This window comes from Bradyrhizobium sp. WYCCWR15520 (assembly GCF_056174665.1).
In genome coordinates this window covers 224,353-280,861 of record NZ_JBWBWM010000005.1, presented here as the reverse complement: position 1 = coordinate 280,861, position 56,509 = coordinate 224,353, and the positions used below count along the sequence as shown (strand labels likewise).

Below are 56,509 nucleotides of genomic sequence, written 5' to 3'. Positions count from 1 at the left end.
GGCTTTCGGGATCGGGAAACACCAGCGGATCGTCCCACGGGCCCTGCACGACGAAGGGTAGTTCAAAACCCTTGTCGCCGCCAGCCGCCGCCGGGGTCAGGCTGGCGACGCCTTTGAGGTCGTATTCGCGTGATGGCACCGAGGCGGTGCCGGTCAAGGTCAGGCGCGTCGTCGGTCCGTCGACGCGGAGATCCTCGACGGTGGCGATGCCGTCGTTGAACCGCACCGAAACCGAGAGATTGTCGTAAGGGGTCGAACCGCTACGCAAATTGCCGCCGCCGGACAATGGCCGCCGCTCCAGCCGCTTCAGGAGCTGCTCGACGTTGAACCCCGCGATCGCGCCGTCATGACCATTGAGCGTGGCCGTGCCGTCGAGCGAAGAGGCGAGACCGAACGGGCTCGAGCCGGATGCCGTCAGCGAGAGGCCGAGATTGCCGCGGCCGGACAGCTTGGTGATGCCGAACAATTCGTTGGCGCAGGCCTGCAGATCGACGTCGGTGAACTGCAGCTGCGCCTTGACGTCGGCCACCGCGTCCGACCGCGCGATGCCGAATGAGCCCTTGGCAATGCCGCCATACATCTGCGCCTCGCCGACCGAGAGCGCCAGCGCGCCGTTGCGCAGGTTGGCGCCCAAGGCGGTGCGACCGAGCTTGGTCCCGCCGACCGTCACTCTCGCCGCCGACAGGCGCATGTCGAGATCGGTAGCGGAAAGCGACGTCAGGTCGAACAATTGCCGGTTCCAGTCGCGCGCGCCGCTCGCGAGCAGGCGGAAGGTCGAGATGTAGGGCGTGAAATCCAGGTTGCCGGCCGCCAGCGTCGCTTGCAGCGTCTGGCGGCCATTATTGGCGACCGTCATCACGCCCTCGGCGGCGTTGCCGTCGAGTTCGACATTCACGTTGGTCAAAGCGACAGAGGCGCCGACGACATTAGCGCGGGCCTTCAGCGTGAAACGGCCGAACCCGCCGCTGCCGGGCACCGGCTGTCCCATCCAGCGCAGCGCGTTGCGCAGCGACAGGCTGTCCACGCTGACGATGCCCTCCATCATCAGGCTGGTGCGGTTGGCGACAAAGCCGTCGAAGGCGAGCTTGAGAGGCGCGCTGACCAGCCGTGCCTTCAGGCCGGAGCGGTCGCCCGACAGCATCGCGACGAAGTCGCTGGCCGAGATCGAGCCGTCGACGCGTTCGCCGCGAAAGTCGAATTGCCCGATCGCCGCGAACGAGCGCGAGATCGACGGCCAGGCCAGCGACAGATCGATGTCGCTGAGCTGTTCCTTGGCGTTGTTGGCAGCGTCCTCGTATTTCAGCACGCCGTCCTGAATCCTGATTTCGGAGAACGAAACCTGGTTCTCCGCGCCGGGCTTCATCGTGCGCGCGATCCGTTCGACGAACGGCGTCCAGTTGCTCTCGCCGCCGGCTTCCCTGACGACACGGATGTGCGGCCGCAACATCATGACGTCGGCAATCTCGAACCGGCGCAGCAATAGCGGCAACAGGCGCAGGTTCGCCGTCAGCACGTCGACCTGCAGCGCGGGGTCGGTGGTGCCGCCACCCTTCAGCCCGACATTGTGAAAGGAGACGTAGCTTCCCGGAAACACCGACACGTCGATCGTGCCTGACACGATCAGATCGAGCCCGGTGACCGCGCGGATCTGCGCCTCGACCGCCTGTCGCAGTGCGTCCCGGTTGAGGAACCAGGACATGCTGATCAGGCCGATTACAGCCGCGGCGAACAGCGCCGCGACCGGCATCCCGAGGCGCTTCATTCCTTGGGCCATCGTCAATGACATATCCGGATCTGGCTAAACCGAACGCGGGTTGCTGCTACAGGGTCTATCTTGATTTGGGCAGGCGGCGCATAGGTAAGCCCGTGCCAACCCCAACAACTTGAAGGGTTTTCTTGACGCTTTCAAGGCCGGGATGGCGGTCGGTGGGCGGTTCGGCGGCATAATCCCCGCATCATTGACGCACCGCGAAGAATTCGCCTAATAATCCGGATAATGCCGGCTTTCGGCCGTTCCCTCCATCAGGTCAGATTTCCATGAACAAGGTTTATCCCGACGCCAAATCGGCACTCGATGGCGTCCTCAAGGACGGCATGATGATCATGTCCGGCGGTTTCGGTCTGTGCGGCATTGCCGAGACCCTGTCGGACGCGATCCGCGATTCCGGCGTCAAGAATCTGACGGTCGTTTCCAACAATGCCGGCGTCGATGGCATCGGACTGAGCCGGTTGCTGGAAACCCGGCAGATCAGGAAGATGATCTCGTCCTATGTTGGCGAGAACAAGCTGTTCGCGCAGCAATACCTCGCCGGCGAGTTGGAACTCGAATTCAACCCGCAGGGCACGCTGGCCGAGCGCATCCGCGCGGGCGGCGCCGGTATTCCGGCCTTCTACACCAAAACCGGCGTCGGCACGCTGATCGCCGAAGGCAAGGAAGTGAAGGAATTCGACGGCGAGAAATACATCATGGAGCGCGGCCTGTTCGCCGACCTCGCCATCGTCCACGCCTGGAAGGGCGACACCGCCGGTAACCTGATCTACCGCAAGACCGCGCGGAATTTTAATCCGATGATGGCGACCGCTGCGAAGATCACGGTGGCCGAGGTCGAGCAGCTTGTTCCGGCCGGCGAACTCAATCCCGACCACATCCATACGCCCGGCATTTTCGTCAAGCGCATCATCGAGGTCGGCACCGGCAAGAAGCGGATCGAATTCCGCAACACGCGCCCGCGGCCGGCCGCTTAAGCGCACGCACAGGAGAAACGATATGGCCTGGACCCGTGAACAAATGGCCGCGCGTGCCGCGAAGGAACTGCGCGACGGCTATTACGTCAATCTCGGCATCGGCATTCCGACGCTGGTCTCGAACTACATCCCCGACGGCATCGACGTGAACCTGCAGAGCGAGAACGGCATGCTCGGCATGGGCCCGTTCCCGTATGAGGGCGAGGAAGACGCCGACCTCATCAACGCCGGCAAGCAGACGGTGAGCGAACTGCCGTCGACCAGCTATTTCTCGTCCGCCGATTCCTTCGGCATGGTGCGCGGCGGGCATATCGATCTGTCGATCCTCGGCGCGATGCAGGTGGCGCAGAACGGCGATCTCGCCAACTGGATGATCCCCGGCAAGATGGTGAAGGGCATGGGCGGCGCGATGGACCTCGTCGCCGGCGTCAAGCGCGTCGTCGTTGTCATGGAGCATTCCGCCAAGGACGGCCCGAAGCTTTTGAAGACATGCAATCTGCCGCTGACCGGCGAGCGCGTGGTCGACATGGTGGTGACCGATCTTGCGGTCTTCACCATCGACAAGCACGGCAAGGACGGCATGGCCTTGATCGAACTCGCCGACGGCGTCACGCTCGACGAGGTAAAGGCCAAGACCGAAGCCGAGTTCCGCGTCGCGCTGAAGAACGCCTGACGCGATGGCGGGGCGGTCGCAGCCTGCGATCCGTCCCGCGCGTCCCGAAGACGCAGGCTTCATTGCCCGCAACATCTTGGCCTCGCAGCGCGGCCCGTTCCCGCGCGGCTGGTTCGATATCGCGCTTGGCTGGGACGAGCCGCAATGCCTTGCGTTCGTCGAATGCATCGCGCTCGCACAAACGCAATCGTGGTGGCACATCACCCAATTCATCGTCGCTGAGGTCGAGGGTGAGCCGGCGGCATCGCTCTGCGCGCTGCCTGCTGAAGGCACCGAGGCCGCCGCGGGGGCGGCGATCAAGGAGGTAGCGGCCGCGATCGGGTTGAGCGCAACCGATCTGACGGCGATCTTCCGGCGTGGCACCTATGGAGCGAATTGCTGGGTGCAGGGCGGCGAGGGCGAATGGCTGATCGAGCATGTCGCGACGCTGCCCGAGTATCGCGGCCGCGGACTGGTGCAGGCGCTGATCGAACACGCACTGGCTGCTGGCAGGACCGCGGGGTTCGAACGGGCGTCGATCTCGTTTCTGATCGGCAACGAGGCGGCGGAGCGATGTTACGCCAAGGCAGGCTTTGCCTTTGCGGAGGAAAAGCGCGATCCCGCGTTCGAAGCGATCACGGGCGCGCCAGGCTTCCGCCGCTTTGTGCGGGCGATCTAGAACATTTCGTAGGGTGGGCAAAGCGAAGCGTGCCCACCATTTATCCTCGATCATTATCCTGAACGGTGGGCACGCTGCGCTTTGCCCACCCTACGGCGCTACACATGCGCGGCGCCTTCACGCCGGCCCGGCCGGCACATCCGAAAACCGCGTCAGCCACGCCACCGGGCCGATGCTGGCGGCGACAATCAGGAGCGCGGCGAGCGCGCCTTCCTCAAAACTGCCGCGGCTGGCGTATTGGTAGATCGAGGTCGCCAGCGTGTCGACGTTGAGCGGCCGCAACAGCAGCGTTGCCGGCAATTCCTTCAGGCAATCCACGAACACCACGATGACGGCGCCGAGCATGGCGGGGCGCAACAGCGGCAGATGGATCAGCCGCATCGTCGTGGTCTGGCCGGCGCCGACCGCGCGTGCGCTGTCGTCATAGTCGCGCGGAATCCGCTCGAACCCTGCCTTGATGAATCCGGTCGGCACCGCCAGAAACCGGATCACATAGGCGATGATGACGGCAGCGCCTGAGCCGACAATGATCAGCCCTGGCAGCGATCGTCCGAGCCATCCGGCGAGCGCGTTGATCGCGTTGTCGATGGCTAGCACGGGTGCGAGCAGGCCGAGCGCCAGCACCAGCCCCGGCAGCGTGTAGCCCAATTGCGCGATGTTCATCGCGACAAAGCGCAGCGTCGTCGACCGCCAGCGCCACGCCAGAATCGTCGCAAAGCCGAGCAGGAGCGCCGTCAGCGTGGCGAGGCTTGCAAACGCGACGGAGTTGAAGGCGTCGCGCCATAACGCCGTGTCGAAATTCGCAAACAGCCCGCGCTTGAAGCTCTGATGCGCGAGATAGAGCAGCGGCACCAGAAATCCGAGGCAGACCGGCAGCAGGCAGGCTGCGAATGCACATGCGCCGTTGATGCCGGTAAGCTTCGTCCGTTGCGTGAGCCGCGGGCTTTCGGCGGAAAATTCCGTCGTGACGTTGCGACGCCCGTAGCGCTCGATCGCGATGAGGCAGGCCACGATCGCCAGCATGAAGCAGGACAATTGCGCGGCGCCGGCCAGGCTGCCGCGGTTGAGCCAGGTCGTGAACACCGACACGGTGAGCGTACGGACGCCGAGATATTCGCTGGCGCCGATGTCGTTCAGCGTTTCCAGCGACACCAGCGCTGTGCCGACCGCTAGCGCAGGACGCGCCATCGGCAGCGAGATGCGCCAGAAGGTGGTCCAGCGGCCGGCGCCCAGCGTCTTTGCGGCTTCCGCGAACTCCGCGCTCTGGAACTGGAACATCGTGCGCGCCGACAAATAGACGTAAGGGTAGAGCACCAGCGCGATCACGACGACCGCGCCGGGCAGCGAGCGCAGATTGGGCAGCATGCGCACGGCATCCGGCAGCGGCAGCCAGAGCGCAAGCGTCTTGTGGATCAGCCCAAGCGGCTCGAACAGATCGACATAGACGTAAGCCGCGAGGTAGGTCGGGATCGCCAGCGGCAGAGGCAGCAGCCATAGCAGCATCTGCCGGCCGCGGAATTCATGCAGGGATACCGTCCATGCCGTGCCGGTGCCGATCGCAACCGACAACGCTGCGACGCCGCCGAGCAACAGCGTGGTGTCGAGGATGGTGGCCGGCAGCACATAGTCGATCAGGTGCCGCCAGATATCCGGCGCCGGCTGCAGCGCGAGGACAATGATGGAAACGACGGGAGCGGCGACGAGGATAGCGGTCGCGACCGCAATGGACGCTGCGATGCGCCCGGCGTGCGTCGGCCGGCTCACGTGGATTCACGCTGGCGAGTTGGATCTATCTGCTTGTTGAGGTCGGCTCCCTCCCCCCTTGCGGGGAAGGGCGGGGAGCCGTGAGCGATGCTGCCTGTGTGGCTTACCCCTTTCCCTAACCCTCCCCCGCAAGGGGGGAGGGAACGCGTTTGTATGGGGGGCGCGATCACGGGTCTAATGCTTCGCCCACACTGCCGGGTTAGTTGTCGAAGCCGACCTTGTCGACCAGCGTTGAGGCCGCCTTGCGGTTGGCGACGATCTTGGCGATCGGCGTCGGATCGGCGGTGAGCTTGCCGTAGCCAGCAATGGTCGGGTTGACGGCGACGCCGGCGCGGATCGGGTATTCGTAGTTGGCATCGGCGTAGATCTGCTGCGCCTTCTCGCCGGCGAGCCACTCGATCAGCTTGACGCCGTTGGCCTTGTTCGGCGCGTGCTTGGCGAGAAGGACGCCGGAGAGATTGACGTGGGTGCCGCCACCCTCGAACGTCGGCAAGATCACCTTGGTGGCTTCCGCCCACGGCTTCTTCTCGGGATCGTTGTTCATCATCAGCGCCCAGTAATAGGTGTTGCCGATGCCGATGTCGCACTTGCCGGCCGCGACGTCGCGCGCGGCTTCGCGGTCGCCGCCGGAGGGTTTTTGCGCCAGATTGGCCTTCACGCCCTTCAGCCATTCCTCGGCCTTGGCCTCGCCGTGCTTGGCCACATAGGCCGCGAACAGGCCGTTATTGTAGATGTGCTGGCCGGAGCGGATGCAGATCTTGCCCTTCCACTTGGGATCGGCGAGTTCTTCATAGGTGATCTTGTCCTGCTTGACGCGGTCCTTCGAGGCGTAGATCACGCGCGCGCGCATGGAAATGCCGGCCCACTGGCCGTCCGGATCGCGATATTGCGCCGGCACGATCTCGTCGAGCACCACCGACTTGATCGGCTGGGTAACGCCGGCTTGCACGGCGTCGTCGAGGCGACCGAGATCGACCGTGAGCAACACGTCGGCCGGACTATTGGCACCCTCGGCCTTCATCCGCTGCTCGAGACCCGAGCTTGCCGAGACCACGTTGACCTTGACGCCGGTGTCCTTGGTGAAGGCATCGAACAACGGCTGGATCAGCTTGGTTTCGCGATAGGTGTAGACGTTCACCTCGCCGTCGGCGGATGCCGTCGAGGCCCCGAACGCGGTAAAACAGAGCAACGCTGCGGTTGCGGCGGTAGCGCGAAAATTCATCATGAGAGCTGCCCGACAAAGCTGGTGGAGATGCCGGTTTCAGTAGCGCAGCCGCCACCATGGCGTCAGCGACTGTATGTCGCGAACGGCTTCATTTAGAGCGATTCCAGTGTCGTAGTTTAGAGTGATTCCAAATATGGCTGACCGCGGTGACTTCCGGGGCGTGAGCCCAGGTCAGACCGTCGCGCGACCTGTCGGCAATCAACGGAGGCGGTCGAACTCAACGGCGGCCGTGTTGCCGCCGCTGACGATGACGGCAACCCGTTCGCCTGAGCTGGGTTTGTAGGCGCCGGACAGGATCGCGGAGAATGCGGCTGCTCCACCTGGCTCCGCCACGATGCGCAAGGCGCGCCAGAGCGTCGCCTGTGCTTCGGCAATCGCAGCGTCGGAGACCAACACCGTTTGCGGCGCGTATTTCCGGACAATAGGAAAGACCTTTTCACCAACGCGCCGTGGCGCGAGCGAATCCGCCGCCAGACCGCCGGCCTCCGCATCGACCGGATGGCCGGCTTCAAGGGCTTTGGTCAGTGTGGGCGATGCCAGGGGCTCGACGCCAATCACCTTGATGCGGCCGGCGTACCAGGCCGCGATACCTGCGATCAGCCCGCCACCGCCGACCGACACGAGCAGCGTATCGATTTCCGGTGCTTGATCCGCGAGCTCAAGGCCGACCGTTCCCTGTCCCAGGATGGTTTCATTCTGGTCGAAGGCCGGCACCGGCAATGCGCTGGTTTGTTGTGCCCATGCCTCGCTGGCTGCGAGCGCATCCGAATAGCGGTCGCCCTCGATCGCGAGATCGGCGCCATAGTCGCGGATCCGCTGCACCTTGGCCGGAGACGAGATGCTGGGCACGACGATCTTGGCCGGCTTGCCAAGCTTCATCGCTGCATAAGCTACCGCTGCGCCGTGGTTGCCGCCCGACGCCGCGACCACGCCGGCCTTCGGCACGTCGCGGGTCAACAGATTGCTGAAAGCGCCACGCGCCTTGAACGAGCCGGAATGTTGCAGAAGCTCGAGCTTGATCGTGAGGGGATGCCGGGGCAGGCCGAAGTCGGCGCAATCGACCTCGACCACCGGCGTCCGTCGGATGAAGGGCCGAATGAGTCGCTCGCATTGCGCGATCGTTTCAGAGGTTACGGCATCCGATGGCGCGGTCATCCAGGGCACTCCAGGCTCGTTGACATGAATTAGTCATTTAGCTAATTAGCAATATGGCTTCTTTGAACGACAACGTCGAGTCTGCTTTTCGAGCGCTCGCCAGCGATCGTCGGTTGTTGATATTGGAGTGGCTGAAGCGCCCCCGCGCGCATTTTCGCGAGCAGATCGATGGTGACTTGGTCAAGGACGGGGTCTGCGGCGTGTTGATTGCCGACAAGCTCGGCGTCAGCCAGCCCACTGTGAGCGAGCACTTGAAGATACTGTCGCAGGCGGGGCTGTTGAGCGCCAAGCGCGTCAAGCAGTGGACGTTTTACAAGCGCGATGAAGCACGCATTGCCAGGCTGAAGGCCGCCATGCTCGAAAGGATCTGATATTCGGTCTTTGCTTGGGGCGCCGGATCTTCCCGTGGCGACATTTTGAGCAGTAGAGCTCGCTTATCCGTTCGACCTTGGCATCATCAGTGCCTAGTCTTGGCCGAAACGGAGACGATGTGAATGCGGGCGGTGCTGGATTACTGTACCGGAGGAACGAAGCGAGCCGTGCCGGCAGGCACGCTTGTGCTCCAGGAGGGCAGCAGGACCGGGCATCTGTTCGTGCTGCTGGAAGGACGGCTGGAGGTCATCAAGGGCGATAGCGTCGTCGCCGTCCTGACCGAGCCGGGGGCGATGCTGGGCGAAATGTCGGTACTGCTCGAGCAGCCCCACACGGCGACCGTGCGCGCCGCTGCCGATTCCGTGGTTTACGAGTTCGACGACGCTGCGGCGTTCCTGCGCGACCAGCCGGCGATGGCGCTATTGATCGCGCGCTTGCTCGCGCAACGCCTCAACATCGCCAACACCTATCTGGCCGACCTGATGCATCAATATGCCGGCCAGGGAAATCATCTGTCGATGGTCGGCGAACTCCTGCAGCGCATGATCAACCTGCCGCCGACGCAGGTTTCGCCAGGCTCGGATCGGCAATCCGACCCAAGGATCTGAGCCACGCCGGAACGATCGTGACCGGCGCGGCCGGCCGCTGCAGGGGCGCCTTGAGATCGATGCAGTGCGCCTCGCCCGCCGGCAGCCAGAACGCCGTGCCCGCATCGAGATCGAGCACGATATAGACCGGCGGACGACCCGGCTGCAGCCCCGCATTGAACACCCAGGTTGGGCCGAGCCGGTCGAACCACGAACCATCCGAAATGAACGGCGACTGATGCACGTGGCCCGAGATCACCATCGACGGCTGGTATTGCGCGATCCATTGCACCAGTTCGACGTCGCCGAAGAACCGCTTGCCGCCCCAACTCGTCGGCGAGTTCGCCGGCGGCGCATGATGCACCCAGATCCAGCGTGGCGCCCGCTCGGCCGCGGCGTCGCGAAGCTGGGCTTCGATGCGGCTCTTGACCAGCGGCCCGTCCCACCACGGACACACCGTAAACAGCGTGTCGCCGACGGTGAGGCTATCGCCGTCGCAGGCGATGCCGAGCTCGCGGACGTCGCCAATCCAGCGCGCGATCTTCTCGCCTTCCGCGCTGCGGTCGTCGAGATCGTGATTGCCCGAGCAGAGGATGACGCGCGTCGTTTGCGACAGCAGCGACAGGTATTTTTTCACCACCAGAATCTGCGCGCGGAAATCAACGAACGATCCGATGTCGAGCGCGTCGCCGGCAAAGATGACGACGTCGAATTCAGGAGCTGCCGCCAGCAGCCAGTCGAATTGCGGCAACGAATAATGCAAATCGGCAACGACAAGGCAGCGCATAATGATTCAAATCCAAAAATGCCCAGGAAACAGGCGATCCGCAGGCGGATGCATTCAGGCATAGTGGATTCGAGCAAGAATTGTGCCGGTCGCGACCTCAAATGGGGATTCATCGCCCCCCCTGGAAATCAGGGCGCATACCCATAAATCGAGCTTGATGGCTACTCGATGTCCGACATTCGCGGATAGCGCACCAAATTCTGCATCGCAGCGAACGACGCTAAGTGCCAACAACGGAAGTCGCGCTTATTCGATCATCTCGTCCCAACGGGCGAGCATCTTTCTGCGATGGTCATTCGGGCAGCCCGGCTTGCCGCAATCCCTCTTCGTATCGCAAAAGGTCTTCGGCCCGCCTGAAAGGGCCCAACACGTCTTTGAGAGTGGAAACACGTAGCGTGGGGTTCAGCAACCGCAGCCGAGCCACGGCCTTATGTGCTTGCTCCGGCCGCCCGGCCATTGCGTTGCTTGCGGCGGCGATCCGTAATCCAGGTGGATAGACCGGATTGTCCTGCAATGCCATTGCCGCCCACGATGCCGCTTCGTCATAGCGGCCCAAGAAGAAATGTGCATGCGCCGTCCCGCTTGGTATTCTTACCGGCGGATCAAGTGGGCTCAGGCGCATGGCACGCGCGAAGCGCTCGATCGCTGCTTCCGGCTCGCCGAGCCAGTTTTTTACCCAGCCGCCGAAACTCCATGCCTCGGCCAAATTGGAATTGAGCACAAGCGCGCGATCGACTAAGCCCGCGCCCACCTCGAGATCGCGAACAACAACCACTAATGCATACCCGCCGGAGGCGAGCGCGATCGCGTCATCCTTGCCCAACTCAACCGCCCGCTGAGCGAGCCTTGTCACCTCAGCAATCTCGCTCGGTGTGACTGAAATCCAGCCATTGGACTTAGCTATGACGTAGCAAAAGGCCGCACGACCGTAGGCAGATGCAAAATCTGGGTCGAGCTCGATCGCGCTGTTGAACAGGCGTAATGCCTCTTCGTTCGCTTGCTTGCTTGCAACCTGATGAAACCTGGCCAAACCACGTAAATAGAGGGCATAGGCGTCGAGACTCTCGGTCGGCTTGCGCTTGGCACGCTCGATCTCGGCTTTTTCCACCGCTGGCGCGATCGCCCCGACAACGCTCTCAGTCACCTGGTCCTGCAGATCGAAGGTGTCGCCGAGCCCGCCATCAAACCGCTCTGCCCAAAGATGTGCCCCGGTGGCGGTATCGACGAGCTGTCCAGTGATGCGCACTCGGTTGGCGGCTTTCCGGACGCTGCCTTCCAGCACGTAGCGCACCCCAAGCTCGCGCCCCACCTGCTTCACGTCGACGGCGCGCCCCTTGTAGGTGAAGCTCGAATTGCGGGCGATGACGAACAGCGCCTTGAAATGAGATAGCGCCGTGATGACGTCATCGACCATTCCATCGGCAAAATATTCCTGTTCCGGATCGGAGCTCAGATTGGTGAAGGGGAGAACGGCGATCGAGGGTTTATTGGGCAGAGCAAGGGTCTCATCAACAGGCCAGCGGTTCGGCACGGCTGGCACAGCGCGACCGTATGGGACGCGCCAGACCCGCATCGGTTCGGCGATATTCTTCAAGGATTGCGAACCCAAATCCTCAAACGTTACATCTACCTTGCCACGAATTTGCCGACGAGCGTCGTCCGAGATGCTGATGCCGCCCGGCTTTGCAATCCCTTCGAGACGCACTGCAATATTGACCCCGTCACCAAAGATATCGTTTTCTTCGACAATAATATCACCGACGTGAATGCCGATGCGGAATTCGATCTGCTTGTCCTGCGGCACGTCGATATTTTGTTCGGCCATGCCGCGTTGAATTTCGTCGGCACATCGCATGGCGTCGACCACGCTGGCGAACTCGGCGATAGCGCCGTCCCCGGTATTCTTGACAACACGTCCGTGATGCTCAGCGATTTTGGGATCGAAAATCGTTCTTCTAAGCGCTTTCAGTCGCGCCAGCGTGCCTTCTTCGTCGATCCCTATCAAGCGGCAAGAGCCCGCGACATCCGCCGCCAGAATAGCCGCCAGTCGCCGCTCTACATGATCGCTGCTCAAGATACACCCCCAAGGCTGGGGGAAATTGAATGGTCATATAGCACAATTGTGGCTATGCGCACGTCGGAAATGGGTCATTCGCTACAGTGGCGACCCAGCGGCAAGTCCAGCCATGTCCACTATGACGCCGAAAGCGGAAGTCAATTCAAACTCGCCTTAATCCGAATTTGGCTGCGCCCCAATGAGACCACGCTCTAATCCTCGCTCGCCTTGAAGCGATCAAGCCCCTTCAGCACGAACGGCGCCAATAGCGCGATCAGCGCAATGCCGAGCAGCGTCGCCGACATCGGGCTCTGCAGCAGCACGATGGGGTCGCCGAGGCTGATCGCCAGCGCGCGGCGCAACTGGCTTTCGGCGATCGGGCCGAGGATGAGGCCGACGACGACGGGCGCGATCGGGAAATCGTACCGGCGCATCAGAAAGCCCAGTACGCCAAAACCCGCCAGCATCGACAGCTCGACCACCGACGGTTTTGCGGCGATGGTGCCCATGGTCGCGAACACGAGAATGCCGGCGTACAACCACGGCTGCGGGATCGCGAGCAGCCGTACCCACAGGCCCACCAGCGGCAGGTTGAGAACCAGCAGCATGACGTTGGCGATGAAGAGGCTGGCGATCAGGCCCCACACGAGGTCAGGCCGCTCGGCGAATAGCAGCGGCCCCGGGTTCAGCCCGTATTGCTGAAAGCCCGCCAGCATCATCGCGGCCGTGGCCGAGGTTGGAAGGCCGAGCGTCAGCAACGGCACGAGGGTGCCGGCGGCGGAAGCGTTATTGGCGGCCTCAGGTCCGGCGACGCCTTCGATCGCGCCTTTGCCGAATTCCTCCGGATGTTTCGTCAGCCGTTTCTCGGTCGAGTAGGACAGGAATGTCGGAATTTCCGCGCCGCCGGCCGGCAGCGCGCCGATCGGGAAGCCGAACATCGTCCCGCGCAGCCACGGTTTCCACGACCGCTTCCAGTCTTCCATCGTCATCCATAGCGAGCCGCGCACCGGCTCGATCTTCTCCTCAACGTGATGGCGGCGCGAGGCGACGTAAAGCGCTTCGCCGACGGCGAACAGGCCGACCGCCAGCGTAGTCACCTCGACGCCGTCGAGCAGTTCGGGGATGCCGAACGCCAGCCGCGCCTGACCGGTGAGCTTGTCGATGCCGATCAGCCCGAGCGTCAATCCAATGAACAGGCTGGTCAGCCCGCGGATCGGCGAATCGCCGAAGGTCGCGGATACCGTGACGAAGGCCACGCACATCAGCGCGAAATAATCTTCAGGTCCGAATTGCACCGCGAAGTCGACCAGCCACGGTGCGAGAAAGGCGAGGCCAATGGTGGCAATGGTGCCGGCGACGAACGAGCCGATCGCAGCCGTCGCCAGCGCCGGGCCGCCGCGGCCGGCCTTGGCCATCTTGTTGCCCTCGAGCGCGGTCGCCATCGATGCGCTCTCGCCGGGCGTGTTGATCAGAATAGCGGTGGTCGAGCCGCCATACATGCCGCCGTAATAGATGCCGGCGAACATGATCAGCGAGCCGCCGGGATCGAGCTTGTAGGTGACCGGCAACAGCAGCGCGACGGTGAGCGCCGGACCAATGCCGGGCAGCACGCCGACCGCCGTGCCGAGGAACACGCCGATCAGCGCATACAGCAGGTTCATCGGCTGCACGGCGACGGCCATGCCATGCGCGAGGGCGGCGAAGGTTTCCATTACAGCAGTCTTTCCAGAGGGCCGGCGGGGAGGCTCAACGTCAGCAGGCGATCGAAGGCGAGATAGATCAGGGTGGTCATCACCAGAGCGATGACGAGATCGGCGAGAATTGCGCGCCGTCCGAATGCCGCCGAGGTGGTGACGAACAGCGCCGATGTCGCCAGGATGAAGCCGCCGCCAAGGCCGATGATGGCGATCAGCAGCGCAAGTCCGCCGAGGATCAGCAGCACGGGCTTGGGATCGGCGCTCTCGCGCGGCGGCAGGTTGCCGCGCAAGCCGTCGATCAGATTGCCGATCGCAAGCAAGCCGAGCCCGACCGCGACGACGATCGGCATCGCCTCAGGGCCCATGCCATACATCGTGGTGGCGGGCAGTTGCCGTGCATCCCAGACCAGCACCACGGCAAGCCCGGCGAGGGCCGCGGCAACAACCAGACCCGCAGGATCGATGCGCCGTGCCGCCGGCCCCTCCGGAAGATCGCTCGAAGGGGTGTCGGTCATGATTTGACGAGGCCGACCGATTTCAGCACGTCGGTAACACGCGCCGTTTCCTTCTTCAGGAAATCCGCGAACGCATCGCCGGAAAGATAGGCGTCCTCCCAGCCTTTCTGCTTGAGGATATCCTTCCAGGCGTCCGACTTGACCATCTTCTCCACCGCCTCGCTCAGGACCTTGCGCTGCTCCGGCGTGATGCCGGGAGGCGCGACCACCGAACGCCAGTTGGCGATCACCAGATCGATCCCCTGTTCCTTGAAGGTCGGAATGTCGATGCCGGCGATACGCTTCTCCGAGGTCACGCCGAGCGCGCGCAATTTGCCAGATTTGATCTGGCCTTCGTACTCGCTCAGGCCCGAAATGCCGGCGGTGACCTTGCCGCCGAGGATCGCCGCCAGCGACTCGCCGCCGCCGGAGAACGGAATGTAGTTGATCTTCTTGGCATCGGCGCCGATCGTGCCCGCAAACAACGCCGCCATCACGTGATCGACGCCGCCGGCCGAGCCGCCGGCGAAGGTCACCTTGGCGATGTCGGCCTTCACGGCGGCGGCCAGATCCTGCGCTGTCTTGAGCGGCGAGTTCGCCGGTACCACGATCACCTGGATCTCTTCGGTGAGGCGCGCGATCGGCGTTACCTGTTCGAGCGTCACCGGCGACTTGTTCATGGCGAGCGCGCCCACCATGACGAAGCCGTTCACCATCATCTGGTTGCCGTCGCCCTTGGCGCCGTTGACGAACTGCGCGATGCCGACGCTGCCGCCGGCGCCTGCCACGTTGGTGACCTGGACACTGCGGGCGATTTTGGCGGCGACCAGTGCTTGCTGCATCGCGCGCGCGGTTTGATCCCATCCGCCGCCGGGGGCCGCGGGCGCCATCATCTTGAGTTCGAGCTGCTGCGAGAGGGCAGGGCTGCCTGCCGCAAGCGTCAACGCGACGACCGCGCCGAACAGGCGCGCATGAAACGCAATCATGGGATTTCCTCCAAGGCTCACGCGGAGCTATTGTGTGTCAATTCGTCGCATATCAGCCCGAAAAATCCTCCGCTGTCCAGAAGGACCTTTGCGTGCCCGAACCGGATCTCAAAGATTTCGCTAGGGCTTTGAAGCGCGTACGTTTTTGGCCTTCGGCATTTGCCTTGAACGAAGTGAAGCGCCAATTGCTCGGCACGTCCGGAGCGGCGCCGTGCTTGCTTGGCCTTGGCTAGGGCGCCTGAGCAGGACGCGATGCCGAAGGTGGCCAGGGCCTCGCGGTCGAACGCGCCGACGATGATTGAAGGGAAATCAATGCACGAGAATTCTCAATCCGGCCGAGAAGCGGATCGAAGCAGCGGCCGCAAGATGCGGCTGTTCTCCGCCGCCTTGAGCATGTTCGGCGCCAAGGTTCAGATTGCCGTGCACGAGAAGAACATCGACTTCGAACTGGTCATGGTTCCCTTCACCCAGAAGGAGGGTTACGCGCCGAAGCATCCGGAAGTCCTGCGCATCAATCCGAAGCGCCAGGTGCCGGTCCTGATCGACGGTGACCTCGAGATTTTCGATTCCACCCAGATCTTCGAGTATCTCGAAGACATCAAGCCGCATCCTGCGCTGTGGCCCGCGACGCCTGCCGCGCGAGCCTGGGCTCGCCGGCTGGAGCATGAAACGGACGAAGTCTATTTCCCGCATATCATCAAACTGATGCCGCTCTGGAATAGGCCAGACGATCCCGCCGGGAAGCCTGCGCGCGAGGCCGCTGCCGCTTTTTACCGAACCATGGAGCGCGTGCTTGGCGACCGCGAGTTTCTCGCCGGCGAATACTCCTTTGCCGATATCGCGTTCTATATGGCCCAGTTGTTCGGTGCCCGCATGGGGGCCGACATGACCAATGAGACGCCAAACCTTCTGCAATGGCGGCAGCGCATGACGGCAAGACCGGCCGTCATCAAAGTGGTCGCACCGATGGCCGATTACTTGCGCAGCGACGGCCGCAGCGTTCCAGCGTTTCTCTCGCCAATAGCGATGTGATCGCCGCCGCGGCTACGCACACGCCTGTTCGTCTACGGTTACGCGCGTGCCACCGCGTGGGGAAACACGATCTCGATCAGCGTGCCGGAGCGGCCGCCGGTCTTGATCTGGAATTTGGCGCGGTTGGCTTCGACGAGGGCCTTGGTCAGCGACAGGCTGAAGCTCGAACCCTCGGCCTGATCGGACGGCGCCCGCGTGCGGAACGGCTCCAGCGCGGCGGCGACCTCATTGTCGTTGAGGCCGTGGCCGGTGTCGCGGACCCGCAGCATCACCTCGCCGAAATCGGACAACGCGGTCGAGACGATGACCTGACCGCCGGCATTGGCGAGATGGATCGAGTTGCCGATCAGGTTTAGCGTGATCTGGCGTAGCGCGCGTGCATCCGCGATGACAGGCGGCAGCGTATGCGCGAGCGAGGTGCGGATGATGATGCGTTCCCGGTTGGCCTGCGGCTGCATCACCGCCACGCAGCTCTCGACCAGCTCGTTGAGGTTCTGGTTGGTGAAGGCGAGATCGAGCTTGCCGGTTTCGATCCGCGACAGGTCGAGCAGGTCATTGACGATGGCGATCACGCGTTCGCCGGAGGCGCGGATGTCCTTCATGTATTCGAGGTAGCGCTCGTTGCCGAGCGCGCCAAAACGCTCGCCGATCATGACTTCGGAAAAGCCGATGATGGCATTCAAAGGCGTGCGCACCTCGTGGCTGATCCGGGCCAGCACGTCGGCCTTGGCGTTGGCGGCGCGTTCGGCCAGCCGCCGCGCTTCGCGCAGTTCGCTCTCGGTCTTCTTGGCCTGCGACAGATCGCGAAAGACGGCGAAGAAATTCGGGCCGTCGGCGCGGGTGCGGCCCATGGTCATCGACAGCGGAATAATGCCGCCCTTGCTTTCGCGGCCCAGCACCTCGCGGCCGTGATCGAGCAGGCTTTCGACGCCGGAAGCCTTGATGCCAGCGAGATATTCAAACACGCCGTGCTGGCTTTCGAGCGCAAAGAGGTCGGCGAGATTGCGCTGCGCCAGTTCGTCGCCGTCACGGCCGAACAGCGCTTCGGCGCTGCGGTTGACTGCATGGATGTTGCCTTCGGCGTCGAACATCACAATGCCTTCGGCTGTGGTGTCGAGGATGGCGGCGAGTTCTTCGGCATTGGCGTGGCCGACTGCCGAGGGCTCGGACACGTCAGGCTCAGCTACCGGCTCGGCCTGCGAAATGGCGGCTGCGACCGCCGCGGTTTCGTTACGTGTGCCCGAGAAGATCAGCGCGAGGGCGGAATCGCCGTTCCATGAAATCGTATAGAGGCGGGCCTCGGCGGCCGATGACGGCGCATCCGCGTCCGCCGGTACGCTTGTGGAGATCGTCACCGGCCTGCCGGTGTCCGATGTCGAGGAAGCATTCGATGCGCCGGGTTCGACATAGAGTGCGTCGAGACCGCCGGCCTCTTCCAGCGCATGCAGGCTCGGATAGCCCATCTGCGTCAGGAAGGCAGGGTTGGCATAGAGCAGCCGGTCGAGCCGGTAGATCAGGATGCCTACGGGTAAGAGATCGAGCAGCGCCTTGTCGCGCGCGGTCTCGCCATGCGCAGGCGGCTCCGGCTGCGCCAGCCATTCCGGCGTCTCGCTGGCGGCTTCGCGCACGGGTGCAGCGGCCGGTGGTTCGAAGCTGGTTTTGCCGGCGGCGTCCGCCGCCTCGTTGACGTTCTCGGGTTCGAGCCGCGCCGACAATTGCCGCGCCAGTTCGTCGAAGGCGCTGTTTTCAACCGGCGTTAACGACATCGGTTTCGCCTCGCCAGGGGCGCGAAACGGCACAACGTTCGCGGCATCCGCCGGCAATTCGGCTGCGGTTTCGGCCGGGGTGTCCTGCATGGCTTCCTTCATGGCTTCCCTGGGAGGTTCCACGGGCGTTTCCAAATCGTTTGGATGTGAAGTCTCGGCAGCAATCGGTTCAGGCAATTCGTCTGATGAAGGCGACGCCGCGGCGGCCGGTTCGGAAGCTGGCGCGGCGGGCGATTCTTGCGGCGGCGGCGCTTCGCCGGATAATTCCGACAGGCGCAGGGCGGCGAGCCGCGCCAGCGCGTCGAAATCGCGGCAGACGCCGAAGCCGCGATAGCCGACGAAATTCCGCGCACCATCGAAGATCGGCAGGCCGGACAGTTCGATCGGCAAGGTGCCGCCGCCATCCACCGGCCAGTTCAGCGTGATGCCGCTCCAGGTGGCGCCCGTCGCAAGCGCCTGCATCATTCGGCCGGCGGGATCGAATCCGAAGGTCTCGGCGATCTCGCGCCATGGCCGGCCGAAGGCGGCCGTCGTGCGCGGGCCCATCAGGCCGGTGAATTCATCGGTGCCTAGCGTGAAGCGGCCCTCCCGATCCATCTGCCAGGTGAAGCGCAGCGGCAGGCGTCGCGGCTGCGGCGCGGGCTGGCCGGCAAGAGTTCGGATCGCGGGCGGCGGCGCGCGCGGAATGGGGGCGGCCGCAGGCGGCTCCTCGGCGGCGGGCTCGGCAAGCGCATCGAACAAGGCAAACTCAGCGGGCGCCTCGCCCGATTGCGTCGGCTGTGCGTAGTCGGGAGCCGGCTGCGAAGCGGCCGGCAGTTCTATGACGGGCGCACTCGGCTGCGGGGTTGGTTCTGATGCGGCCTCTGGCTGCATCGCGTTCTCGCGCGGCTCGTGGGCCTGAACTGGTCGCGGCGCGATCAACGTGATGTTGCCGGCGGCGATCAGAACGCCGTGGCCGCCATTGGGAAGGTCGAACCGCGAACAGCCGCACGTCGCAAGCGCGCCGGGCGCTGCGCCAAATCCCTGCAGGCGCTCCAGCCGGATGGCGCCGTTGGCGAGCAGCCGGCCGGCCAGCCGCGCGACCTGCCGCCGGTGCCGGTCGGCCGGTCCGAAGGTTTTTTCAGCAAGGGCCGCGGCACTGGTGGCGCCGAGCACGCGCGCGCCGGCCGCATTGGCCCACAGGATGCGCTTGCCGTCGGCGGTCCACAACCAGGCGGGCAGGGGGCTCGCCGCGTAGGCGGCCAATCGCCGATCGCCGAGCGCTCGCCACTGAAATTCCGCGTCCTTCATCGCAATTACATGACCGTCCGGCGTCAGGATCGGCAGCGAGCATGCCGACAGCGTTAAGGGACATTACTATCGCAAGCCGGCGGTGGCAGGTCCACGGCCCGGCGCTCCGGCGGTAATTTAACCCATGGATAACCTTAACCGGGCTGAACTCTTCGGCCGGCCGCCGCGTTGGTGGGGGTCGCGAACTGCCGTCAGGGCGCCAACGATGGCAAGACCTCTCGGGCGCGCATCCGTTCCGGCCGCGCCCCTGCCGACATCTGCACGCAATCCCTGTCAAGAAGGACAGCACCATGAATGATGAAGCGCGAGACCGTTTCGAGATACCGAAGGAAATGCGAACGATGGCGGAAGCAAGCTTCGAGCAGGCCCGCAAGACGTTTGAGAAATTTGTCGAGGCCGCGCAGGCCGCCGCTGGCTCCATCGAGGAGCGCGGTGCCACGGTGCGCGAGGGCGCCAAGGATGTCCGGGAGAAGGCCGTCGCCTACGCCGAGAAAAACGTGCAGGCCTCGCTCGATCACGCGCAGTCGCTGCTGAAGGCCAAGGACCTGCCCGAGGTGATGCGGCTGCAAAGCGAATATGTGCAGGCGCAAATGCGCGCACTGGCGGAGCAGGCCAGCGAAATGAGCCAGATCGTCGGCAAGGCCGCGATGGAAGCGGCCAAGCCGAAGGCCTGACCTGTTCCTGTCTGGCGGGCAGCAATCGCTGGGTGGCACGGGCTGGAACCCGCACTCAGTGCGGGTTTATTTGCGGCAACGCACCACAAATTGCATTGCGTTGCACAAATTTGACACGATATGGGTGCTTATTAGGCGAGCCCGTGGATGGGCACTTTCCGTGAGTGCGTGTGTGCGTGACCCCTCGGCCGCTTGCCTGCCCGGCCTTCTCGAGGGGGAACATCGTTTAACCCCGTTGTGAAGGATGCAAGCCGTGACCAGCTCCACCGATCCCTTCTCCGCCTCCATTATTCCCTTCGAAGTCCCCGAGCAGGTGCGTGCGTTCGCCGAAAAGGGCGTCTCGCAGGCCCGCGACAGCTACGCCAAGTTCAAGGATGCCGCCGAAACCCATAACGGCACTATCGAGGCCGTATTCACCTCGGCCAGCAAGGGTGCCACCGAGTACAACGGCAAGCTGATCGAGTTCTTCAAGGCCAACACCTCATCCTCGCTCGATTTCGCGCAGGAGCTGCTCGGCGTGAAGACGCCGGCTGCGGCGCTGGAGCTGTGGACTTCGCATGCCAAGAAGCAGTACGAGACCTTCACCGCCCAGGCCAAGGAGCTCGCCGAGCTCGGCCAGAAGGTCGCCAGCGAGACCGTCGAGCCGATCAAGGCTTCCGCCTCGAAGTACTACAAGCCAGCTGCCTGATTGTAGCAGCAGATCGCTTCCGAAAAGCCCGGGTGAAACGACCCGGGCTTTTTGCTGCCGGTGGCCGGTTCTGCCGGCTTCCGGGGCCGGCGGCGGATTCCGCACGTTGAACGAATTGCGCTTGCCGGATGACCAATATTGTGTGACTTCGCGCACTTGCCAAAGCGAGGCGTTGCACCTAGTTTCCGGCCCATTCGCGACCCCCTTTTGGGGCTCCGCAAGGATGCAGTTGTAGCTCAGTTGGTTAGAGCGCCTGTCTGTGGAACAGGAGGTCGGTGGTTCGAGCCCACCCAACTGTACCAACAATTACGCCCCTGAATTTACCGCTCGAAGTGCCGCGACACTTGTGCTGTGGCGCGTTGTCCACCCGTGCTTGCGAATCCTTAGTCGTTCACCCACAATTCCGCCAAACTTTGGCCTGGGGGATTTGATGACGATTTTTCGAGCAGGGAATTCCCGGTTTGGATTGATGCTGGCCACCGCACTGTCGGCTTCGATCTGGTCCACCGCCGGTCACGCCTACACCCCCGAGCAGCAGCAGGCCTGTACCGGCGATGCGTTCCGGCTGTGCAGTTCCGACATTCCCGATGTCGATCGCATCACCGTCTGCATGATCCGCAACAAGTCCCAGCTTTCGCCCCCGTGCCGGGCGCATTTCAGGGCCGGCCCCGAGCCGAGTGAAGTTTCGACGAGACCCGCGGGCCGGCCGACGGTCATCCGGCCGGCCGCCCCACGCAAGGCCGCGGCCGCCAAGCCGCGCAAGAAGCCGAAAAAACCGGTGACCTGACACCGGCGCACGATTTCAAGATCTACTTAGGCGACAGCTTGAGACTTGCCGGCGGCTGTTCCAATGAACATCTCCCCGGATACGAGGAGAGGGTTCGTTGAGTAAGCATCAAAAGGAGCTCGACCGGCATTTTGCCTGGTTCGAGAAGAAGCTGCCGCGCGGGCCGGCGAAGTTCGTCGGCTGGGTGCGCAAGCCGTCGTCGTTCTATGTCCGGATTCCGCTCGCGATACTGTTGGTCGCCGGCGGCTTTCTCAGCTTCCTGCCGGTGCTCGGACTCTGGATGCTGCCGCTCGGACTCCTTTTGTTCGCGCAGGATGTGCCGCCGCTGCAGAAGCCGTTGGCGCAGGGGCTCGGATGGATCGAACGCAAATGGTTGGAGCGTCAGCGCGCAAAGCTCGAACGCGAGCGCGCCAAAAGCGTGCAGTGAGCGGTCAAGGCACTCTGCAAGGCCTCCAACCGATTCCGTTCTCGGGTCACCGGAGTTGCACGGTGTGACTCAAAAACCAGCCTTATTGGCAATTAAGTGGCTTCATCGCGGCGATCGATAAATTTTTCTTTCACGAATCAGCGCGCTGATTCATTTTCGGCTTCTGGGGTCAACTGGAGGCCAAGGTATGAACGTAATTGTTTTCGCATCACGTAAGGGAGGCTCGGGAAAAAGTACCCTGGCTGCTCACCTCGCTGCCCATGTTCACAAGGCAACGAAGCCCATTTTGCTCGTCGACGCCGATCCGCAGGGCTCGCTTACTCTCTGGCACAAATTGCGCGGCACCAACGAACCGCCGATCAAGGCCGCGGTGAATTCCGTCAGCGGCATCGTTGCTGCCGCCAAGCGCGACGGCATCGAATGGGTATTCATCGACACGCCGCCAAACCTGTCAGCTGTCGTCGACGACGCGATCCGCAATGCGACGATGGTGATCATTCCGGCGCGGCCCGGCGTGTTCGACGTCAACGCGGTGCAGGAAACCATTCAGACGTGCCGCTCGGGGCGCAAGCCTTATGCGGTCGTGATCAACGGTGCACCCGCCGAACGCGACGGCGTCGAGAGCCGCATCGTCACCATCGCGCGCGAAGCGCTGGCGAAATTCCGCGCACCGGTGTGGAGCGGCCAGATCACCAACCGCGCCGATCTGTTGATGGCGCTGAGCCAGGGCGAAGGCGCCCGCGAATATTACGCGGAAGGCCGTGCTGCGGCCGAGATCTCCAGGCTGTGGGGCGCGATCGAGCGCTCGATCAAGGCGATCCGCGGAACGGCGTCGGCATCGGGCGCCATGCACAAGCAGGCGGCGTAACAACGCCGCTTTCCTTTCTGACTGACAAAGACGCGCGGCGCTCCGCGCGTTTTTCTTTTTTGTGTGAGACTTTGTTGCTGTCATTCCGGGGCGACGCGAAGCATCGAGCCCGGAATCTCGAGATTCCGGGTCTGATCCTTCGGACCATCCCGGAATGACGGAGGAAAGTGTCCGCCTTACGCCACCATCAGCACGTAGAACACGACGACCGGCGACAGCGTCAGGATCACCGACCAGATGCCGACGGCCCACACGATGTCCTCGGTCGAAAAACCCTGTTGATCAGAAAAGCTATTGTTTTCGAAATGCACGACGCGCCCCCGCGTTCCTTGTTGCTCCTTCTCTCCCGATACGCGATCGGCTTTAAAAACCTGGTTTCGATTTCGCTTGCATTTGACCGCACCTGCTACCCGCGATTAACCACCGCCACATCTGGTTAACATTCCCTGATCGCACGGCGTCAAAGTCGAGCGAAGCCGCGCGCGCGACGTTAAAATTTTACGCGTATCAGTCCTCTCAGAAAAACATTGGGGGAATAGCGATGACCGTTCACGGCAAGAAATTTGCGATCGGCGAGTACGCCCAGTGCATGCATGACGTTCTCCTGGTCTCGTCATTCGCGATCTGGGCGATGCTGCTCGGCTTCGCGCCTGTCATGACCTATCGCCTGCTGGTGAGCTAAATCCATTTCTCCCTCTCGCCATCGCAGCGAGAGGGAGCCGATCGCATCCGTCAGGCCCGCCGCAACAATGGCGGCCTGCGCCGTTCGATTTCCTCGTCTAGCAACGCCGCCAGTTCTTCGCTCACTTGCACCATCGGGAGGCGAACCTCGGCGCTGTCGATCAGCCCGCTGCGCGCCAGCCAATGCTTGGCCGGCGCCGGGCTCGGCTCGGCGAACAACAGCCGGGTCAGCCGGGAGAGTTCCTTCCAACACGCCCGCGCACCGTCACGATCACCTTGTCCGAGCAGAGTCCGCATCGAGGCGAAGGCTTCGGTCTCTAGATGCGCCGACAACAGGATCGCACCATCGGCGCCGTCGGCGAGCGCATCGTGATACTCCGCGTCTTCGCCGGTCAGCACGCGAAAGCCCGCTGGCCGCCGCGTCAGCAAGTCGATCGACTGCGCGCGATCGGCGCTGCAATCCTTGATGCCGACGATGTTCGGATGCGCCGCAAGCTGCAGCAGCGTCTCGTTGCTGAGGCTGACGCCGGTCCGGTAGGGGATGTTGTAGAGCACGATCGGCCATGAGGCGTGGTCGGCAAGCTCTGTGAAATGCTGCAGCAGGCCGCGCTGCGATGGGCGGATGTAATAAGGGCTCGCAATCAGATAGCCGTCGATCGGCCACGCCGCCGTCTCATCCAGAGCATCCTTCATCTTCGCGGTGGAGGCGCCCGACAGGCCGAGCAGGATCGGCAAATGGCGCCCACTGCCGGAAAGCTCGCTGCGTGTCAGCGTCGCCAGCCGCTCGAGTTCGTCCGCGCGGAGCGACATGCCTTCGCCCGAGGTTGCCGCGAGAATGAAGCCGTCGATCGGGCCGGCGGCATAGTGGCGGACGAGGCGGCGCAGCGAGGCCTCGTCGAGTTCGCCGTTGCGAAACGGCGTGATCAGCGGCAGCCACAGGCCCTGCAGCCGGCTTGCCAGATCGTTAGTGGTGGGGGCAGTCATCGTTCCATCTCCTCATGGGGTGAGCCGGAGACGGGACCAATAAAAAAACCCCGTCCAGACGGCGGGGCTTCGGATCGCGGTTTGCGGGCAGTTTTAGCGCGCGCGTCGATCTCGGGTCCCCGGGTGGGGACCTTTTTTCGACGACAAGACTGCGCACGAACTCGTGATCATGTGCAGATGATGAAGGCCGAGAACCTCAATGTCAATCTGCGCGGGAACATGACACAGACGTAAAAAAAAGCCGGGCCCGAAAGAGCCCGGCTCGAGGTATTGGCCACGTGAGGCCGACACAATCACCTTCCAAGAGGGATTACTGAACCACCGCGTCACTGGAGGAGGGGGACATATGCGCGACGCGACCGCTCAGCGTTTGAGCACTATGATCCTCATCAATGCCTTGCAGCAAGCGCCCAAGCCGCATGTCAGACATGCGGTGAGCGGGCCCTCTATTAAGGAGGCTAATCCGAAACGACAGGAGCCGCTAAGACGGCCAGCGCTGCGCCTTGCTGACCACGAAGTCGCGGAACACCTGCACGCGTGCCACCGTCTTCAGTTCCTCGGGGTAGACGAAATACGTATCCACCGCGATCGAGTCGGTCTCGCCGAACAACTGCACCAGGCGGTTGTTCTCCTCGACCAGATAGTCGGGCAGGGCGGCGATGCCGAGCCCCTGCTGGCAGGCGCGGACCAATCCCAAGATATTGTTCACCTTGAAATAGGCTTCGCGCGGGCCCGAGCCGTTACGGCCGGCGTCGATCAGCCAGCTCCGGTTCTGCAGATGCGGCGGCACCTGTGCATCGCCAAGCATGATGATGCGGTGCGAGTCGAGGTCGTCCAGCGTCCGCGGCGTGCCGAAGCGCTTGATGTATTCCGGCGAGCAATAGGCATGGAAGCCGATCGAGAACAGCTTGCGCTGGATCAGGTCCGGCTGGGTCGGCTTGCGGGTCCGGATCGCAACGTCGGCCTCGCGCATCGACAGATCGAGATCCTCGTCGGTGACGATCAGCGAGATGCGGATGTCCGGATAAAGCGCGGTGAACTCGTCGAGCCGCGGGATCAGCCAGTTGATGCCCAGCGCCGGCGGCGTCGTGATCTTGAGGTCGCCGCTCGGCCGCTCGCGGCTGTCGGTGAGCTTGGCACGCGCGGCCTGCAACTGCATAAACACGTCATGCGCAGTGCGAAACAGCAAGTCGCCCTGTTCGGTGAGGATGAGGCCGCGCGCGTGGCGGTGGAACAGCGACACCGCAAGCTCCTGCTCCAACGCGCTGACCTGCCGCGATACCGCCGACTGCGACAGCCCTAATTGCTCGCCGGCATGGGTGAAGCTCCCCGCTTCCGCCGCCGCGTGAAAGACTTTCAGCTTGTCCCAGTCCATGTCAAATCCGTCCCGTGATCTAGGCATGACTATTCAGCCGCCGCGCGATCGCTCGCGCGCAAAGCAAGGAAACGTTCAGCCTCAAGCGCCGCCATGCAGCCAAGGCCGGCGGCCGTGACCGCCTGCCGGTAGGTTTCATCCGCCACGTCGCCGGCAGCGAACAGGCCGGGGATCGAGGTGGCGGTCGAGTTCGGCGCCACCTCGACATAGCCTGAAGGTTTCAGCTTGATCTGGCCTTTGACGAGGTCGGTGGCCGGCGCGTGACCAATGGCGATGAAGACGCCGTCGGCCGGCACATCCTTCAGCGTGCCGGTCTTGACGTTCTTCAGGCGCACATGGGTAACCTTGCCCGGGTTTTCGGTGCCGCAGATTTCATCGACCGCTGAGTCCCAGACCACCTTGATCTTGGGGTTCTTGAACAGGCGATCCTGCAGGATGCGCTCGGCGCGGAAATGATCGCGGCGATGCACGATCGTCACTTGCGACGCGAAGTTGGTCAGGAACATCGCCTCCTCGACCGCGGTATTGCCGCCGCCGACCACGATCACTTCCTTGCCGCGGTAGAAGAAGCCGTCACAGGTCGCGCAGGCCGAGACGCCAAAGCCCTTGAACTTTTCTTCCGAGGGGATGCCGAGCCAGCGCGCCTGCGCGCCGGTGGCCAGCACCACCGTTTCCGCCAGGTAAACGTCGCCGCTATCGCAGGTCAGCCGGAACGGCCGCTGCGCGAGTTCGAGCTTGGTGACGAGATCGGTGACGATCTTGGTGCCGACATGGGCCGCCTGCTTCTCCATCTGCTCCATCAGCCAGGGGCCCTGGATGACGTCGGCGAAGCCCGGATAGTTTTCCACGTCGGTGGTGATGGTGAGTTGTCCGCCGGGTTGGATGCCCTGGATCAGTACCGGCTCCAGCATCGCGCGCGCCGCGTAGATCGCCGCGGTGTAACCGGCGGGGCCGGAACCGATAATGACGACCTTGGCATGGATAGGCGCGGGCATCGGCGGATCCCTCTCTTATTCGGGGGTTTGTTTATGACTGTGCAGAAAGCGCCCGGCAGGACGTCGCGGGGCGCTGAAAGTGTCAAATCCAAGTCTAAGATATCTGGGTAGCTATGCAAGAATTGCAATTCATCCCAGCGAATTTTCCCCGGAACTGAAGTCACTTTTGCGAAATGTGGCGCTGCACGCGCAATAAAATTGCGCAAGCGGCCCGGCCTGGGCTAAGAGTTGCCGGTAATACCTGCTTAAGCGCAGCCAAATTAGGGAACCCGACGCGCGTGTCGAAGAATCTTGACGAAATCGACCTCCGAATCCTTGCCGAGATCCAGGCGGATGGCCGAATCACCAACGTGGAACTGGCCAAGCGCGTCGGCATCTCGCCGCCCCCCTGCTTGCGCCGCGTCCGCACGCTGGAAGAGGAAGGCTACATCCAGGGCTACCGCGGCCTGCTCGATCCGCGCCGGCTAGGTTTCGACGTCACCGTATTCGCGTCCGTCCACCTGTCCAGCCAGGCGGATGCGGATTTGCGCGCGTTCGAGGAATTCGTTCGCGCCGAGCCGCTGGTGCGGGAATGCTGGATGCTGTCGGGCGAGGTGGATTTCATCCTCAAATGCGTCGCGCCCGACATGGCGACGTTTCAGGATTTCGTCACGCACCTGACGGCTGCGCCCCACGTGCGCAACGTCAGGACGTCGCTGGTGCTGCACAATTCGAAATATGAAGCGGCAGTGCCGTTGGATGTGAAGGTCGCGGGATGAGACCCAAGCGAGTGCCGTTTCGGGCGCCGGGTGGGCAAAGCGAAGCGTGCCCACCAATTTTTTCGTGGACCGCGAATGGTGGGCACGGCGCAAGTGCGCCTTTGCCCACCCTACGGCTCACGATTACTTCTTCCGCATCATCGCGTCGGCGCTGATCGGGCCGCCGCCTGCGGTCGCCAGATAGAGACAGGCGAAGCAGAACAGGATCGCGCTCGTGCCGCCATTGAGCAGCGGCAAGAACACCGGTGCGGCAGGTGTCTTGAACATGTGCCCAATGAAATAGGCGAACGCCATCTGGCCGGACAGGATGAATGCGCTGAGGCGCGTGAACAGGCCGATCATCAACAGCGCGCCAAGCACAAGCTCGATTGTGCCGGCTACCACGATCAGCGGCGGGATCTTTGCGAACATCGGTACGGCCGGAAAACCGAGAATCTTGGCGACGCCGTATTGAAACAGCAGCAGTCCGGTGATGAAGCGAAACAGGCTCAGCGCCTGCGGCTGCCATTTGCCGAACAGTTTGTCGATTTGGTCCATCTCATCGTCCCCCTTTGTTTGACGCGCCAGAACTTGGCGTGCCGAGATTACACGGTGTTGGCAAATCGCGTGTGATGCCGACACAACACCCCTGGAATTGAATCATTCCCGTCACCTCGCCGCTGCGCGACATTTGTCGCGATTGCAACGCAGCAAGATGACACCCCGGCAGGCGCGGCATTGAGTCCACCGCCACGAATGCCGGGGTTTCTTCCGCCGATCGACTTAGTTATAATCTATAAGCATTGCCCGGGATCGGATATTCAAAAATCCGCCGCGCCACCACTCACAATCCTGTCAGCGCGACGGCAACAAAAAAGCCGCGTGGCAAACGCGGCTTTGTCGCAACAGTAACTTGCAGGTGACTACAGCATGATCCCAAGCGGATCGCGCTTTAGCGCCACTCGACCTTGGTGATCTCGTAGGCCTTGGCGCCGCCCGGCGCCATCACTTCGACGGTCGTGCCCTTCTTCTTGCCGATCAGGGCGCGGGCGAGCGGCGAGGTGATGGAGATGCGGCCCTTCTTGGCGTCGGCCTCGACTTCGCCGACGATCTGCCACACCGCCTTCTTCTCTGTGTCCTCGTCGACCAGCGTGACGGTGGCGCCGAACTTGATGGTATCGCCGGAGAGTTTCGAGATGTCGATCACGTCGGCGCGCGCGAGCTTGTCCTCGATCTCGGCGATGCGACCTTCATTGTGCGACTGCTCTTCCTTGGCCGCGTGATATTCCGCGTTCTCGGAGAGGTCGCCATGCGAGCGCGCTTCCGCAATATGCTCGATGATGCGCGGACGCTCCACCGATTGGCGCTGCTTCAACTCGACCTCCAGGGCGGCATAGCCGCTAGCAGTCATCGGAACCTTGTCCATCATTCTTCCGTCCTTCCATCGCACGAGCCGCCCATTGCGCGGAACGCACGAGGTATTTCCTAGATTTTGATTCGGGCTTTCGTGGCCCGATGCGAGCCCGCCAGCCTATTAATTTCGGCCCCTTCAGGGGCCGATTCAACATCCAAACGAGCGGTGAGTTCCAGCCATACGGCTTTATTGCCAATCGTTTAGCGGGCATTCGCCCAGCCAACGATCAGGTCTCGGAAAAGTAACTCTGCAGTGTGCGGACCTCAAGGTCCCCGCCCAGATAGGCGCGGATGCCCTGGGCGGCCGCTACAGCACCCGAAAGAGTGGTGTAATACGGCACTTTATGCAAGAGGGCAGCCCGCCGCAGCGATCGGCTGTCGGCCAGCGCCTGCGGCCCCTCGGTGGTGTTGAAGACGAGCTGGATGTCGCCATTGGTGATGGCGTCGACGATATGCGGCCGTCCTTCCAACACCTTGTTGACCTTCTCCGTCGGAATGCCCTTGTCAGTCAGGAAGCGTTGCGTGCCTGAGGTGCCCATCACCTTGAAGCCGAGCGAGTGCAGCAAGCGCACCGCATCCGCGATGCGGTCCTTGTCGGTCTCGCGCACCGAGACGAAGACGGTGCCCTTGCGCGGCACGCGGGTGCCGCCGCCGAGTTGGCTCTTGGCGAAGGCGATCTCGAACGAGCGGTCGATGCCCATGACCTCGCCGGTCGAGCGCATCTCCGGACCGAGCACGGTATCGACGCCGGGGAAGCGCGCGAAGGGGAAGACGGATTCTTTTACGCCGACATGGCCGAGCTGCTTCTTCTTCAGCTTGAAGTCGGCAAGCTTTTCGCCGGCCATGATCCGCGCGGCGATCTTCGCCACCGGCGTGCCGACGACCTTGGCGACGAAAGGCACGGTGCGCGACGCCCGCGGGTTGACTTCGAGCACATAGATCTCGCCGTCCTTGATCGCGTACTGCACGTTCATCAGGCCGACGACATCGAGGCCGAGTGCGAGCTCGCGGGTCTGCCGCTCGAGCTCCTCGATCATCTTCGCGTCAAGCGAATGCGGCGGCAGCGAACAGGCGGAATCGCCGGAGTGAATGCCGGCTTCCTCGATATGCTCCATGATGCCGACGATGAAAGTGTCCTTGCCGTCGCAGAGGCAGTCGACGTCGATCTCGGTGGCGTCGGACAAATAGCGGTCGAACAGCAGCGGGTTCTTGCCGAGCACGGTGTTGATCTGCCCTGTCTTGTCGTTGGGGTAGCGCGCCTTGACGTCGGCCGGCACCAGTTCGGGCAGGGTGCCGAGCAGGTAGTCGTTGAGCTGGTTTTCCTCGCGGATGATCTGCATCGCGCGGCCGCCCAGCACATAGGACGGGCGCACCACCAGCGGCAGGCCCAGATCGGCCGATACCAGCCGCGCCTGCTCAACCGAATAGGCGATGCCGTTCTTGGGCTGCTTCAGCCGCAACTTGTCGAGCACGCGTTTGAAACGGTCGCGGTCTTCCGCAAGGTCGATGGCGTCGGGCGAGGTGCCGAGGATCGGCACGTCGGCGGCTTCCAGCGCGCGCGCCAGCTTCAGCGGGGTCTGGCCGCCGAACTGTACGATCACGCCGTGCAGCGTGCCGTTCTGCCGCTCGGTGGCGACGATTTCCAGCACGTCCTCGGCGGTCAGCGGCTCGAAATAGAGGCGGTCGGCGGTGTCGTAGTCGGTCGAAACCGTCTCCGGATTGCAGTTGACCATGATGGTCTCGTAGCCGGCATCGTCGAGCGCGAAGCAGGCGTGGCAGCAGCAATAGTCGAATTCGATGCCCTGGCCGATCCGGTTCGGGCCGCCGCCGAGGATGATGACCTTCTTCTTGTCCGACGGCGCACTCTCATCGGCAAGCGCGCCCGCGAACGGCGCCTCATAGGTCGAATACATATAGGCGGTGGGGGAGGCGAACTCCGCCGCGCAGGTGTCGATACGCTTGAACACCGGCCGGACGCCAAGCGCATGACGCTTCGCGGTGATCTCGGCTTCGGTGGACTCGGACAGCACGGCAAGCCGCGCGTCGGAAAAGCCCATCGCCTTCAGCATGCGCATGCCATAGCCGTTCGGCGGCAGGCCGTGCGCCCTGATCTTGGCTTCCATGTCGATGATGCCGCGCATCTCGCTGAGGAACCAGGGATCGATCTTGCAGGAATTGAAGATCTCTTCATTGGACCAGCCGAGCCGCATCGCCTGCGCCACCTGCAGGATGCGGTTCGGCGTCGGCGTGCCGAGCGCGGCGCGGATCGCGTTCTTGTCGTCGCCATGGCCGAGGCCTTCGATCTCGATGTCGTCGAGCCCGGTCAGGCCGGTTTCGAGCCCGCGCAGCGCCTTCTGCAGGCTTTCCTGGAAGGTGCGGCCGATCGCCATCACCTCGCCGACCGACTTCATCGAAGTCGTCAGCGTGGTGGAGGCGCCGGGAAATTTCTCGAACGCGAAACGGGGGACCTTGGTGACGACATAGTCGATGGTCGGCTCGAACGAGGCCGGCGTCGCACCGCCCGTGATGTCGTTGGCGATTTCGTCGAGCGTGTAGCCGACCGCGAGCTTGGCGGCGACCTTGGCGATCGGGAATCCTGTCGCCTTCGATGCCAGCGCCGAGGAGCGCGACACGCGCGGATTCATCTCGATCACGACCATGCGACCGTCCTCGGGATTGACGCCGAACTGCACGTTGGATCCGCCGGTCTCGACCCCGATCTCGCGCAGCACTGCGATCGAGGCGTCGCGCATGATCTGGTATTCCTTGTCGGTCAGCGTCAGCGCCGGCGCCACCGTGATGGAATCGCCGGTGTGCACGCCCATCGGATCGAGGTTCTCGATCGAGCAGACGATGATGCAATTGTCCTTCTTGTCGCGCACCACCTCCATCTCGAACTCTTTCCAGCCGAGCACGGATTCCTCGATCAGCACTTCGTTGGTCGGGGAGGCGTCGAGGCCGCGTTCGATGATGTCGAGAAACTCTTCCTTGTTGTAGGCGATGCCGCCGCCGGTGCCGCCCATGGTGAAGGAGGGACGGATGATCGCGGGCAGCCCGATTTCGGACAGCGCCATCAGCGCCTCGCCGAGCGCGTGCTCCTGGTAGCGCTTGCGACGCTCGTTTTCGCCGATCGTCCATTGCCGTTCGAGCTCATCCAGCGCGTCGCCGGATAGTTTCTCGCGTTCGGCGAGGTATTTGTCGCGATAGGACTTCTTCAGCGCCGAGGCGTTGGCCAGCCGCGATTTCGGCGTCTGCAGGCCGATCTTCTCCATCGCGTTGCGGAACAGCTGGCGGTCTTCGGCCTTGTCGATGGCGTCGGCGGTGGCGCCGATCATCTCGACGTCGAATTTGTCGAGCGTGCCCTGCCGGCGCAGCGACAGCGCGCAGTTCAGCGCGGTCTGGCCGCCCATGGTCGGCAGCAGCGCAAAGCCGCCCGGGATGACGTAGCGTTCCTTCTCGATGATCTTGGCGACGATCTCGGGAGTGATCGGCTCGATATAAGTCGCATCCGCCAGTTCCGGATCGGTCATGATGGTGGCCGGATTGGAATTGACGAGGACGATGCGGTAGCCCTCTTCCTTCAGCGTCTTCACCGCCTGGGTGCCGGAATAGTCGAATTCGCAGGCCTGGCCGATCACGATGGGACCGGCGCCGATGATCAGGATGGTGGAGATATCTGTTCTTTTGGGCATCAGCTCTCAGACTGGAAATTGGGCACAAAAAAAGGGCGCGCATGCTGCGCGTCCCCTAAGCCAAGAGCGCGGGTCACCCTCGCGCGCGGGTGGTCTTTAGACCAGATTTTGCACCCGCGAAACCCCCAAAAACCCCTCATCAACCGCGAAATTAGGGGAAATCAGGGGGTATTGCCGAGAGCCCGGCTTCGCCCTTCGGGCTACGCCGCGGCAGCCTTCGCTACGATAGGGCTTGCCGAGCCGAGGTCCGCCTTCGCCACCGCTGGCTTGCCGAGCCGAAGCTGCGGAGCAGCGAAGGCTGGAGGCCCGGCCTGGATTTGAACCAGGATAAAGAGCATTGCACTGCTCCCGCGTCGTCGCTTCCGCCACCGGGCCGCGCCCATCATCGCCGATCACGGCGCGGTGAACCATGCTTACCGTGCTTTAGGGTTAACAACCCTGGCGCGCGTTACGCTCAGGGGCGCTGGAATGCGTGCTTCGCCACGAAGGTCATCCGCCACGGGTTGTGGCCGATATTCTGTTGCGCGCGCGAGGCGGCGAAGCCGGCGGCGGCGAGCTTGCCGATCATCTCGTCTTCGCCGTAGCGCTGCAGCCCGACACGGGTGCGCAGTTGGCGGTAGTCGGACAGCGCCGTGCTGGCGAGGCCGTACAGGGCGTCTTTCAGGAAGCCGTGAGCGCGCGCGAATTTCAGCAGCGCCAGCACGTCTCGGGCCATGCCGACTTCAGGCCGCAGGATGTCGCCCAATACCAGACGGCCATTGGGCTTCAACAGCCGGCGAATGACGGCAAACGCCGAATCCAGTTCATCCGGCGTCATGTATTGCGCGACCGAGTTCATGACGACGAGGTCGATCGAGCCCTCGCTCATCGTCCGCAGTTCATCGAGCGAACGGACGCGGATCTTGGTGTTCGGCGCAAAGCGCGCGATCAGCCGGCCGCGGACGCCAGGCGCCGGCTCGGCCAGATACAGCTTGGCGCAGGCGTCCGCCACCCTGGCGGCCGACAGCGCCTCGCCGCAGGCATAGTCCAGCACGACGGCATCGGGCGAAGCGATATAGCCGATGATATCGCGCGCGATGACCTGGAAATGCAGGTCGCGATGCAGCTTGCTCGCATAAATCGTATGCGTTGAATCGTAATAGTCGATCCATTCATCCATGCGTACAGCGCCCTGCAAGGCTGTGGTTCCGGGCCCGGAACCGCCGTGAAAGTGATGCGTTAGGTCGTCCGGCGGCCAATGTCCACCGCCGCCGCTGTCCGGTTCCTAACAGGAAGGTGCAACGTGAGCAAAGCCAACAACAAATCCGACAAGGTATCCCCCGATCTCGACACACCGACCGACCTGGCGCCGGCCGCCGTCGAGAAGATTTCGGCGTCGCTCAATACGCTGCTGGCGGACGCCTTCGCGCTCTATCTGAAGACCAAGAATTTCCACTGGCATGTCAGCGGGCGGCATTTCAATGACTATCACCTGATGCTGGACCAGCAGTCGGAAGCGATCTTCGGCACCACCGATCAGCTCGCCGAGCGGGTACGCAAGCTCGGCGGCACCACGCTGCGTTCGATCGGGCAGATCGCCAAGCTGCAGACCATTCAGGACAACAACGACGCCTATGTGCCGCCGCGCGAAATGCTGCGCGAACTGATGCAAGACAACAAGCACATGGCGGCGGCGATGCGCAAAGCCCACAAGCTTTGCGACGATCACGAGGATTCCGGCACCGCGAGCCTGCTCGAAGTCTTCATCGACGAGACCGAGCGCCGCACCTGGTTCCTGTTCGAGGCCAGCCGTCAGGAAGGCGCTAACGCGGCGTAAGCGCGGTTGCGCTTGAGCAGGCGCGCAAGGGGCAGCCTTGCCATCCCTGCGGCCCGTGGCGGCTGTCTGCAGGACATTCCGGTCGCGTCCATGCCGGTTTTGCGGTAGGCTGCGCTGTGGCTCCGAACAGCGGCTGCCCGAAGCTATTGCGCGATCCGAAGGAGGCGGGAGATGCCTATCTCTTTTCCGATGATCGTTTTGAGTTCGCAATTGGTCGTCACGGTCGCAGACGGCGTGCCGAAATTTGACGTTGCTCGGAGCTGCAAGCTCGACGTCGCCGCCACCGCGGGCCTCACCGTTGACCAGTCGATAAAGAGCTGCGTGAACGATGAACAGAAAGCGAAGCGGCAGCTCGCGGGCCAATGGTCGAAATTCCCCGCGCCAAGCCGGGCAAGCTGTATCTCGCAGGAGAGCATCGGTGGCACGCCGAGCTACGTCAGCTTGCTGACCTGTCTGCAGATGGGTCAGTGGGCCAGGTGAATGCCCGGCGTGATTTGCTGTCAGTAGCCAGGATGGAATGAACGCAGTTCGCCGCCACCATCGCGGGCGACTACTTCGTCACGATCCGGCGCGTTGGCGTCACCGTGCCCAACCGAAACCATCGAACCGCTAAGTCTCTCGAGAACACCCGCCCCAGCCGCTCCGATCCTAATATTTTCTGACGACGGGTTTTGTTGTCGGAGGCGCGCCGGGCGCCGGCGGCGAGATCGCGAAGGTGACCCAGGCATTCCAGCCACTGGGACGATTCTCTGCGGCAAACTCTCCGTAAGCCTTGAGATTGAGATAGCCCTGCATGTCGCCGACCGGAAAAAGGAATCCGATCTGGGGACCGACGCCAACCACCTGGGACTGGAAGCAGCCGACACGGTTGCCTGAACCGCTGTCGCAGCCGAGCTCCTTGTAGACATAGCCCACGAGGCCAACCATGACCTGCTTCGACAGGAACTGCGACGCACCCCAGTCGAAGTGCATGTCGACGCCGCTCTGATACTGCGTCGCAGGATTCTCGAAATTGTAGGTGAAGCCGAGCACGCCGGAGAATTCGTGGCCGGTCTGCGGATTGAAATAGGTGTAGCCTCCGCCGGCGTCGATCGCGCCGTGTCCGATGCCCAGATTTGACAAGCGCGTGGACTGGTAAGCGCCAACCGGGATGTCGCCTGTGATGTAGGCCATGTAGTTGTGGACGCCGGCGTTCCAGCGCAGTGCGAATTGCGGTATCAGATCCCCAAAACCCCATGTCGTGTCGCTGATGCTCTCGGACCGCGCGAAGGGAACGTTGCCGAAAGGTGTCGTGAGCACGCCTGACAAGGTCCCCGCCAGGCTGGTGCCGACGACGCCATAAGCTCCTATGAGGGACACCGACGCCTGGCCGCCGAGAACCGGCGTCGCGAATACATAGGTCGGGATCACAAAGCCAAGATTGCCGGTGGCGTTGAGGCTCAAATTCAGATTTGCATTTAAGGTAAGGTTGGCCGGAACCCTGCCGAGCGTGAATTCGCGCGAACGCGCGACGTCAGCGCCGGCCGATACGGAGGTGTGGTAGTAGATGTTCGCTAACGACCAACCCGGCTGCTGCGGCGTGGCCGCCAAGCTTCCAAAGAATCCGGGGACCCAGAAGCTGATGCCGTGTTCATCGGCGTGTGCCACGCCGGAAAGGGTGGCCAGCATCGCAATCGACAGGCTGGCACCTGAATACTTGAGCAGGGCGTTGAGTCCTTCTCGATTGAATGGTTTGTGCGCCATCTGCTTGCTCCCAATGCCTGGAGATCACAGTGATCAACCCGAGATTGACATGGATTGAATATCTCGTCGCAAGCCATCGCTCTGCGAAACGGGTCCAAATCGAAAATCTGTTGCGACTGTTGCGCCAAAGTCGCGAGACCATCGCCCGCTATTCACCTTAACAGGCATTGCGAGAGCGTAACGGCAGCGGATCGGTTGCGGGACGATGACGCCTGCGCGGCCGCACGCGGGTCGTCCTGCCGGCCGCCACCGGACGGCAGGCTCGCCCGATGCCGTCAAAGATACGCGGTGTACGAGTTGATCCAGACCAGGATCGACATGATCAGGCCAATGACGCCAGCGTTCTCTGCGAACACGGTGGCGGTGCCGGGCATCCCGAGCCTGAGCTGGCTGCGGTCGATGTCCTTCGGCGTGGAAATGATCGCCGGATAGGCCTTGGCGCCGCCGATCGATCCCACCTTCGCCAGCGTTCCCGAAACCGCAATCTCGCCCTGTCCCACGCCCAGCGGGATCCCCGTGATGGTCGCGTCGTGAATGCGGCCGGGGTCATTGTCGAACACGAGCTTGACCCGCGCGCCGGGCTTGATGGTCTTAAATCCGTTGGGCGAGAACATGCCGACGATTGTGATCTCGTCGGTGACGATGAACGACATCACCGCACGCGCTTGCGTTGCGCGGTCGCCGACCGATAGCGCCATGACCGTGACGGAGCCGTCGCCGGGTGCGCGGATCGTGGTCTGCTCCAGCTCCCATTTGGCGTTGTCGAGCTGGGCCTCGATTTGAGCGACCGTCGTATTGGTGCCGCCGATCTCCGAGTCCATGGCGAGCTTCGCGTTCAGCTGCGTGGCCTTGGCCGCTTGGAGCTGAAATTCCACCGTCTCGTCCTGGACCTGCGTGTCTTGCAGGCGAAACTCGGTTTGCGCGCCCTGACCGACGAGCTTGCTGTAATCGGCAAGCCGCTGGCTGTGATAGGCGAGCTGCTTGCCCAACCCCTCGACGTTCGCAGTCGCCTGCTCGTAGTTGGCTGCGAGCTGCTTCACCTGCTGCTTGGCGCCAACCAGCGAAGCCTCGAGCTGGTCAACCTTGTATTTGAACGGTGTTGGATCGATGCGGAATAGCGTAGTCCGGGCTTTCACCGGCTCGTTCGGCTTGACCGGTATCTCGACCACCTGGCCCGAGACGTTAGGCGCGACCTCGACCACCCGCGAGATCACGACGAAGCTTCCCGACGGGGTCAAATAGTTGAACAACGCCACGAACACCGCGAGGATGAATGCGCCGATCAGCACCGCCACGGTGCCGGAGCCCCAGCCCCACTTGACCAGCTTGAGCTTGGAGAAGATGAGCCACACGAGGACGACATAGAGCGTCAGGATGATGAGCATGACTGGCTCCTAGCGTGGGTAGAATCGCTGCAGCAATTTGATTGACCTCATCTCAGTGTCGTGCCGGTCCCGCTGCTGGCCTGCGGCCGATGCATGCGAGGCAAGCATGCGTCTGGCAGTGGCCAGCTAGATCATTGCCGGACGAGCTCGATCTCGCTCGGCCGCCAGGTCTTGGCGAAGAACGGCTCGAGCGGGCTATAGAGGCGAAGGATGGTCCACCAGCCCTCGCCGGGCATAGTCTGAATCCAGTTGCCCCGATTGACGCCCGCGGGCTGAGTCGGACCGAAGTAAATCGTCGTCGAGCCGTCGGCGTTCGGTTCTGCCGCCGGCGACGGATAGCTCTGGCTGCCGGCGCGCGGATAACGCTGCGGCGTATCGAGAAATGAGCGCGTCATCACGTCATAGACGGTGAATGACCAGAAGTTCGCCTCCGGAATGTCCTTGGGAAGTGTCACCTTGTAGGTTTTGGCGCCGTCGAAGTAGGTCTTGTTGGCGTCTACCGTCGCAATTAGATACTGCGAGCCGATGCCGGTAAGACGCATGGCCATACCGGGCGTGATGCCGATATAGCTGTAGAAGAACGATGTGCGCGCATCCATCTGGCGATACCCCGTCGGAGGGAACGGCTTGGCTCCCTCTGGTGTGACCTCAGGGATCGGCGTCTCGAATTCGTGGCCGGTGACGAAGAGCGGGTTCAGCCAGGCTGAATCCGGGTAATAGAACCAGCTTTTGTCACGCGCATTCATCGTCAGGCTGCGCGCCGTCGCGTTGCCGACGGCGAGTGCGTCGGTCATGATCTTCTTCATGCGCTCGTCAGGCTTGAATTCTTTGCCCTTGATGATGCCGATCGCCGCCAAAGGGCCCATCAGCTCGGGATCGAGCGAAGTCGCCGGCTCCGTCTGCACGACCGTGTTGAGCATTTCAAAGTAGCTCCAGTCGTTAGGCGGAACGGTGTTCATTGCCTTGCCGCTTCCTTCGTGAAATACGGTTGGCGGAGGCGAAGCGATCCGACCGAGCTTGGCCTTACCGGCCAAAAACTCGGAGATCGGCGTCCCAACGCCGCCCGGTTCGTAAGGATAAATCTTGGTGAACTTCCGGATGGACACGGCGGCCGGCTTCGGATCGTTCTTGTTCGCAATGAATGCGCGGCCGAACCACCAGTTGATGTATGTGCGCGAGCGCACGACGTAGAAGCCGCCTTCCGGCAGTTCTCCCTTGTAGTCCGGCGGCACGATCAGGTATTTGCCGCCTTGACCGCGGTCGGGTCCCGGCAGGCCGACGTCGGTAACCCAGCGGGACCAGTGGTCGTCGATAGCGCCGAGAATGTTCGGTCCCACCTCTAGCACCTTCGGCCCCTTGCTGAGGTCGAGGATGGCGAATACGTAGACGGCATTGCCTGTGAGCATCAGCGATTTGGCATCCAACAGTTCGGACCACACAACGACCTCGTTGTCCTTGGCGCCGAAGTCATGGAAGCCCTTTCGAATAGCCTCTATGTTGGGGCCCTGCATCGTGTCGGTGACCGCCCGAAATGCATTGCTGAAATCAAGGTTGTCATAGACCCGCTCCAAGGTCGCCTTGCTCGGCAAGCCATCCTTGAACTCCAGCGTGCCAATGCGCGACTCGACCTTGTCCGGCGTGACGAGCGACGGAGGTATTGTCGCTTGGGCGACGGCACCACCTCCGCCGAAAAGAGCTGCCGCGTAGATGATTGCGAATGCGGGAAGCGTGCGGTGTCCAAGTTTCATGGCTTTTGACTCCATTTCCTTGTCGGGGAAGCGCTATTTCCATTCGAACGGGTAGATGACCTTCCACTCCGTCTTCATGCTCACCATCGTCCACCCATGCTTGAGCGCAGCGTCCCAGGCCTTGTCGAGCTTTCCGACATGGGCCTCGCGATCATAGGCCCACTCGCGTTCGGCATCGGTATGGTGAACGATGCCGGCAAAGCGTGCGCCAGCCCCGGCCGTCGTCCACTGCAGCATCTGCAAATCGCCATCGGAATTGCCGAAGGCGAAGATCGGTCGCCGTCCAATGAAGCGGTTGATCCCCGCAGGTTTACCGGGCCCGTCGTCGACAAAATCGACTTTGGGAAGCTTCAACAAGACCGGCTTGCCGTCCGGGCCGATATTGAATTGCGTTGCGCCCGACGAGCCCACGATCTGCTCGGGCGGTATGCCGTAGGCCTTCTCGGCCCAGGGCCGCATGTAGTCGATGCCGCTGCCGGATACGATGAAGGTCTTGAACCCGTTGGCGCGCAGATACGCGAGCAGCTCCAGCATCGGCTGGTAGACGAGATCGGTGTAAGGCCGGTTGAACCGGGGATGGCGCGCCGTCGCGACCCAGTGAGCACGATCTTGTCGAATTCTTCCACACTCATCCCGGAATGGGTTGCTTCGGCGATCTGCAACAGCCCCTTGTCGCCGGCCGCGATCAATGCCTTGGAGTCGTTCTCGAGCACTGCCTTAAATGGTTGCTCTGTTTTCCATTCCGGATGCCGCGATGCCATCGTCCTGACCCGGTCGAACGCGAAAACCGATTGAAAAAAGTTCGGCTGCTCGGATATCAGCGTGCCGTCCATGTCGAAGGTCGCAATACGATCCGGCTGCGGTACGAAATCTGCATTGTCTTGGGTGGTGACACGCACGACGAATTCCGTGATGGACTTCTTCGCTGCGCCATCATTCCAGGAAGGCAGAGGGTCGGTCTGGGCGCGCGCGGGCGAGCAAACAATTGCCGCGGCCAGCGTGAGAAGCGCGCCCGCCAAGCTGGCGCGTGCCGCCTTCCTGAAGCGATCTCTGCGGCTGAGATTCATGGCGCTACTCCGGTCCGTGTTGCGGCCGTCGCGGTCTATCGAACGCGTTGTCCGATAAGCCGAAGGCAGTTGATCTCACTATGCGCTCGGGCTTCTGCCTGTGTGCGGCATTCCTATCGCCTGTCGATCCTCTGCTCGAGCCTGTCGATTCTCTGCTCGATCCTTTCGATCGCGCCCGAACCAACAGTGGCGACAAGTTCAATCTCGCTCGGGCGCCAGGTCTTGTCGAAGAACGGCTGCAATGGGCTGTAAAGGCGCAGCCACGTGAACCAGCCCTTGCCGGGGACGGTCTGGATCCAGTTGCCACGCTTGACGCCCGCCGGCTGGGTCGGTCCGATGTAGATCGTCGTCGAACCGTCGGCATTCGGTTCCGCAGCGGGCGACGGATAGCTCTGGCTGCCGGCGCGCGGATAGCGCTGCGGCGTGTCGAGCATCGATCGTGTCATGTTGTCGTACACGGTAAATGACCAGAAGTTTTCTTCCGGGATGCCCTTGGGCAGCGTCACCCTGTAGGTCTTGCCGCCGTCGAGATAGTTCTTGTCGGCATCGAGCGAGGCGAAGAGGTACTGCGAGCCGATGCCGGTCAGGCGCATGGCCATGGCCGGGGTGATGCCGGTGACGCCGTAGAAGTACCATCGGCGCGCATCCAGTTGTCGGTAGCCCGTCGGCGGGAAGGGCTTAGCACCCTCGCGCGTGATCATCGGGATTGGCGTCTCGAACTCGTAGCCGGAAACGAACAGCGGATTTAGCCACGCCGAGTCGGGGTAATAGGTCCAACTCGGATTGCGCGGATGCAGGAACAGTGCACGCGACTCCGCATTGGCGAGCGCAAGTGCTTCGGTAAGGATCTTTTTCATCCGCGTGTCGGGCGCGAATGGTTTGCCCTTGATGATACCGATGGCGGCGATCGGCCCCATCAGCTCGGGGTCGAGCGCGGTGGCCGGCTCCTGCTGCACGACCTCGTTGAGCATCTCATAGAAGGTCCAGTCGTTGGGCGGAATGGTGTTCATCACCTTGCCGCTGCCCTCGTGGAACACAGTCGGCGGCGGCGGAATGACGCGGCCGAGCTTTGCCTTGCCCGCCAGGAACTCGGAGATGGGTGTGCCGACGCCGCCGGGTTCGTAGCGATAGACCTTGGTGAACTTCCGGATGGTGTCGACGACTGGCTTCGGATCGCTATGGTTCTCCAGGAACGACCGGCCAAACCATAAGACGAAGTTGGTGCGGGAGTGCGCCACACTGAATTCGCCCTCGGGCAACGGTCCGTTGTATCCCGGCGGCACAATCAGGTACTTGCCGCCCTCACCCCGATCGGGTCCGGGTAAACCAAGGTCGATGACCCAGCGGAACCAATAGTCTTGAACACCGCCCAGAAACTTCGGTGGCGCCTCGATCACCATGGGGCCTTGCGTGAGGTCGAGGAAGCCGAGGACGTAGATCGTGTCGGCATTGGCGGTCAGGAACAGCGACTTGGCATCCATCAATTCGGAAAAGACGAGAACCTCATTGTCCTTGACGCCGACGCTGTGGAAACCCTTGCGGAATGCGTGGATGCTGACGCCCTGCAGCGTATCCGAGAACGCGCGAAGCGCGTGCGTCGAGTCGATGCTGTCGTAGATCTTCTCCAGGGTCGCCTTGCTCGGTGCGCCTTCCTTGAATTCGAGCGTGCCGATATGGGTCTCGACCTTGTCCGGCGTCACAAGGCCCGGAGGAATTCCCGCGGGCGTCTGAGCGGCGGCCAAGCGCGGAAGTGACAACGCAGCGCAGGCCGCGGCGGCTGCAACTATTCGCACCGACTGCTTCATGGTTTCCTCTCCTTTATTCGACGCTCCGCCCCCTCTGACTGCGGCTCGAGCAGCACACCTGTTGTCGGGTTACCGGATCGGCTTTGCGCCCCGACGGCGTCTCAGAAAATCGATAGGAAGCGACCACAAGCTTGGCCGGCTGTATTTGTCTTCGAAAAGCGCGGTCCATTGCCGCGCGTATGTGCCTGCTACTTCCGAGCGATGTTCGCCCTTGCGGCATCCTTCAAACGAAAGTAACTTCTCAGTAGGCAGGTTTCGCCGCTATCCGAATCCTACAAACGACTATCGAGCCAGCCATGCGTATAGTCGGGAGCAGGGATCGCCATGCCGCCCGCCGTCCGCCGCAGCCAGCTACTGCAAGTGATCAACGAGACTTTCGACGACATCGACGCGATGGCGGCGAGAGCGCTGGAATGGGATCAGGAATACGAACAGATCGGCTGCGGTCGATTTCGCGGAGAGTTGACGCAGCTTGTTCTGGCGGGACTTCAATTGAACCGCGAGCGGTGGTCGCCAGGCGTCTTGCAGACGGGAACGGCGCCGAAGAATAGCTGGGTCTTCGGTCTCCCGCTAAAGGCGGAGGGTTCGCTGCACGTCCGCCGGCGTCCGGTCAAGCGCGGCGAGTTGCTCGCGGCGACGTGGCGTGATGACATCGGTTTCGCAGCGACCGGGCCCACCGATCTTATGATCGTCGTTCTTCCCACCGATCTCATTCACCGATGGATGCAGGTGCGACGCGGCGTCAACGGAATGGACCCCGATCTACCTCCGCGCCACTGGGCTGTGTCGGCGGCGGAGATGGCTCGCCGCGCCCGTGCACTGGCCGGCTTGCTCAACGATGTGTTCGACCGATCCAGGCTCGATGTGACGGAGGGGCTTCTCACGCGTATGGAATCGAGAATTTCGGACACCATTCTCGACATGATTCCCTCGGCAGAAGTCATCGAGTCGCTTCACAGCCGCGCGCGGATCGCCCGGGCGGTTTTGCAATTGCTGCACGACCGCCGCGATGACCCACCGAGCGTGACGGAGATGTGCGAACAGGTGGACGCCAGGGAGCGCACCCTGTTCCTGAGCTGCATTGAAGCGTTCGGGCGGCCACCCGCACAGCTATTGCTGGAGCTTAGGCTGAACGCAGTGCACCGTGCGCTTGTTCATCCCATCGAAGGGACGAGCGTCACCAGCGCAGCATCCCACTATGGGTTCACACATTTCGGACGATTTTCGTCCATGTACTTCCGCCAATTTGGCGAACTGCCCTCCGCCACGCTCGCGAAGTCGCTGGGATCGAGCTAATTGATCCCAATGTCGGCTTGGGGGCCAGCAACGGACTTAGCTCGTCGTTGGCTGCGAGTTGCTTCACCTGCTGCTTGGCGCCAACCAGCGAAGCCTCGAGCTGGTCAACCTTGTACTTGAACGGTGTTGGATCGATGCGGAACAGCGTCGTCCCGGCTTTCACCGGCTCGTTCGGCTTGATCGGTATCTCGATCACCTGGCCCGAGACGTTAGGCGCGACCTCGACCACCCGCGAGATCACGACGAAGCTTCCCGACGGGGTCAAATAGTTGAACAACGCCACGAACACCGCGAGGATGAATGCGCCGATCAGCACCGCCACGGTGCCGGAGGCCCAACCCCATCTGACCAGCTTGAGCTTGGAAAGATGAGCCACACGAGGACCAGATAGAGCGTCAGGATGATGAGCATGACGGGCTCCTGGAGTAGCCTGCAGTCAACTCGTCCGATCGCAGCGCCGATCATCATTGGACGCACTTCTGGACGACTGGCTTCACCCAGAAAGGGCTTGGTCTTCGAGTCTGAAGCCGGCAAGCCACCGGCGAGAAATCGGACGCCGGCGCCGAAGCGCCGGCGTGCCGTCAACTTTCATTGGGCCGACAAGCCGACCGTTGTCTGCGACTTCACAACCGGCGGCGGATTCCATTTGCCGGTCAGCGCCTCTGACTTCGGCGCGTACAGGCGCATGGTGAGATTGAAGGCTCCCTTCGGCGCCGGCAGCCAGTTGGCTTCCTTGTCCTTGCCGGGGCTTTCGTTCTGGAAATACAGATCGAGCGACCCGTCCGCATTGTACTTGAACGGCATCCAGCTACTGACGGCGAAGCGGTTGAGGGCGTTGCCGACCTGGAATCCCTCCGGATCGTACAGTGTGATCGACCAGAAGGCGTTGACCGGCGGAGCGGCGCCTTTCTCGAACGTGATGGTGTACTTGTTTGCGCCGTCCAGCGGCTTGCCGGATTCGTCGCCGAGATTGAGCGGATAGATGGCGTCCTCGGGCAGGTTGGCTCCGAGCCCCACTTGCGAGATGATCGCCCGCTTCAGGTAGTAGTTGCCGTAAACGCCCATGGTGTCCGTGTTCATGGACCAGTTGTTGGCGACACGCGCCAGCGTCGGCACCTTCCACGCCATCAGCTTCTGGGCTTCCTGCGGCGCGGCTGCGAGTCCCCGTTGCACGGCGGGATCGAGCTTGCTGATATCAAAGCTCTTGCCGGGTTCGATGCCGATTCTCCGCATCTGGGCGATGATCGGCTCGTCAGTGACGTGCGGCGGATGGAGCTTGAGCAACTCGGCTGCATAGGCGAAATAGGCGGCAGCAGTCATGGTGTCGACCTGGACCTTGGGCGGCGTTTTCATGTCCACGCTCGGGTCGGACTTGAATTCGACCGTCTTGGGCGTCTTTCCAAATTCGGAGAGCGGCGTGACTTTGTAACCCGCCTGGATCTGGTTGACCGCATTGTAGTCTGGCGGACCATCTGTCTTGGTGCGGCCAATCACCCAGACATAGGGTGTTGGCGCCTCGATCCGCTGGGTGTCCTTGGGAAGCTTGAACTCCTCGACAAACCTGTCGCGCAGGTCCGGCCGCCAGCCGGGCGGCGTCAGCAGGTAGGTGCCGGCCTTGGTGCCCGTGGTTCGCCATCCGGGCGAGGCAAACACGTCCGTCCACATGTCGAGCATCGGCAGCAGATAGTAACGTCCATTGGTATCGGGAACGCTGACGACGACGGGCTCCCTGGTCATATCCAGCCAGGAGGAGGAATAGAGCGTATCGAAATTCGGCCGCACGACACCCTTGAAATCGGCCGGCGGGTATTCGCGCGCATTGGCGAACGTATTCATCGGGCCTTTAAGGCTCTCTTTTCCGGCTTCAACGTTTGTGAGTTGCTTCCTCGTGACGTCCATCGATAGCAGAGAATAAAAATAGACGTAGGCGTCCACTGCAATGGCGCGCGCCTCATCCTCGTTGATGGGCGCCGCTGTCTGGGCCAGCGCTGCCGGGGCCGCGCCGAGGCAGAGAGACAATGTCAGCGTTAGAATTCCTCGAAACATGTCGAATCCTCCTCTTCTGATGTCTGCTGTGGTTGTTTGTGAGAAGCTCGGAGCATCTGAGGCCGTCAGGTGATGCAAATGACCTCCATTGCGTTTGAAAAAAACGGTAGTGGGCGCGGGACTGCTGTCATTCCCGCAGATCAATAGGTGTCTTAACAAGTCATTGACGGCGCAAAAGCCGCGGCGTGTGCTGACTTAAATCAAGGTGCTCGGAAAAATGACGCCGGCAGGCTTAACGTAGAGGTGTTTTCAGCTCCCTTCACACGCGGCATCCTAGCGCGAGCGGGAAATAGCGGCAAATCACGGCGGTCTTTTCTCGCGGTGGCCGAATGGGTCAGCGTCGCTTTCATAATCGCGAGCAGGCAATAAAAGCTGCTGCGGACGCGTGCAAAAAAAACCGCACGCATAAAAATTAGGCTGCGCGATTCCGATAGTCCATTTAAACATAATGCGCGAGATCGCCGCTAGGATGATGCGGCGGCATTCAGGTGTTCGGCGGTAAAAATTTACAACTTTAAGTATTGATCTTCAGGTTTGGAATTCAGCGATGCGGAAAATAATCGAATTCCCCGACGTGGCATCGTCCGGCCGTCGTGCCGCTCCCTCCGGTCAGCCCGCCGGAAGCGCTCCGGGTTCGCCATCAGATCAGCGCCGCCGTCGATCGAGCCGATCTGGGCGGTGGTCGATTCATTGTCTCGAACCCTCGAATGCATCAAGACGATGTGCGCGACCGCTCCGAACGGACCGATCCGCGAAAAGCTGGAGATCGAACGAACAAATCTCGTGATCGGGCTTTTCGTCGCGCGGATCGCGGCAATGCGGGTGACGTCGGGCGAGCCCGCAGCCGAGGCTTTGGCCGAGCCAAATTTTCCGATTCCCGGCGCGGATGACGGCGTGCCGCTTTATCGCGCGCTAGGCGTCCATAGCCGGACCAGCGGGCCGTCTGCGCCCCGCACCGGGTCCGTCTTCGGCAGCTTCACTTCCGGAATCGTCTTCAACGCCTTGGCGTGGTTCTCAGGCGTCGGCCGCGTGATCTGCATCGGCGGGCCCGGCGGATAGGCGCCGACCACGCAGAAATCCGGGCTGGCCGAAAGGCACTGATGCCCGGTGCCCGCGGGCAGGATGGCAACGTCGCCGGCCGATATCTCCAGCTCCTCGCCGCCGTCGCCGCCAAAGCGCACGCGGGCGTGGCCGCGGGCAACGCCGAGCACCTCATGCACGGTGGCGTGATAGTGCGTGTAGTCGTAGACGCCGTTGCGCCACATCGCGCCCCAGCCATTGGCGCCGAACAATCCCTCGATGGTCTTTTCCGGATGATCGTTCGCGACATCGACCGCACCCTTGTAGACCAAGAATGGCAGGGGATTGTTGGGTACGAGGCCATCGTCCTCGAAGACGAAGGCGAATGGTTCAATATCGGCGCTGACAACGGACATGGTTGCTCTCCGCAATCGCAGAAATCGTAGGGTGGGCAAAGCGAAGCGTGCCCACCATTCCGAGTGAAGCGTGAGATGGTGGGCACGGCGCTGTCGCGCCTTTGCCCACCCTACAACTTCAAACCAAACTCCGCGCCTCACGTTCCCTTAGGAATCTCGAAAACCAGACACGTCGTCGTCGCATGTGCGAGCAGCCGGCCGTTGGTGTCGGTGATGCGTGCTTCCGCTGTCGCGGCGCGGCGGCCGACATTGAGCGTCTTGCCCTCGGTGCGGACAGGGCCGGTATCCCTGGTCATGCCCTTGATGAAGGAAATCTTGAATTCCAGCGTGGTGTAGCCGGTGCCGGCGGGAAGCGCGGTGTGAACCGCAAGCCCCATTGCTGAATCCAGGAGGATCGCGGCATAACCGCCATGCACCGAGCCGATCGGATTGTAGTGCCGGAAGCCCGGCACGCTCTGGAACATGACGTGCCCCTTCTCGGCGGTGGAAATCGAACGGCTCGACATTCTGCATGATCGGCGGCGAGGGCAGCTTGCCCTCGAAAATAGCGCGGACGAAGTCGAACCCGGACATCGCCGCCATCACATGCGTCGGTGTTACGCCGTATTCGATCTTGGCATTGGCGGGTTCGTCCATTGGGAATGCGTTTGCAGTTATCACGCCGTCATGCCCGGGCTTGACCCGGGAGTCCATCGCGTTTCGAGGAGGATGGATTGCCGGGTCAGGCCCGGCAATGACGAGTGAGCGCCTTACGCCCGCTTCTTTTCCCGCATCAGGTCCGCGAACCGCTTGAACAGATAGTGCGAGTCGCGCGGGCCCGGGGAGGCCTCGGGGTGGTATTGCACCGAGAATACTGGCTTGTCCTTGAGCTCGATACCGCAATTGGAGCCGTCGAACAGCGAGATGTGGGTCTGCGTGGCGCCCTCGGGCAGGGTGTCCTGATCCACGGCAAAGCCGTGGTTCATGGAGGTGATCTCGACCTTGCCGGTGGTCTCGTCCTTTACCGGATGATTGGCGCCATGGTGGCCCTGATGCATCTTCCTGGTCTTGGCGCCGACGGCGAGGCCCAGCATCTGGTGACCGAGGCAGATGCCGAAAGTCGGTGTGCCCGACGCGATCACCTCACGAATCACGGGCACGGCGTATTTGCCCGTGGCCGCCGGATCGCCCGGGCCGTTCGACAGGAACACGCCGTCGGGCTTCATCGCCAGAATGTCTTCGGCCGACGTCGTCGCCGGCACCACCGTGACCTTGCAGCCTTCACCGGCCAAGAGCCGCAGAATGTTCCGCTTGATGCCGTAGTCGATCGCGACCACGTTGAACTCCGGCTCGCTCTGCCGGCCAAAACCCTGCTGCCAGGTCCACGGCGTCTCGTCCCAGGTGAAGCGCTGGCCTGATGTGACCATCGGCACCAGGTCCATGCCTTCGAGGCCCGGCCATTCCCGCGCCTCTTCCTTCAGCCCGTGCAGGTCGAACATGCCGTTCTTCGAATGCGCGATCACCGCATTCGGCATGCCCTTGGAGCGGATCAGCGCGGTCAGCGCCCGGGTGTCGATGCCGGAGAGGCCGATGATGCCGCGGGCGCGCAGCCACTGATCGAGGTGGCGCGTGGCGCGGTAGTTCGAGGGGTCTGATATAGCCGAGCGCAGGATCACGCCGCGCGCGCCGGGTGTCGCCGCCATGTTCACCGTCTCGATATCCTCGTCGTTGGTGCCGACATTGCCGATATGCGGGAAGGTGAAGGTGATGAGCTGGCCGGCATAGGAGGGATCGGTGAGGATCTCCTCATAGCCGGTCATCGCGGTGTTGAAGCAGACCTCGCCGACAGCGTGGCCCTCCGCGCCGAGGCCAAAACCCTCCAGCACGGTACCATCGGCAAGCACGAGCAGCGCGGTCGGTTTCTGGTCCGGCCAGGCTGAGGAATTATCGGATGTTGTCATGAGCGCACTTCATAGTCGCAAGCGCCCCCGCGCGTCAAAGCCGGAAGGCCGGAAAACGGCGGGATTCACATGCGTTTGCTGCATATTTGACCGCCGGTTCCGCCGGCCCTGCTTTTTTGGGCCAAATCCGCCTGAAATGGGACCGCTCGGCTTAACCAATTCGAGCCGATCTCGCTCGTTTCGTGCCCGCGCCGGACCGGAGGCCACTCCCGTAGTGGCGCGGTTAGCCCAGCCCCTATATAGACGCGGAATCTTCCGATAGACCCAAGGGCCCTTCCAGCGGCGCTATTTTCAGTGAGGCAACCATGCTGCGCGACGACATCAACAACGCGGTCAAGGAGGCCATGAAGGCGAAGGAAGAGCGCAAGCTCTCCACGCTGCGCATGGTCAATTCGGCGATCAAGAACGCCGACATCGACGCGCGCGGGCAGGGCAAGCCGCCGCTTTCCGATGCCGACCTGCTCGGCCTCCTGCAGAAGATGATCAAGCAGCGCCAGGAATCGGTCGAGCTCTACGACAAGGGCGGCCGCGCCGAGCTCGCCGCGCAGGAGCGCGAGGAGATCGCGGTCATTTCCGCCTATCTGCCCAAGCAGATGTCGGACGACGAGGTGAAGGCCGCGATCTCCGCCGCCATCGCCGAGACCGGCGCCGCCGGCATGAAGGACATGGGCAAGGTGATCGGCGTGCTGCGCGCGAAGTTCGCCGGCCAGATGGATTTCGGCAAGGCCAGCGGCATGGTGAAGGCGGCGCTGACCGGGTGAGTCTTTTGTAGGACGAGCCCTCAGATCTTCCCGCGGGCCCTATTGGGCCGCAGCGAACAATTCCCATCGGCCGGGAATGCCTTTGAGATCGAACGCACCGCGTTCCGTAAATTTGAGCCCAGCACCGGCGACAAGATCGGTTACAACGCGCGATACAAGGACCTCGTTCGCACCGCATTGCGCCATCACGCGCGCGGCGGCGTGCACCGCGATCCCGCCGACATCCCGGCCCCGCACCTCGATTTCGCCGGTGTGCAGGCCGGCGCGCAGAGGGAGACCCATTTGCTGCGCAGCTGCGCCGAAGGCGAGCGCGCAACGCACCGCGCGCCCTGGTCCGTCAAAGGTTGCGAGAATGCCGTCGCCTGTGCTTTTCACGAAATTTCCGCGATGCTTCTCGACAGTCTGCTTCGCCAGACGATCGTGACGATCGAGCAGTTCGTGCCAGCGCTGGTCTCCGACTTCCACCGCCATACGCGTCGAGTCGACGATGTCGGTGAAGAGGACGGTCGCCAGGACTCGATCCGTTTCGGGAAAAGAGGCGTCGCGATGTCCAGTGACGAATTCCTCAATGTCGCCGATTAGCCCCTCGCACGCTTCCGCAAAGCACGCGCCATGGGGAAGATCGCCGTATTCGATGTATTTTGCGCCGGGGATAGCGGCAGCGAGCTTTCGACCTTCAGCGATCGGGACGACTGCGTCGGCGCGACTGTGTAGGACCAGTGCGGGAACCCGCACGCTGGGCAGGACCGACGTTACGTCGATCCGACGGTTCATTAACATAAGTGTTTTGAAAGCGCCGGGACTGCACGACAGACGTTCCAACTTGCCCAATAGCGCAATCTCGCGCGCGTTTCCGTCGTGGGTCCCGATCACGCGCTTCATCGATAGGCCAGTGCCCCATGCTGCTACTTTCGCCGCAACGAAGGCTTCGAACGCCTCGTCGGATACGGAACGCCCCGCACGGACAAAACCGCCGACAAGAACGAGATGTGATACCCGTTCAGGATACGTCGCCGCGAATAACACACTCATGGGACAGCCCTCGGAGAACCCAAGCAGGACAGCCCGCTTCGAGCCGATGGCATCCATGACGGCGCGAACATCGTCCATGCGTTCTTCCAGCGACGGCACACCGGACACGCGATCCGACAGGCCTTGCCCTCTCTTGTCGAAGGTCACAACGCGCGCAAATCTTGATAGATGGTGCAAAAACGCCGTTAATCCGGGCAGTTCATGGTGGAATTCGACATGGGAAATCGCGCCCGGCACGATGACGATGTCGAGCGGACCATGCCCTATCGTCTGATAGGCGATGTTTATGTCGCCGCTGAGCGCGTACCGCGTCTCCGGCATAGCGAAATCAGCCATCGGAGTCTCCGATATCCAGTCATTATTGCTCCGACGACCGATCCGGATCAATCATGGACTGAAGCCTCGTCGATGCGGTGCAAGGTCGGTTCCGGGTCATTTGACCATCGGCCGGTTACTCCCGGTCTACCCTGATGAACAGACATTCTCCCCGGCCGTCGACATATCTCAGAGGTGCCTATTGCTGCCGTTCCAATCGTGCATTTCGCGAGGCTCCAGCCGCTGCAGACGTGGCAGGACCGCCCGCCTCATGGGTCGCGCGGCGTAATGCTCATCGAAGCCTCCAAACTGGTGAGGGCGGCGCTGTCGGGATAGTTTTTTCCGCGGGAACCTTTCCGCCGACGCAGCGTCCAACGGGTTCAAGCTCGTTCATGCAAGCGTCGTGGAAAGGTATCTCGATGAATCCGAATGTGCATACACTCGATCGCGCAAGAGCGTCGCTGCCTGATATCCAGAGGCCCGGCAGAGCCGAGGTCGAGTCGGCGGTGCGCACCATCATCCGATGGACGGGCGAAGATCCTGATCGGGACGGCCTGCGCGAGACGCCGGCGCGGGTAACGCGCGCGTTCGAGGAATTCTTCTCTGGCTATGGTCAGGACCCCGTTGAAATCCTGAGGAAGACCTTCGAAGAGATCGAAGGCTATGACGAGATGATCGTGCTGCGCGGCATCCGTTTCGAGAGCCATTGCGAGCACCATATGGCGCCGATCATCGGCCAGGCCTGGGTGGCCTACATTCCAAATGGCCGTGTGGTCGGCATCAGCAAGCTGGCACGGATCGTCGACGTCTATGCCAGGCGCCTGCAGATTCAGGAAAAGATGACCGCGCAGATCGCCAACACCATCAATGACGTGCTGGAACCGCAAGGCGTCGGCGTCATTATCAAGGCGTCGCATCACTGCATGACGACGCGCGGCGTGCACAAGCCGGACTCCGATCTCGTGACCAGCCGCATGCTCGGCTCCTTTCGCGACAACGCGCTGACCCGCCAGGAATTTTTGGGAATGGCGACATAGAGCATGATCCGGAAAAGTGGGCGGTTTTCCGAAAGAGATCATGCTCAAACAAAAAGATGACCGACGAGCATGATTCAACGCAGTTGAAGCATGCTCTAGCAGCAAGCTAAGCGGAGGATGAGATGGCTGATCAGCAAGCCCCGCCCGCCGGTCCCGATCTGTCAAAGGGCATTCTCTTGTCCGAATTCGCGGGCGAGACCTTGCTTGGCCATGTCGGCGACGAAGAAGTCGTGCTGGTGCGCTCGGGATCGGAGATTTTCGCGATCGGCGCCCATTGCACCCATTATCACGGGCCGCTCGCGGAGGGCCTGGTGACCGGCGAGGGCATCCGTTGTCCCTGGCATCACGCCTGTTTCGACCTGCGCACCGGCGAAGCCACCCGGGCGCCGGCGCTCAGTCCGATCGCCGTTTGGAAGGTCGAGCAGGAAAACGGTCGCATCCTGGTTCGCCAAGAGCGTGAACAGCCCAAGCCGCAGCTGATGGGCGTCACCGATGCGCCCGGCCGGATCGTGATCGTCGGCGGTGGCGCGGCAGGCTTTGCCGCAGCCGAGATGCTGCGACGGCAGGAATACCCCGGCAGCATCGTGATGCTGAGCCATGAGGCGGCGGCGCCGGTAGACCGACCGAACCTGTCCAAAGACTATCTCGCCGGCAGCGCGCCGGAGGACTGGGTGCCGTTGCGGCCGGATGATTTCTATGCCGAGGCGAAGATCGAGCTGCGGCTCAACACCGAGGTCATGGCCATCGACACCAACGCGCGCCATGTCGTCACATCAGGCGGGGAGACCATCCCCTACGACCGTTTGCTGCTGGCGACCGGCGCGGAGCCGGTGCGCCTGCCGATACCGGGCATGGATCAGCCTCATGTCCATGTGCTGCGCTCGCTGGCCGATTCCCGTGCGATCATTGCGTTGGCGGATGGCGCCCGGCGCGCGGTCGTGATCGGCGCGAGCTTCATCGGGCTGGAAGCCGCGGCCTCGTTGCGCGCCAGAAATGTCGAGGTCCACGTCGTAGGCCTCGAGCAGCGCCCCATGGAGCGTGTGCTTGGGCCGGAGCTCGGCGACTTCGTCCGCGCCTTGCATGAAGAGCACGGCGTCATCTTCCATCTCGGCGACACCGTCTCCGCGATCCAGGGCAAGCGCGCGACGCTGAAAAGCGGCGGCGTAATCGAGGCCGATATCGTGGTGGTCGGCGTCGGCGTGCGTCCACGCCTCGAATTGGCCGAGCAGGCGGGGCTGGCGGTCGATCGCGGCGTCACCGTCAATGCCTATCTGGAAACCAGCATCCCCGGTATCTACGCCGCGGGCGATATTGCGCGCTGGCCCGATCCGCATTCCCTTGAGACCATCCGTGTCGAGCATTGGGTGGTGGCTCAGCGTCAGGGCCAGACTGCCGCGCGAAACATGCTTGGGCAGCGCGAGCCGTTCCATGCGGTGCCGTTTTTCTGGAGCCAGCACTACGATGTGCCGATCAACTATGTCGGTCACGCCGAAAAATGGGACGAAATCACCGTCGACGGCGACATCTCCGGCAAGGATTGCCTGCTCCGGTACAAGCGCAACGGCCGCGTGCTGGCCGTCGCCTCGATCTATCGCGACGTCGCAAGCCTTGAGGCCGAGCTTGCGATGGAGAACGCGCGGACGCCCTAGGCCACGGCTACAAAATGTCTCCCCCCGTCATACCCGGGCTTGTCCCGAGCATCCACGTCTTTAAACTCACGAGAGCATGATCCGGAAAAGTGGGTACCGGTTTTCCGAAAAGATCATGCTCAAATCAAAGAGATAGACCGGGATGACGATTCGAAGAAAAGTCATCACGCTCTAACCAAGCAAACATGAACGTGGATGGTCGGAACAAAGTCCGGCCATGACGAACGTTAGCGACGGGCCGCCACCATGCTCACCGAAGCCTCAACCTACGACGAGCTCTACCGCAACTTCCGCTGGGACGTCCCGGATCGCTTCAACATGGCGACTGCGTGTTGCGATCGATATGCTGACGGCACCAACCGGCTGGCGCTGATCTATGTCGACGAGGACGGCGTCACGACGCGCACCTCGTTCGACGAGGTCGCCGAGATGTCACGCCGGTTTGCCAATGTGTTGAAGGCCGACGGCCTCTCGCGCGGCGACTGCATAGCCGTGTTCCTGTCGCAATCCCTTGAATTACCGATTGCGCATCTCGCGGCGTTCCGGTCCGGCATGATTTCCATTCCGCTGTTCGCGCTGTTCGGCGAGGACGCGCTGGAATTCCGGCTATCGAATTCCGGCGCACGGGCCATCGTTACCGACGAAAGCGGATGGGAGAAGCTCTCGAAGATTCGCGACCGGCTGCCCTACCTTCAGGCTATCTATGTCACGACCGACATCGCGCACGCTGGCGCGAAGCCGTTCTGGCCGGCGATCGAGGAAGCGGACGACGTGTTCCCTACCGTCGATACCTCGGCGGACGATCCGGCTCTGATCATCTACACCTCGGGCACCACGGGAAATCCCAAGGGCGCGCTGCATGCGCATCGCGTCGTGCTCGGCCATCTCCCCAATGTCGAGATGTGCCACAATTTCTTGCCGCGGCCGGGCGATCTGATGTGGACGCCGGCCGACTGGGCCTGGATCGGCGGGCTGATCAATTGCCTCTTGGCGTTCTGGTATCACGGCATTCCCCTAGTCGGCCACCGTGCGCGCAAGTTCGAGCCGCAGGCGGCGATGACGATGATGGCTGAGCTTGGCATCCGCAACACCTTCCTGCCGCCGACTGCGCTGAAACTGATGCGGCAGGCTGGCGTGAAAAATCCGGGCTTGAACCTGCGCAGCATCTTCACCGGTGGTGAATCGCTTGGCGGCGAATTGCACGGCTGGGTGCGCGAGACCTTCGGCATCGACGCGCATGAAGTGTTCGGCCAGACCGAATGCAATCTCGTGATCGGCAGCAATTCGAACCTGTTCCCGATCCGCCCCGGCTCGATGGGAAAGGCGACGCCGGGCTTCGACGTCCGCATCGTCAACGACAAGGGCGAGGAATTGCCCCGTGGCGAGCGCGGCATCATCGGCGTGCGCCAGCCCTGTCCCTGCACCATGATCGAATACTGGAAGAACCCGGAAGCGACTGCGAAAAAATATGCCGGCGAATTCCTGCTGACCGGCGATCTCGGCGTGCAGGATGAAGACGGCTATTTCTGGTACGTCAGCCGCGAGGACGACGTGATCACCACCGCTGGCTATCGCGTCGGCCCCTCGGAGATCGAGCACACGCTGATGAAGCATCCGGCGGTCGCGATGTCGGCGGTGGTCGGTATTCCCGATCCGATCCGCACCGAATCCATCAAGGCCTGGATCGTGCTGCGTCCGGGCTTTGCGCCGAGCGACGCCCTGGCGCGCGAGATCCAGGAGTTCGTGAAAGTGCAGCTTGCCGCCCACGAATATCCGCGCTTCGTGCAGTTCGCCGAGACCCTGCCGATGACGGCGACGGGGAAGGTGCTGCGGCGGGAACTGCGGGCGCTGGGTTAGGGCTCTTCGGTCAATTCGACGCGGTAGAAAAATGCAAAAGAAAATGTCTCACGCCGCGGGCCTGCACCGCGTCTCGCTCAACAAGCTCCATGATTTGGACGCGGCGCTGGAGCTTATGTATTACGGCTGGCGCGGCATGACGCTCTCGGCCGACCAGTATCTCGCCACGCTCGGCCTCTCACGTCCGCACCATCGCATTCTCTACGTGGTCGCACGACAGCCCGACATCTCGATCGGGTCGCTGATCGAGATCCTCGGCATATCCAAGCAAGCCGTGAACCGGCCGCTTGGCCTGTTGCTGCAACGTAAGCTTCTGACATCGAAGCGGTCGCCCGAGCAGCATCGCTCCAAACTGCTGCGGCTGACGGAAGCAGGAAAGCGCATCGAGCAACGGGCGTCGGGTTACGAGCGCAAGGTCCTGCGCGAGGCGTTTGATCGTGTCGGTTCCCCCGGCGCTGCTGCCTGGATGGCGGTCATGGGGGTCATCGCAGACAACAACTGACCGCTTTCTCATGTCAACATAGTTGACGTTAAAATTGCCCTGTGTCATCTCTTCCTGGCAGTTGCACAGAGAGAAGGCGCGAGCATGAGCGAACAGCCAATGGACCGGGCCGCTGCGGGACGCTTTGTTGAGACGTGGTGTGCGAACTGGCGCAAGGTCGATATCGACGCCGTCGTTTCGCACTTCGCCGAAAACGCCGAGATGCGCAGCCCCCTGGCGCTCAAATTAACCGAGTCGCCCGTGGTCGCGGGCGTCGAGAACATCCGTGCTTACTGGCAGAAGGCCTACGGCCATATCGCTAGCGCGGACCTGAAAATCCTGAACTGGAGTTGGGACGATACGATTGCTCGCTTGACGGTCTGGTGGCAGCTGGGCGACGCGCGCGCCAGCGAGTTCATGGACTTCGACGGTGCCGGCCGTGTGGTGCGTAGCGAGGCCTTCTACGGAAAGTAGCCATGCGATTTTC

Annotated in this window: 50 protein-coding genes, 2 tRNA genes and 2 pseudogenes (2 of these 54 running past the window's edge); 24 read left to right on the top strand and 30 right to left on the bottom strand. The window is 62.5% G+C overall.

From position 1 onward, the window contains the following. Window positions 1-1,774, bottom strand: partial view of an AsmA family protein gene (locus tag AC0QUY_RS08095; protein WP_475386465.1) — the 5' portion only. It extends 149 nt beyond the left edge of the window; only the first 1,774 of its 1,923 coding nucleotides appear in the window; it begins with the start codon at window positions 1,772-1,774; its stop codon lies off the left edge, out of view. Between the two features lie 263 nt (window positions 1,775-2,037). On the opposite strand from AC0QUY_RS08095, the gene AC0QUY_RS08090 reads away from it, so the two are divergent. From AC0QUY_RS08090 to AC0QUY_RS08080, 3 genes are read left to right on the top strand one after another with little or no spacing between them, the layout of a single operon-like run. Continuing rightward, a complete protein-coding gene (locus AC0QUY_RS08090) occupies window positions 2,038-2,745 on the top strand; it encodes a CoA transferase subunit A (protein WP_161851842.1) in 708 nt (235 codons plus the stop codon). 22 nt (window positions 2,746-2,767) lie between these two features. After that, complete coding sequence (locus AC0QUY_RS08085; protein WP_057838558.1) at window positions 2,768-3,418, top strand: 3-oxoacid CoA-transferase subunit B; 651 nt, start codon at window positions 2,768-2,770, stop codon at window positions 3,416-3,418. A 4-nt stretch (window positions 3,419-3,422) separates the two neighbouring features. Beyond that, window positions 3,423-4,076 (top strand): GNAT family N-acetyltransferase, encoded by a 654-nt coding sequence (locus AC0QUY_RS08080; RefSeq protein WP_161851843.1) that lies wholly within the window; start codon window positions 3,423-3,425, stop codon window positions 4,074-4,076. A 117-nt stretch (window positions 4,077-4,193) separates the two neighbouring features. Here AC0QUY_RS08080 and AC0QUY_RS08075 read toward each other — a convergent pair whose 3' ends face one another. The 3 genes from AC0QUY_RS08075 to AC0QUY_RS08065 all read right to left on the bottom strand — a co-directional run bounded on the left by AC0QUY_RS08075 (window position 4,194) and on the right by AC0QUY_RS08065 (window position 8,220). Further along, the gene (locus AC0QUY_RS08075; RefSeq protein ID WP_475386437.1) at window positions 4,194-5,840 is read right to left on the bottom strand and encodes an ABC transporter permease; all 1,647 of its coding nucleotides are present in this window, start codon (window positions 5,838-5,840) and stop codon (window positions 4,194-4,196) included. A gap of 199 nt (window positions 5,841-6,039) precedes the next feature. Then, window positions 6,040-7,065, bottom strand: coding sequence for a Fe(3+) ABC transporter substrate-binding protein (locus tag AC0QUY_RS08070; protein WP_475386436.1), 1,026 nt, complete (start codon window positions 7,063-7,065; stop codon window positions 6,040-6,042). Between the two features lie 198 nt (window positions 7,066-7,263). Further along, window positions 7,264-8,220: a threonine/serine dehydratase gene (locus AC0QUY_RS08065; RefSeq protein ID WP_475386435.1), complete on the bottom strand. Its 957-nt coding sequence runs from the start codon at window positions 8,218-8,220 to the stop codon at window positions 7,264-7,266. Between the two features lie 62 nt (window positions 8,221-8,282). Between AC0QUY_RS08065 and AC0QUY_RS08060 the strand changes: the two genes are divergently transcribed. Then, complete coding sequence (locus tag AC0QUY_RS08060) at window positions 8,283-8,591, top strand: ArsR/SmtB family transcription factor (RefSeq protein ID WP_475386434.1); 309 nt, start codon at window positions 8,283-8,285, stop codon at window positions 8,589-8,591. Between the two features lie 123 nt (window positions 8,592-8,714). Then, window positions 8,715-9,200, top strand: a complete 486-nt coding sequence (locus tag AC0QUY_RS08055; protein WP_475386433.1) for a Crp/Fnr family transcriptional regulator — start codon at window positions 8,715-8,717, stop codon at window positions 9,198-9,200. Here AC0QUY_RS08055 and AC0QUY_RS08050 read toward each other — a convergent pair. From AC0QUY_RS08050 to AC0QUY_RS08030, 5 genes are all read right to left on the bottom strand, one after another. Continuing rightward, window positions 9,139-9,966 (bottom strand): metallophosphoesterase family protein, encoded by an 828-nt coding sequence (locus AC0QUY_RS08050; protein ID WP_475386432.1) that lies wholly within the window; start codon window positions 9,964-9,966, stop codon window positions 9,139-9,141. The genes AC0QUY_RS08055 and AC0QUY_RS08050 overlap by 62 nt on opposite strands. A gap of 292 nt (window positions 9,967-10,258) precedes the next feature. Then, a complete protein-coding gene (locus AC0QUY_RS08045) occupies window positions 10,259-12,040 on the bottom strand; it encodes an adenylate/guanylate cyclase domain-containing protein (protein ID WP_475386431.1) in 1,782 nt (593 codons plus the stop codon). Between the two features lie 194 nt (window positions 12,041-12,234). Next, on the bottom strand, window positions 12,235-13,734 hold the full coding sequence (locus tag AC0QUY_RS08040) for a tripartite tricarboxylate transporter permease (RefSeq protein WP_475386430.1): 1,500 nt from the start codon (window positions 13,732-13,734) through the stop codon (window positions 12,235-12,237). After that, on the bottom strand, window positions 13,734-14,234 hold the full coding sequence (locus AC0QUY_RS08035) for a tripartite tricarboxylate transporter TctB family protein (protein ID WP_475386429.1): 501 nt from the start codon (window positions 14,232-14,234) through the stop codon (window positions 13,734-13,736). The genes AC0QUY_RS08040 and AC0QUY_RS08035 overlap by 1 nt, the downstream gene beginning before the upstream one ends. Then, on the bottom strand, window positions 14,231-15,199 hold the full coding sequence (locus AC0QUY_RS08030) for a Bug family tripartite tricarboxylate transporter substrate binding protein (RefSeq protein WP_475386428.1): 969 nt from the start codon (window positions 15,197-15,199) through the stop codon (window positions 14,231-14,233). The genes AC0QUY_RS08035 and AC0QUY_RS08030 overlap by 4 nt, the downstream gene beginning before the upstream one ends. A 312-nt stretch (window positions 15,200-15,511) precedes the next feature. Here AC0QUY_RS08030 and AC0QUY_RS08025 point away from each other — a divergent pair, with 312 nt between their 5' ends. Further along, window positions 15,512-16,231, top strand: coding sequence for a glutathione S-transferase family protein (locus AC0QUY_RS08025; RefSeq protein ID WP_475386427.1), 720 nt, complete (start codon window positions 15,512-15,514; stop codon window positions 16,229-16,231). Window positions 16,232-16,269: 38 nt separating this feature from the next. Here AC0QUY_RS08025 and AC0QUY_RS08020 read toward each other — a convergent pair whose 3' ends face one another. Further along, window positions 16,270-19,287, bottom strand: a complete 3,018-nt coding sequence (locus tag AC0QUY_RS08020; protein ID WP_475386426.1) for a PAS domain-containing protein — start codon at window positions 19,285-19,287, stop codon at window positions 16,270-16,272. A 290-nt stretch (window positions 19,288-19,577) separates the two neighbouring features. Between AC0QUY_RS08020 and AC0QUY_RS08015 the strand changes: the two genes are divergently transcribed. The 6 genes from AC0QUY_RS08015 (at window position 19,578) to AC0QUY_RS07990 (ending at window position 22,731) form a co-directional block, all read left to right on the top strand. Further along, window positions 19,578-19,961, top strand: a complete 384-nt coding sequence (locus AC0QUY_RS08015; RefSeq protein WP_475386425.1) for a phasin family protein — start codon at window positions 19,578-19,580, stop codon at window positions 19,959-19,961. A gap of 253 nt (window positions 19,962-20,214) precedes the next feature. Continuing rightward, a complete protein-coding gene (locus AC0QUY_RS08010; RefSeq protein ID WP_475386424.1) occupies window positions 20,215-20,649 on the top strand; it encodes a phasin in 435 nt (144 codons plus the stop codon). A 225-nt stretch (window positions 20,650-20,874) separates the two neighbouring features. Then, window positions 20,875-20,951, top strand: a tRNA-His gene (locus tag AC0QUY_RS08005). A 128-nt stretch (window positions 20,952-21,079) separates the two neighbouring features. Further along, window positions 21,080-21,436 carry a hypothetical protein gene (locus AC0QUY_RS08000; protein WP_475386423.1) on the top strand — a complete coding sequence of 119 codons (357 nt, stop codon included), beginning with the start codon at window positions 21,080-21,082 and terminating at the stop codon, window positions 21,434-21,436. Between the two features lie 97 nt (window positions 21,437-21,533). Then, the gene (locus tag AC0QUY_RS07995) at window positions 21,534-21,863 is read left to right on the top strand and encodes a hypothetical protein (RefSeq protein ID WP_161851868.1); all 330 of its coding nucleotides are present in this window, start codon (window positions 21,534-21,536) and stop codon (window positions 21,861-21,863) included. A 187-nt stretch (window positions 21,864-22,050) separates the two neighbouring features. Further along, window positions 22,051-22,731, top strand: coding sequence for a ParA family protein (locus AC0QUY_RS07990; protein ID WP_161851869.1), 681 nt, complete (start codon window positions 22,051-22,053; stop codon window positions 22,729-22,731). Between the two features lie 176 nt (window positions 22,732-22,907). Here AC0QUY_RS07990 and AC0QUY_RS07985 read toward each other — a convergent pair whose 3' ends face one another. Then, complete coding sequence (locus tag AC0QUY_RS07985) at window positions 22,908-23,042, bottom strand: hypothetical protein (protein ID WP_256380318.1); 135 nt, start codon at window positions 23,040-23,042, stop codon at window positions 22,908-22,910. Between the two features lie 230 nt (window positions 23,043-23,272). Here AC0QUY_RS07985 and AC0QUY_RS07980 point away from each other — a divergent pair, with 230 nt between their 5' ends. Continuing rightward, window positions 23,273-23,413, top strand: coding sequence for a hypothetical protein (locus tag AC0QUY_RS07980; protein WP_475386422.1), 141 nt, complete (start codon window positions 23,273-23,275; stop codon window positions 23,411-23,413). A gap of 50 nt (window positions 23,414-23,463) precedes the next feature. On the opposite strand, the gene dapA is transcribed toward AC0QUY_RS07980, so the two are convergent. From dapA to trxB, 3 genes are all read right to left on the bottom strand, one after another. Then, window positions 23,464-24,396 carry a 4-hydroxy-tetrahydrodipicolinate synthase gene (gene dapA, locus AC0QUY_RS07975; protein WP_475386421.1) on the bottom strand — a complete coding sequence of 311 codons (933 nt, stop codon included), beginning with the start codon at window positions 24,394-24,396 and terminating at the stop codon, window positions 23,464-23,466. Between the two features lie 481 nt (window positions 24,397-24,877). Beyond that, complete coding sequence (locus AC0QUY_RS07970) at window positions 24,878-25,798, bottom strand: LysR family transcriptional regulator (protein WP_161851872.1); 921 nt, start codon at window positions 25,796-25,798, stop codon at window positions 24,878-24,880. 2 nt (window positions 25,799-25,800) lie between these two features. Beyond that, window positions 25,801-26,766, bottom strand: a complete 966-nt coding sequence (trxB, locus tag AC0QUY_RS07965; RefSeq protein ID WP_475386420.1) for a thioredoxin-disulfide reductase — start codon at window positions 26,764-26,766, stop codon at window positions 25,801-25,803. 278 nt (window positions 26,767-27,044) lie between these two features. Between trxB and AC0QUY_RS07960 the strand changes: the two genes are divergently transcribed. After that, complete coding sequence (locus tag AC0QUY_RS07960; protein ID WP_161851874.1) at window positions 27,045-27,524, top strand: Lrp/AsnC family transcriptional regulator; 480 nt, start codon at window positions 27,045-27,047, stop codon at window positions 27,522-27,524. A 123-nt stretch (window positions 27,525-27,647) separates the two neighbouring features. Here AC0QUY_RS07960 and AC0QUY_RS07955 read toward each other — a convergent pair whose 3' ends face one another. The 5 genes from AC0QUY_RS07955 to AC0QUY_RS07935 all read right to left on the bottom strand — a co-directional run bounded on the left by AC0QUY_RS07955 (window position 27,648) and on the right by AC0QUY_RS07935 (window position 33,767). Next, the gene (locus AC0QUY_RS07955; RefSeq protein ID WP_475386419.1) at window positions 27,648-28,061 is read right to left on the bottom strand and encodes a DoxX family protein; all 414 of its coding nucleotides are present in this window, start codon (window positions 28,059-28,061) and stop codon (window positions 27,648-27,650) included. A 394-nt stretch (window positions 28,062-28,455) separates the two neighbouring features. Continuing rightward, window positions 28,456-28,929 carry a transcription elongation factor GreA gene (gene greA / locus AC0QUY_RS07950; protein ID WP_202639309.1) on the bottom strand — a complete coding sequence of 158 codons (474 nt, stop codon included), beginning with the start codon at window positions 28,927-28,929 and terminating at the stop codon, window positions 28,456-28,458. A 214-nt stretch (window positions 28,930-29,143) separates the two neighbouring features. Then, window positions 29,144-32,608, bottom strand: a complete 3,465-nt coding sequence (carB, locus tag AC0QUY_RS07945) for a carbamoyl-phosphate synthase large subunit (RefSeq protein WP_475386417.1) — start codon at window positions 32,606-32,608, stop codon at window positions 29,144-29,146. Between the two features lie 299 nt (window positions 32,609-32,907). Next, window positions 32,908-32,983 (bottom strand) — tRNA-OTHER (locus AC0QUY_RS07940). 79 nt (window positions 32,984-33,062) lie between these two features. Continuing rightward, window positions 33,063-33,767 (bottom strand): class I SAM-dependent methyltransferase, encoded by a 705-nt coding sequence (locus tag AC0QUY_RS07935; RefSeq protein WP_475386416.1) that lies wholly within the window; start codon window positions 33,765-33,767, stop codon window positions 33,063-33,065. Between the two features lie 123 nt (window positions 33,768-33,890). Between AC0QUY_RS07935 and AC0QUY_RS07930 the strand changes: the two genes are divergently transcribed. Next, window positions 33,891-34,424 (top strand): Dps family protein, encoded by a 534-nt coding sequence (locus tag AC0QUY_RS07930; RefSeq protein WP_202639256.1) that lies wholly within the window; start codon window positions 33,891-33,893, stop codon window positions 34,422-34,424. A 171-nt stretch (window positions 34,425-34,595) separates the two neighbouring features. Then, on the top strand, window positions 34,596-34,904 hold the full coding sequence (locus tag AC0QUY_RS07925; RefSeq protein WP_161851879.1) for a hypothetical protein: 309 nt from the start codon (window positions 34,596-34,598) through the stop codon (window positions 34,902-34,904). 168 nt (window positions 34,905-35,072) lie between these two features. Here the strand turns inward: AC0QUY_RS07925 and AC0QUY_RS07920 are convergent, their stop codons facing one another. From AC0QUY_RS07920 to AC0QUY_RS07900, 5 genes and pseudogenes are all read right to left on the bottom strand, one after another. After that, entirely contained in the window at window positions 35,073-36,092 is a 1,020-nt protein-coding gene (locus AC0QUY_RS07920) for a SphA family protein (RefSeq protein WP_475386464.1), read from the bottom strand. 350 nt (window positions 36,093-36,442) lie between these two features. Beyond that, window positions 36,443-37,552 (bottom strand): HlyD family secretion protein, encoded by a 1,110-nt coding sequence (locus AC0QUY_RS07915; protein ID WP_475386415.1) that lies wholly within the window; start codon window positions 37,550-37,552, stop codon window positions 36,443-36,445. Between the two features lie 131 nt (window positions 37,553-37,683). Next, on the bottom strand, window positions 37,684-39,300 hold the full coding sequence (locus AC0QUY_RS07910; protein ID WP_475386414.1) for a DUF1254 domain-containing protein: 1,617 nt from the start codon (window positions 39,298-39,300) through the stop codon (window positions 37,684-37,686). Between the two features lie 33 nt (window positions 39,301-39,333). Next, window positions 39,334-40,367: pseudogene (locus AC0QUY_RS07905) on the bottom strand (HAD family hydrolase). Between the two features lie 113 nt (window positions 40,368-40,480). Beyond that, window positions 40,481-42,172, bottom strand: coding sequence for a DUF1254 domain-containing protein (locus tag AC0QUY_RS07900; protein WP_475386413.1), 1,692 nt, complete (start codon window positions 42,170-42,172; stop codon window positions 40,481-40,483). A 324-nt stretch (window positions 42,173-42,496) separates the two neighbouring features. Here AC0QUY_RS07900 and AC0QUY_RS07895 point away from each other — a divergent pair, with 324 nt between their 5' ends. Further along, entirely contained in the window at window positions 42,497-43,468 is a 972-nt protein-coding gene (locus AC0QUY_RS07895; protein ID WP_475386412.1) for a helix-turn-helix domain-containing protein, read from the top strand. Here AC0QUY_RS07895 and AC0QUY_RS07890 read toward each other — a convergent pair. The 5 genes and pseudogenes from AC0QUY_RS07890 to carA all read right to left on the bottom strand — a co-directional run bounded on the left by AC0QUY_RS07890 (window position 43,377) and on the right by carA (window position 48,890). Further along, window positions 43,377-43,844, bottom strand: coding sequence for a hypothetical protein (locus AC0QUY_RS07890; RefSeq protein WP_475386411.1), 468 nt, complete (start codon window positions 43,842-43,844; stop codon window positions 43,377-43,379). The two genes, AC0QUY_RS07895 and AC0QUY_RS07890, sit on opposite strands and share 92 nt — an antisense overlap. 212 nt (window positions 43,845-44,056) lie before the next feature. Further along, a complete protein-coding gene (locus AC0QUY_RS07885; protein ID WP_475386410.1) occupies window positions 44,057-45,514 on the bottom strand; it encodes a DUF1254 domain-containing protein in 1,458 nt (485 codons plus the stop codon). Window positions 45,515-46,416: 902 nt separating this feature from the next. Then, on the bottom strand, window positions 46,417-46,950 hold the full coding sequence (locus AC0QUY_RS07880; RefSeq protein ID WP_475386409.1) for a cupin domain-containing protein: 534 nt from the start codon (window positions 46,948-46,950) through the stop codon (window positions 46,417-46,419). A gap of 137 nt (window positions 46,951-47,087) precedes the next feature. Further along, a pseudogene (locus AC0QUY_RS07875) lies at window positions 47,088-47,586 on the bottom strand (PaaI family thioesterase). Between the two features lie 113 nt (window positions 47,587-47,699). Beyond that, on the bottom strand, window positions 47,700-48,890 hold the full coding sequence (carA, locus tag AC0QUY_RS07870) for a glutamine-hydrolyzing carbamoyl-phosphate synthase small subunit (RefSeq protein ID WP_475386408.1): 1,191 nt from the start codon (window positions 48,888-48,890) through the stop codon (window positions 47,700-47,702). Window positions 48,891-49,195: 305 nt separating this feature from the next. On the opposite strand from carA, the gene AC0QUY_RS07865 reads away from it, so the two are divergent. After that, the gene (locus tag AC0QUY_RS07865; RefSeq protein ID WP_475386407.1) at window positions 49,196-49,651 is read left to right on the top strand and encodes a GatB/YqeY domain-containing protein; all 456 of its coding nucleotides are present in this window, start codon (window positions 49,196-49,198) and stop codon (window positions 49,649-49,651) included. A 39-nt stretch (window positions 49,652-49,690) separates the two neighbouring features. Here AC0QUY_RS07865 and AC0QUY_RS07860 read toward each other — a convergent pair whose 3' ends face one another. Then, window positions 49,691-50,920: an adenylate/guanylate cyclase domain-containing protein gene (locus AC0QUY_RS07860; protein ID WP_475386406.1), complete on the bottom strand. Its 1,230-nt coding sequence runs from the start codon at window positions 50,918-50,920 to the stop codon at window positions 49,691-49,693. 497 nt (window positions 50,921-51,417) lie between these two features. Between AC0QUY_RS07860 and folE the strand changes: the two genes are divergently transcribed. The 6 genes from folE to AC0QUY_RS07830 form a co-directional block, all read left to right on the top strand. Continuing rightward, window positions 51,418-52,035, top strand: a complete 618-nt coding sequence (folE, locus tag AC0QUY_RS07855; protein WP_475386405.1) for a GTP cyclohydrolase I FolE — start codon at window positions 51,418-51,420, stop codon at window positions 52,033-52,035. A 122-nt stretch (window positions 52,036-52,157) separates the two neighbouring features. Continuing rightward, complete coding sequence (locus tag AC0QUY_RS07850) at window positions 52,158-53,684, top strand: FAD-dependent oxidoreductase (protein ID WP_475386404.1); 1,527 nt, start codon at window positions 52,158-52,160, stop codon at window positions 53,682-53,684. Between the two features lie 246 nt (window positions 53,685-53,930). Beyond that, window positions 53,931-55,541, top strand: a complete 1,611-nt coding sequence (locus tag AC0QUY_RS07845; protein ID WP_475386403.1) for an acyl-CoA synthetase — start codon at window positions 53,931-53,933, stop codon at window positions 55,539-55,541. Window positions 55,542-55,584: 43 nt separating this feature from the next. Beyond that, window positions 55,585-56,043 carry a MarR family transcriptional regulator gene (locus AC0QUY_RS07840; protein WP_475386402.1) on the top strand — a complete coding sequence of 153 codons (459 nt, stop codon included), beginning with the start codon at window positions 55,585-55,587 and terminating at the stop codon, window positions 56,041-56,043. An 84-nt stretch (window positions 56,044-56,127) separates the two neighbouring features. Then, window positions 56,128-56,496: a nuclear transport factor 2 family protein gene (locus tag AC0QUY_RS07835; RefSeq protein ID WP_475386401.1), complete on the top strand. Its 369-nt coding sequence runs from the start codon at window positions 56,128-56,130 to the stop codon at window positions 56,494-56,496. A 2-nt stretch (window positions 56,497-56,498) separates the two neighbouring features. Next, window positions 56,499-56,509 carry the 5' end (the start) of a hypothetical protein gene (locus AC0QUY_RS07830; RefSeq protein WP_161851897.1) on the top strand. The gene runs 430 nt beyond the window's last position, so only the first 11 of its 441 coding nucleotides appear in the window; the start codon lies at window positions 56,499-56,501; the stop codon falls past the right edge of the window.

Bases quoted from the DNA above. Each gene is read 5' to 3' on its own strand.
- AC0QUY_RS07915 (WP_475386415.1), bottom strand. From the start codon at position 37,552: ATGCTCATCATCCTGACGCTCTATGTCGTCCTCGTGTGGCTCATCTTC.
- AC0QUY_RS07850 (WP_475386404.1), top strand. From the start codon at position 52,158: ATGGCTGATCAGCAAGCCCCGCCCGCCGGTCCCGATCTGTCAAAGGGC.
- AC0QUY_RS08020 (WP_475386426.1), bottom strand. From the start codon at position 19,287: ATGAAGGACGCGGAATTTCAGTGGCGAGCGCTCGGCGATCGGCGATTG.
- AC0QUY_RS08085 (WP_057838558.1), top strand. From the start codon at position 2,768: ATGGCCTGGACCCGTGAACAAATGGCCGCGCGTGCCGCGAAGGAACTG.
- AC0QUY_RS08065 (WP_475386435.1), bottom strand. From the start codon at position 8,220: ATGACCGCGCCATCGGATGCCGTAACCTCTGAAACGATCGCGCAATGC.
- AC0QUY_RS07910 (WP_475386414.1), bottom strand. From the start codon at position 39,300: ATGAAACTTGGACACCGCACGCTTCCCGCATTCGCAATCATCTACGCG.
- AC0QUY_RS07865 (WP_475386407.1), top strand. From the start codon at position 49,196: ATGCTGCGCGACGACATCAACAACGCGGTCAAGGAGGCCATGAAGGCG.
- dapA (WP_475386421.1), bottom strand. From the start codon at position 24,396: ATGACTGCCCCCACCACTAACGATCTGGCAAGCCGGCTGCAGGGCCTG.
- AC0QUY_RS08055 (WP_475386433.1), top strand. From the start codon at position 8,715: ATGCGGGCGGTGCTGGATTACTGTACCGGAGGAACGAAGCGAGCCGTG.
- carA (WP_475386408.1), bottom strand. From the start codon at position 48,890: ATGACAACATCCGATAATTCCTCAGCCTGGCCGGACCAGAAACCGACC.
- AC0QUY_RS08090 (WP_161851842.1), top strand. From the start codon at position 2,038: ATGAACAAGGTTTATCCCGACGCCAAATCGGCACTCGATGGCGTCCTC.
- AC0QUY_RS08080 (WP_161851843.1), top strand. From the start codon at position 3,423: ATGGCGGGGCGGTCGCAGCCTGCGATCCGTCCCGCGCGTCCCGAAGAC.
- AC0QUY_RS07970 (WP_161851872.1), bottom strand. From the start codon at position 25,798: ATGCCTAGATCACGGGACGGATTTGACATGGACTGGGACAAGCTGAAA.
- AC0QUY_RS08070 (WP_475386436.1), bottom strand. From the start codon at position 7,065: ATGATGAATTTTCGCGCTACCGCCGCAACCGCAGCGTTGCTCTGTTTT.
- AC0QUY_RS07840 (WP_475386402.1), top strand. From the start codon at position 55,585: ATGTCTCACGCCGCGGGCCTGCACCGCGTCTCGCTCAACAAGCTCCAT.
- carB (WP_475386417.1), bottom strand. From the start codon at position 32,608: ATGCCCAAAAGAACAGATATCTCCACCATCCTGATCATCGGCGCCGGT.
- AC0QUY_RS07845 (WP_475386403.1), top strand. From the start codon at position 53,931: ATGCTCACCGAAGCCTCAACCTACGACGAGCTCTACCGCAACTTCCGC.
- AC0QUY_RS08030 (WP_475386428.1), bottom strand. From the start codon at position 15,199: ATGATTGCGTTTCATGCGCGCCTGTTCGGCGCGGTCGTCGCGTTGACG.
- folE (WP_475386405.1), top strand. From the start codon at position 51,418: ATGAATCCGAATGTGCATACACTCGATCGCGCAAGAGCGTCGCTGCCT.
- AC0QUY_RS07925 (WP_161851879.1), top strand. From the start codon at position 34,596: ATGCCTATCTCTTTTCCGATGATCGTTTTGAGTTCGCAATTGGTCGTC.
- AC0QUY_RS08015 (WP_475386425.1), top strand. From the start codon at position 19,578: ATGAATGATGAAGCGCGAGACCGTTTCGAGATACCGAAGGAAATGCGA.
- AC0QUY_RS08035 (WP_475386429.1), bottom strand. From the start codon at position 14,234: ATGACCGACACCCCTTCGAGCGATCTTCCGGAGGGGCCGGCGGCACGG.
- AC0QUY_RS07980 (WP_475386422.1), top strand. From the start codon at position 23,273: ATGACCGTTCACGGCAAGAAATTTGCGATCGGCGAGTACGCCCAGTGC.
- AC0QUY_RS07920 (WP_475386464.1), bottom strand. From the start codon at position 36,092: ATGCTGGCCACCCTTTCCGGCGTGGCACACGCCGATGAACACGGCATC.
- greA (WP_202639309.1), bottom strand. From the start codon at position 28,929: ATGGACAAGGTTCCGATGACTGCTAGCGGCTATGCCGCCCTGGAGGTC.
- AC0QUY_RS07955 (WP_475386419.1), bottom strand. From the start codon at position 28,061: ATGGACCAAATCGACAAACTGTTCGGCAAATGGCAGCCGCAGGCGCTG.
- AC0QUY_RS08040 (WP_475386430.1), bottom strand. From the start codon at position 13,734: ATGGAAACCTTCGCCGCCCTCGCGCATGGCATGGCCGTCGCCGTGCAG.
- AC0QUY_RS07880 (WP_475386409.1), bottom strand. From the start codon at position 46,950: ATGTCCGTTGTCAGCGCCGATATTGAACCATTCGCCTTCGTCTTCGAG.
- AC0QUY_RS07835 (WP_475386401.1), top strand. From the start codon at position 56,128: ATGAGCGAACAGCCAATGGACCGGGCCGCTGCGGGACGCTTTGTTGAG.
- AC0QUY_RS08000 (WP_475386423.1), top strand. From the start codon at position 21,080: ATGACGATTTTTCGAGCAGGGAATTCCCGGTTTGGATTGATGCTGGCC.
- AC0QUY_RS07990 (WP_161851869.1), top strand. From the start codon at position 22,051: ATGAACGTAATTGTTTTCGCATCACGTAAGGGAGGCTCGGGAAAAAGT.
- AC0QUY_RS07895 (WP_475386412.1), top strand. From the start codon at position 42,497: ATGCCGCCCGCCGTCCGCCGCAGCCAGCTACTGCAAGTGATCAACGAG.
- AC0QUY_RS08050 (WP_475386432.1), bottom strand. From the start codon at position 9,966: ATGCGCTGCCTTGTCGTTGCCGATTTGCATTATTCGTTGCCGCAATTC.
- AC0QUY_RS07900 (WP_475386413.1), bottom strand. From the start codon at position 42,172: ATGAAGCAGTCGGTGCGAATAGTTGCAGCCGCCGCGGCCTGCGCTGCG.
- trxB (WP_475386420.1), bottom strand. From the start codon at position 26,766: ATGCCCGCGCCTATCCATGCCAAGGTCGTCATTATCGGTTCCGGCCCC.
- AC0QUY_RS07935 (WP_475386416.1), bottom strand. From the start codon at position 33,767: ATGGATGAATGGATCGACTATTACGATTCAACGCATACGATTTATGCG.
- AC0QUY_RS07885 (WP_475386410.1), bottom strand. From the start codon at position 45,514: ATGTTTCGAGGAATTCTAACGCTGACATTGTCTCTCTGCCTCGGCGCG.
- AC0QUY_RS08025 (WP_475386427.1), top strand. From the start codon at position 15,512: ATGCACGAGAATTCTCAATCCGGCCGAGAAGCGGATCGAAGCAGCGGC.